50 protein-coding genes (1 of these 50 only partly in view) are annotated in these 57510 nt (G+C 71.2%); 34 read left to right on the top strand and 16 right to left on the bottom strand.

Annotation, left to right across the window (positions count from 1 at the left end):
* From ACWDY5_RS29375 to ACWDY5_RS29355, 5 genes are all read left to right on the top strand, one after another.
* Positions 1-2473 carry the 3' portion of an AMP-binding protein gene (locus ACWDY5_RS29375; RefSeq protein WP_449725389.1) on the top strand. 1325 nt of this gene lie to the left of the window's left edge, so the window shows 2473 of its 3798 coding nt (coding positions 1326-3798); its start codon lies beyond the left edge, outside the window; it ends in the stop codon at positions 2471-2473.
* On the top strand, positions 2470-3237 hold the full coding sequence (locus ACWDY5_RS29370) for an SDR family NAD(P)-dependent oxidoreductase (RefSeq protein ID WP_449725388.1): 768 nt from the start codon (positions 2470-2472) through the stop codon (positions 3235-3237). Before ACWDY5_RS29375 ends, ACWDY5_RS29370 begins: the two co-directional genes overlap by 4 nt.
* 228 nt (positions 3238-3465) lie before the next feature.
* Positions 3466-4614 carry a hypothetical protein gene (locus tag ACWDY5_RS29365; RefSeq protein WP_449725387.1) on the top strand — a complete coding sequence of 383 codons (1149 nt, stop codon included), beginning with the start codon at positions 3466-3468 and terminating at the stop codon, positions 4612-4614.
* Between the two features lie 28 nt (positions 4615-4642).
* Entirely contained in the window at positions 4643-5749 is a 1107-nt protein-coding gene (locus tag ACWDY5_RS29360) for a nucleotidyltransferase domain-containing protein (RefSeq protein WP_449725386.1), read from the top strand.
* 15 nt (positions 5750-5764) lie between these two features.
* A complete protein-coding gene (locus ACWDY5_RS29355; protein WP_449725385.1) occupies positions 5765-6394 on the top strand; it encodes a histidine phosphatase family protein in 630 nt (209 codons plus the stop codon).
* A 30-nt stretch (positions 6395-6424) separates the two neighbouring features.
* On the opposite strand, the gene ACWDY5_RS29350 is transcribed toward ACWDY5_RS29355, so the two are convergent.
* Positions 6425-7450 (bottom strand): hypothetical protein, encoded by a 1026-nt coding sequence (locus tag ACWDY5_RS29350; RefSeq protein ID WP_449725384.1) that lies wholly within the window; start codon positions 7448-7450, stop codon positions 6425-6427.
* Between the two features lie 194 nt (positions 7451-7644).
* On the opposite strand from ACWDY5_RS29350, the gene ACWDY5_RS29345 reads away from it, so the two are divergent.
* From ACWDY5_RS29345 to ACWDY5_RS29310, 8 genes are all read left to right on the top strand, one after another.
* Positions 7645-9477 carry an ATP-binding cassette domain-containing protein gene (locus ACWDY5_RS29345; protein WP_449725383.1) on the top strand — a complete coding sequence of 611 codons (1833 nt, stop codon included), beginning with the start codon at positions 7645-7647 and terminating at the stop codon, positions 9475-9477.
* Entirely contained in the window at positions 9474-11315 is a 1842-nt protein-coding gene (locus ACWDY5_RS29340; protein WP_449725382.1) for an ATP-binding cassette domain-containing protein, read from the top strand. The genes ACWDY5_RS29345 and ACWDY5_RS29340 overlap by 4 nt, the downstream gene beginning before the upstream one ends.
* A gap of 67 nt (positions 11316-11382) precedes the next feature.
* The gene (locus tag ACWDY5_RS29335) at positions 11383-12075 is read left to right on the top strand and encodes an SDR family NAD(P)-dependent oxidoreductase (protein ID WP_449725381.1); all 693 of its coding nucleotides are present in this window, start codon (positions 11383-11385) and stop codon (positions 12073-12075) included.
* A gap of 116 nt (positions 12076-12191) precedes the next feature.
* On the top strand, positions 12192-13049 hold the full coding sequence (locus tag ACWDY5_RS29330; RefSeq protein WP_449725380.1) for a phytanoyl-CoA dioxygenase family protein: 858 nt from the start codon (positions 12192-12194) through the stop codon (positions 13047-13049).
* Positions 13049-13828 carry a transketolase gene (locus ACWDY5_RS29325; protein ID WP_449725379.1) on the top strand — a complete coding sequence of 260 codons (780 nt, stop codon included), beginning with the start codon at positions 13049-13051 and terminating at the stop codon, positions 13826-13828. Before ACWDY5_RS29330 ends, ACWDY5_RS29325 begins: the two co-directional genes overlap by 1 nt.
* A complete protein-coding gene (locus ACWDY5_RS29320) occupies positions 13825-14796 on the top strand; it encodes a transketolase family protein (protein WP_449725378.1) in 972 nt (323 codons plus the stop codon). Before ACWDY5_RS29325 ends, ACWDY5_RS29320 begins: the two co-directional genes overlap by 4 nt.
* On the top strand, positions 14793-15581 hold the full coding sequence (locus ACWDY5_RS29315; RefSeq protein ID WP_449725377.1) for an HAD family hydrolase: 789 nt from the start codon (positions 14793-14795) through the stop codon (positions 15579-15581). Before ACWDY5_RS29320 ends, ACWDY5_RS29315 begins: the two co-directional genes overlap by 4 nt.
* A 4-nt stretch (positions 15582-15585) precedes the next feature.
* Positions 15586-16707, top strand: coding sequence for a nucleotidyltransferase family protein (locus ACWDY5_RS29310; RefSeq protein ID WP_449725376.1), 1122 nt, complete (start codon positions 15586-15588; stop codon positions 16705-16707).
* A 64-nt stretch (positions 16708-16771) separates the two neighbouring features.
* Here ACWDY5_RS29310 and asnB read toward each other — a convergent pair whose 3' ends face one another.
* A complete protein-coding gene (gene asnB / locus ACWDY5_RS29305) occupies positions 16772-18511 on the bottom strand; it encodes an asparagine synthase (glutamine-hydrolyzing) (RefSeq protein ID WP_449725375.1) in 1740 nt (579 codons plus the stop codon).
* 134 nt (positions 18512-18645) lie between these two features.
* On the opposite strand from asnB, the gene ACWDY5_RS29300 reads away from it, so the two are divergent.
* Positions 18646-19215, top strand: a complete 570-nt coding sequence (locus tag ACWDY5_RS29300) for a hypothetical protein (protein WP_449725374.1) — start codon at positions 18646-18648, stop codon at positions 19213-19215.
* Positions 19212-20126, top strand: coding sequence for a phosphotransferase (locus ACWDY5_RS29295; protein WP_449725373.1), 915 nt, complete (start codon positions 19212-19214; stop codon positions 20124-20126). Before ACWDY5_RS29300 ends, ACWDY5_RS29295 begins: the two co-directional genes overlap by 4 nt.
* Here ACWDY5_RS29295 and ACWDY5_RS29290 read toward each other — a convergent pair.
* From ACWDY5_RS29290 to ACWDY5_RS29275, 4 genes are all read right to left on the bottom strand, one after another.
* Positions 20123-21115, bottom strand: coding sequence for a hypothetical protein (locus tag ACWDY5_RS29290; RefSeq protein ID WP_449725372.1), 993 nt, complete (start codon positions 21113-21115; stop codon positions 20123-20125). The two genes, ACWDY5_RS29295 and ACWDY5_RS29290, sit on opposite strands and share 4 nt — an antisense overlap.
* On the bottom strand, positions 21112-22302 hold the full coding sequence (locus ACWDY5_RS29285) for a methionine adenosyltransferase (protein ID WP_449725371.1): 1191 nt from the start codon (positions 22300-22302) through the stop codon (positions 21112-21114). Before ACWDY5_RS29285 ends, ACWDY5_RS29290 begins: the two co-directional genes overlap by 4 nt.
* Before the next feature lie 194 nt (positions 22303-22496).
* A complete protein-coding gene (locus tag ACWDY5_RS29280) occupies positions 22497-22748 on the bottom strand; it encodes a hypothetical protein (protein ID WP_449725370.1) in 252 nt (83 codons plus the stop codon).
* Between the two features lie 187 nt (positions 22749-22935).
* Positions 22936-23331, bottom strand: coding sequence for a VOC family protein (locus ACWDY5_RS29275; RefSeq protein ID WP_449725369.1), 396 nt, complete (start codon positions 23329-23331; stop codon positions 22936-22938).
* A gap of 127 nt (positions 23332-23458) precedes the next feature.
* On the opposite strand from ACWDY5_RS29275, the gene ngcE reads away from it, so the two are divergent.
* From ngcE to ACWDY5_RS29260, 3 genes are read left to right on the top strand one after another with little or no spacing between them, the layout of a single operon-like run.
* Positions 23459-24862 (top strand): N-acetylglucosamine/diacetylchitobiose ABC transporter substrate-binding protein, encoded by a 1404-nt coding sequence (gene ngcE / locus ACWDY5_RS29270; protein ID WP_449725368.1) that lies wholly within the window; start codon positions 23459-23461, stop codon positions 24860-24862.
* Positions 24862-25785, top strand: a complete 924-nt coding sequence (locus tag ACWDY5_RS29265) for a carbohydrate ABC transporter permease (RefSeq protein WP_449725367.1) — start codon at positions 24862-24864, stop codon at positions 25783-25785. Before ngcE ends, ACWDY5_RS29265 begins: the two co-directional genes overlap by 1 nt.
* Positions 25782-26597, top strand: coding sequence for a carbohydrate ABC transporter permease (locus ACWDY5_RS29260; RefSeq protein WP_449725366.1), 816 nt, complete (start codon positions 25782-25784; stop codon positions 26595-26597). Before ACWDY5_RS29265 ends, ACWDY5_RS29260 begins: the two co-directional genes overlap by 4 nt.
* Here ACWDY5_RS29260 and ACWDY5_RS29255 read toward each other — a convergent pair.
* Entirely contained in the window at positions 26594-27751 is a 1158-nt protein-coding gene (locus tag ACWDY5_RS29255) for a pyridoxal phosphate-dependent aminotransferase (RefSeq protein WP_449725365.1), read from the bottom strand. The genes ACWDY5_RS29260 and ACWDY5_RS29255 overlap by 4 nt on opposite strands.
* 50 nt (positions 27752-27801) lie before the next feature.
* On the opposite strand from ACWDY5_RS29255, the gene ACWDY5_RS29250 reads away from it, so the two are divergent.
* Positions 27802-28353: a helix-turn-helix domain-containing protein gene (locus ACWDY5_RS29250; RefSeq protein WP_449725364.1), complete on the top strand. Its 552-nt coding sequence runs from the start codon at positions 27802-27804 to the stop codon at positions 28351-28353.
* A 72-nt stretch (positions 28354-28425) separates the two neighbouring features.
* On the top strand, positions 28426-29829 hold the full coding sequence (locus tag ACWDY5_RS29245) for a hypothetical protein (protein WP_449725363.1): 1404 nt from the start codon (positions 28426-28428) through the stop codon (positions 29827-29829).
* 81 nt (positions 29830-29910) lie between these two features.
* On the opposite strand, the gene ACWDY5_RS29240 is transcribed toward ACWDY5_RS29245, so the two are convergent.
* Complete coding sequence (locus ACWDY5_RS29240; protein WP_449725362.1) at positions 29911-31356, bottom strand: MDR family MFS transporter; 1446 nt, start codon at positions 31354-31356, stop codon at positions 29911-29913.
* Positions 31357-31563: 207 nt separating this feature from the next.
* Between ACWDY5_RS29240 and ACWDY5_RS29235 the strand changes: the two genes are divergently transcribed.
* Positions 31564-32523 carry a TIGR01777 family oxidoreductase gene (locus tag ACWDY5_RS29235; RefSeq protein ID WP_449725361.1) on the top strand — a complete coding sequence of 320 codons (960 nt, stop codon included), beginning with the start codon at positions 31564-31566 and terminating at the stop codon, positions 32521-32523.
* On the opposite strand, the gene ACWDY5_RS29230 is transcribed toward ACWDY5_RS29235, so the two are convergent.
* Entirely contained in the window at positions 32505-33149 is a 645-nt protein-coding gene (locus tag ACWDY5_RS29230) for a TetR/AcrR family transcriptional regulator (protein ID WP_449725360.1), read from the bottom strand. The genes ACWDY5_RS29235 and ACWDY5_RS29230 overlap by 19 nt on opposite strands.
* A gap of 80 nt (positions 33150-33229) precedes the next feature.
* Between ACWDY5_RS29230 and ACWDY5_RS29225 the strand changes: the two genes are divergently transcribed.
* From ACWDY5_RS29225 to ACWDY5_RS29210, 4 genes are all read left to right on the top strand, one after another.
* Positions 33230-34711 (top strand): flavin-containing monooxygenase, encoded by a 1482-nt coding sequence (locus ACWDY5_RS29225; protein WP_449725359.1) that lies wholly within the window; start codon positions 33230-33232, stop codon positions 34709-34711.
* A gap of 145 nt (positions 34712-34856) precedes the next feature.
* Positions 34857-35819, top strand: coding sequence for a patatin-like phospholipase family protein (locus tag ACWDY5_RS29220; protein ID WP_449725358.1), 963 nt, complete (start codon positions 34857-34859; stop codon positions 35817-35819).
* The gene (locus ACWDY5_RS29215; protein WP_449725357.1) at positions 35816-36646 is read left to right on the top strand and encodes an SDR family oxidoreductase; all 831 of its coding nucleotides are present in this window, start codon (positions 35816-35818) and stop codon (positions 36644-36646) included. Before ACWDY5_RS29220 ends, ACWDY5_RS29215 begins: the two co-directional genes overlap by 4 nt.
* 42 nt (positions 36647-36688) lie before the next feature.
* Positions 36689-37168: a GNAT family N-acetyltransferase gene (locus tag ACWDY5_RS29210; protein ID WP_449725356.1), complete on the top strand. Its 480-nt coding sequence runs from the start codon at positions 36689-36691 to the stop codon at positions 37166-37168.
* A gap of 49 nt (positions 37169-37217) precedes the next feature.
* On the opposite strand, the gene ACWDY5_RS29205 is transcribed toward ACWDY5_RS29210, so the two are convergent.
* From ACWDY5_RS29205 to ACWDY5_RS29195, 3 genes are all read right to left on the bottom strand, one after another.
* Entirely contained in the window at positions 37218-38696 is a 1479-nt protein-coding gene (locus ACWDY5_RS29205) for an alpha/beta hydrolase (protein WP_449725355.1), read from the bottom strand.
* A 99-nt stretch (positions 38697-38795) separates the two neighbouring features.
* The gene (gene msrA, locus ACWDY5_RS29200) at positions 38796-39299 is read right to left on the bottom strand and encodes a peptide-methionine (S)-S-oxide reductase MsrA (RefSeq protein WP_449725354.1); all 504 of its coding nucleotides are present in this window, start codon (positions 39297-39299) and stop codon (positions 38796-38798) included.
* A complete protein-coding gene (locus ACWDY5_RS29195) occupies positions 39283-40587 on the bottom strand; it encodes a sugar efflux transporter (RefSeq protein WP_449725353.1) in 1305 nt (434 codons plus the stop codon). The genes msrA and ACWDY5_RS29195 overlap by 17 nt, the downstream gene beginning before the upstream one ends.
* A 78-nt stretch (positions 40588-40665) precedes the next feature.
* Between ACWDY5_RS29195 and ACWDY5_RS29190 the strand changes: the two genes are divergently transcribed.
* On the top strand, positions 40666-41340 hold the full coding sequence (locus ACWDY5_RS29190) for a DNA alkylation repair protein (RefSeq protein WP_449725352.1): 675 nt from the start codon (positions 40666-40668) through the stop codon (positions 41338-41340).
* A 56-nt stretch (positions 41341-41396) separates the two neighbouring features.
* Positions 41397-42995, top strand: a complete 1599-nt coding sequence (locus tag ACWDY5_RS29185) for an alpha/beta hydrolase (RefSeq protein ID WP_449725351.1) — start codon at positions 41397-41399, stop codon at positions 42993-42995.
* 47 nt (positions 42996-43042) lie between these two features.
* On the opposite strand, the gene ACWDY5_RS29180 is transcribed toward ACWDY5_RS29185, so the two are convergent.
* On the bottom strand, positions 43043-45166 hold the full coding sequence (locus ACWDY5_RS29180) for an amidase (protein WP_449725350.1): 2124 nt from the start codon (positions 45164-45166) through the stop codon (positions 43043-43045).
* A gap of 107 nt (positions 45167-45273) precedes the next feature.
* Positions 45274-45924 (bottom strand): TetR/AcrR family transcriptional regulator C-terminal domain-containing protein, encoded by a 651-nt coding sequence (locus tag ACWDY5_RS29175; RefSeq protein WP_449725349.1) that lies wholly within the window; start codon positions 45922-45924, stop codon positions 45274-45276.
* A 74-nt stretch (positions 45925-45998) separates the two neighbouring features.
* On the opposite strand from ACWDY5_RS29175, the gene ACWDY5_RS29170 reads away from it, so the two are divergent.
* Positions 45999-47534, top strand: a complete 1536-nt coding sequence (locus tag ACWDY5_RS29170; protein ID WP_449725348.1) for an FAD-dependent monooxygenase — start codon at positions 45999-46001, stop codon at positions 47532-47534.
* Here the strand turns inward: ACWDY5_RS29170 and ACWDY5_RS29165 are convergent.
* Complete coding sequence (locus ACWDY5_RS29165; RefSeq protein WP_449725347.1) at positions 47524-48351, bottom strand: poly(ethylene terephthalate) hydrolase family protein; 828 nt, start codon at positions 48349-48351, stop codon at positions 47524-47526. The two genes, ACWDY5_RS29170 and ACWDY5_RS29165, sit on opposite strands and share 11 nt — an antisense overlap.
* 404 nt (positions 48352-48755) lie before the next feature.
* Here ACWDY5_RS29165 and ACWDY5_RS29160 point away from each other — a divergent pair, with 404 nt between their 5' ends.
* The 5 genes from ACWDY5_RS29160 to ACWDY5_RS29140 are packed head-to-tail and all read left to right on the top strand — an operon-like array spanning position 48756 to position 55854.
* On the top strand, positions 48756-49253 hold the full coding sequence (locus ACWDY5_RS29160; protein ID WP_449725346.1) for a hypothetical protein: 498 nt from the start codon (positions 48756-48758) through the stop codon (positions 49251-49253).
* A complete protein-coding gene (locus ACWDY5_RS29155) occupies positions 49253-50623 on the top strand; it encodes a hypothetical protein (RefSeq protein ID WP_449725345.1) in 1371 nt (456 codons plus the stop codon). Before ACWDY5_RS29160 ends, ACWDY5_RS29155 begins: the two co-directional genes overlap by 1 nt.
* Positions 50620-51993 carry a VWA domain-containing protein gene (locus tag ACWDY5_RS29150; RefSeq protein WP_449725344.1) on the top strand — a complete coding sequence of 458 codons (1374 nt, stop codon included), beginning with the start codon at positions 50620-50622 and terminating at the stop codon, positions 51991-51993. The genes ACWDY5_RS29155 and ACWDY5_RS29150 overlap by 4 nt, the downstream gene beginning before the upstream one ends.
* Before the next feature lie 10 nt (positions 51994-52003).
* Complete coding sequence (locus tag ACWDY5_RS29145; protein WP_252481495.1) at positions 52004-53116, top strand: ATP-binding protein; 1113 nt, start codon at positions 52004-52006, stop codon at positions 53114-53116.
* Positions 53113-55854 carry a hypothetical protein gene (locus tag ACWDY5_RS29140; RefSeq protein ID WP_449725343.1) on the top strand — a complete coding sequence of 914 codons (2742 nt, stop codon included), beginning with the start codon at positions 53113-53115 and terminating at the stop codon, positions 55852-55854. The genes ACWDY5_RS29145 and ACWDY5_RS29140 overlap by 4 nt, the downstream gene beginning before the upstream one ends.
* On the opposite strand, the gene ACWDY5_RS29135 is transcribed toward ACWDY5_RS29140, so the two are convergent.
* On the bottom strand, positions 55806-56771 hold the full coding sequence (locus tag ACWDY5_RS29135; protein WP_449725342.1) for an EamA family transporter: 966 nt from the start codon (positions 56769-56771) through the stop codon (positions 55806-55808). The two genes, ACWDY5_RS29140 and ACWDY5_RS29135, sit on opposite strands and share 49 nt — an antisense overlap.
* A gap of 76 nt (positions 56772-56847) precedes the next feature.
* On the opposite strand from ACWDY5_RS29135, the gene ACWDY5_RS29130 reads away from it, so the two are divergent.
* Complete coding sequence (locus ACWDY5_RS29130; RefSeq protein ID WP_449725341.1) at positions 56848-57399, top strand: CGNR zinc finger domain-containing protein; 552 nt, start codon at positions 56848-56850, stop codon at positions 57397-57399.
* Positions 57400-57510 lie beyond the last annotated feature (111 nt).

Below are 57510 nucleotides of genomic sequence, written 5' to 3'. Positions count from 1 at the left end.
CGAGCAACCCAACCAGCTGCTGGTGGTGGACCGGCTGCCCGAGCACGGCGCGCTCGACCCGCGCCAGGGCACCCGGCTGGTGCGCGAGCTGCTCGCCGCGAGCCCCGCACGCCCGGCCGCGGTGCCGCTGCCCGAGCGGGCCGAGGCGCTGCGCGCGGTGCTCTGGCACCTGCACCGGCACCGGGCGCGCTTCCGCCAGCTGCTCACCGAGCAGTTGCCGCCCCACGCCGCCGAGGCCGAGTTGGACCTGTTCCGCTCGGCGCTGGAGGGCGCGGTCGAGGAGGTCGAGCGGCACCGGCCGGCCCGGGCCGGGCGGCTCGCGGTGTTCCTGCCGCCCACCGGCGTGCTGGCCGCCTACGCCCGGGACCTGCTGGTGCCCGCGCTCTACGCCGAGCGGATCACCGCGCACCCGCCGGCCAGGGTGGCGGGTCAGCTCCGGCGGATCCACGAGCTGCTCGCGCCGGTGCACGGCCTGCCGATCACGCTGTCCGAACTGTCCACTGTGGACTCCGAACACCTCGCCCGCCTGCCACACATTCTCAGCCAGTCCCGAGGAGGGCTTGTGTCTGTCACCGTCGTTCGATCTGGACCGCTGAACTGGGCTCAGCAATGGCATTGGCTCGAACAGCAACTCGATCCCGAGGAGCGGTTCCTGTCCATGTCGCTGACCATGAAGCGCGCCTGCCCGGTGCCGGAAGGGCTGGCCCTGGGTGACGTCGAGGCCGCGCTGGCCACCCTGGTCGACCGGCACGAGGCGCTGCGAACCCGTTACTCCACAACGGAACCCGTGCAGTCGGTGTGCGCGGCCGAAGCACCCGTGATCGTCGTGCACGAGCTGCCGGACGGGGAGGTCGAGCCGGAGGCCGCGATCGAGCTGGCCGTCGATCTCATCGGCGACGAGTTCGACCTGGACCGGGAATGGCCCTACCGCGCGGTGGTGTTCACCCGCGAGGGGCGGCCGGTGGTGCTGGTGGCCTTCGTGCACCACATCTCGGTGGACGCCCGCGGCGCCGACATCGTGGCCGAGGAGCTCGGCGAGCTGCTGGCGGCCACCGCGCAACAGCGGCCAGCCGAGCTCGGCGAGCCGCGCTGGCACCCGCTGGACCAGGCGGCGATGGAGGCCACCGAGGAGTACCAGGCCATCGCGCAGCGGGCCCGCGCGCACTGGGCGAAGCCGGAGGCGGCCGCCTCGGCGAACCTGCTCGCGCCCTACTGCGGCGACCTGCCGCAGCTGCGCACCCACTACGTCATCCACCGCTCGCGCTCGCTGCTGGCGGAGCTGCAGAAGGTCTGCGCGGAGTACGAGCTGAGCCCGTTCACGGTGGTCACCGCCGCGTTCGCGGTGCTGGTGGCGCAGCGCTCCGGCAGCGAGCGGATCGCCATCGAGACCGTGATCTCCAACCGGTTCGACGAGGCGCAGGCGGCCAGCGTGGGCTGCTACGCGCTGATGGGCCAGATCATCGTGGACACCTCCGGCGGCCCCGACCTGCGCACGCTGCTGCGCCGCACCTGGTCGGCGGGCCTGCGGGCGTTCCGGTACGGGCACTTCGAGCCCGCCGTGCTGCTGGAGGTCGAGGCCCGCGAGGTGGCCCGGCGCGGTCTGCGGCCCAACGCGGCGCTGCACCTGAACTACCGGCCGCACAACTCCGCGGAGGTCACCGAGGACCCCTCGGCGTTCCCGCCGGACGAGGTGGTGGCCGAGACCTGGGACGGGCTGTGCGACACGCTCTACGTGCACGTCAACCCGGCCGATGACGTGATGGAGGTGGGCTTGCGCGCCGGGGACCACCTGCTGAGCCTGGCGGAGTCCAAGGAGCTGCTCGCCGGGCTCGAAGGGGTGCTCAAGGAACGGGACGCCCTCGGCGCTCGCCTGACCGGCACTGCCACCGCGACCCTGAACCCGGGCTGGGCCAAGGTCGGCCAGGACTGGGTGAGCCTGGAGCTGACCAAGGAGACCCTGGAGTCCTGCCCCGGCGTCACCCAGGCCGAGGTCCTGGTCGAACCCGGCGCGGACGGTGACCGGCTGCTGGCGCACGTGGTCACCGAGGACCCCGACCTCGGACCGCCCGAGCTGCGCGACTTCCTGCTGGAGCAGCTCTACCTGAACCCGTTGATCATGGCCCCCGGCTGGTACCGCTGCTACGCGCAGGCGCCAGCGGAGGGAGCGGACTGGGCGGACCACACCGTTGTGCGCCAAGGAGACGGGCGGCACGGCGACGGCACCGCGCAGACCCCGGCCGAGGAGGCGCTGGCCGAGGCACTGGCCGCCACCTACCCGGAAGCGCGGATCGACCTCGCGGACTGCTACGCCGGTGCGGGCGGCCGGTTCCTGGACATCCCCGCCGTGCTGGGGCGGCTGGCCAAGAACGGCTACACCGGGATCTCCGCGGCCGACCTGATGTCGCCGCTGTCCTTGCGGCACATCGCCTTCCGGCTGGGCCAGGACACCGGCCCGGTGGAGGAGCGGTCGTGACCGAGTACCGCACCGCGCTGGTCACCGGGGCCTCCAGCGGGATCGGGCAGGCCTACGCGCGGGTGCTCGCCGCGCGGGGCTGCGACCTGGTCATCGTCGCCCGCCGGGCCGAACGCCTTGAGCTGCTGGCCACCGAGCTGCGCGAGCAGTACCAGGTGACCGTGGAGACCATGCCCGCCGACCTCACCGACGACGGCGACCTGCGCCAGATCGAGAAGCGCCTGGCCGACACCAACCGGCCGGTCGACCTGCTGATCAACAACGCCGGCATCCCCGGCGGGGACACCGTGCTGGGGGAGGGGGCGCCCGCGGGCGAGGAGGACGTGGTCGCCACCAACGCGGTCGCGCCGCTGCGCCTGATCAACGCCGCCCTGCCCGGCATGATCGAGCGCAAGGGCGGCGGCATCGTCAACGTCGCCTCCCTGGCCGGACTGCTGCCGGGCTTCCCGCCCAGCGTGACCTACGGCGCGAGCAAGGCGTTCCTGCTCTCCTTCAGCGAGGGCCTCGCCGTGCGGGCCCGGCCGCTCGGAGTGCGGATCACCGCGGTGTGCCCCGGCTACGTGCACACCGAGATGACCGAGGGGGTCGACGACGTGCCGGAGTTCTTCTGGACCCCCAGCGAGAAGATCGTCGCCGACAGCCTGCGCGGGCTGCGCCGCAACCGCCCGCTGGTGGTGCCCAGCAAGCGGTACGGGGCGCTGGCCGCGATGATCCGGATCATGCCAAGGGGCCTGGCCCGGCTGTTGTCGGCGCACGCGGCCTGAGCTGACGGATCGATATGATGCGAACTCACCGATCCGGAAAGCCGGACCACTCGGCTATACCGGGATTCGCGCGGCCCGGCCCGCGTTCGACCGTGGAAGTTCCGCGGTCGAACACGGTGCGGGTTAGGCTTCCCGCCGGTGAGAACAAGTGCGCCGGGTCGCACATTTCTGATTTCTCGTGTATGTGGGCCGCGAAACCCACACAGAACCCACAATAGGAGCGCTTCGGTGGATGTCAGGCAGCTCACCACGAATTTCCCGGCCGGTGCCACCACCCGGCGCCTGGACGTGTGGGGCCATGTGCTTGCGGTGGCCACGAACCGGCCGGAGGCGGCCGACCTGCTGGCCGACACGTTCTACCCGGCCGGGATGTTCCAGGTCCGCGAGGCCCCAGCAGGCCCGGCGGCGGAGCTGACCATCGTCGACCACGCCCGCCCGCAGGCCGAGGTGGACGAGCTGATCCGCTCGGTCTCAGCCACCGGCCGGGAGAGCGACTACGAGCTGACCAGGAACTACCGGCTGCCCCGGTTCGACACCGCCGAGGGCACCCTGTTCGTGCTGCGCGATGTCAACCACACCGAGTCCGCCGCGCTGCTGCGCACCGAAGGCCGGGTGACCATCGTGCGGCCGGAGACCCCGCTGGGACACCGGTGGCTGACCCGCATCGTGCGCGACCTGGCCACCCGCTTCGCCAAGGCCAGCGGCTCCCTGGTGCTGCACTCCTCGGCCTTCACCCACGACGGCGGCGCCTACCTGGTGATCGGCGACTCCGGCGCGGGCAAGTCCACCACCGCGATCGCGCTGGCCCGGCTGCTCTCGCCGGCCGGCTGGATGGGCAACGACCGGATGCACCTGGACCGCGAGGGCGCGCAGTACCGGGCCACCGCCTGCCCGCTGCCGCTGGCGATCAACAAGGGCTCGCTGGACGTCATGGGCGTCACCGACTTCCAGGGCTGGACGCTGCACGCCGGGTTCCCGGCGGCCGGGTCGGACTGGGACCGGTTCATGGGCGAGGACAAGCTCAAGATGAGCACCAGGGAGGTCGAGCGCTACCTGGAGGTGCCGATCGTGCCCGAGGCCCCGCTGGCCGGGGTGCTCTTCCCCAGGGTCGACCCCAGCGCGCCGTACGCCTTCGGCGAGGCCGGCCTGGAGCATGCCGCGGACGTGCTCAGCCGCAACTGCTTCTCCGTGGACGACAACCTGCAGGGCGAGGACTGGCTCGGGGTCACCGGCGCCGACCCGGTCGCGCCGCCGACGCTGGAGGCGTTCCTGGCCGACATCGCGAAGCTGCCGCTGCTGCGCTCCTCGGTGGGCAACGCCGCCGACGTGACCAGGTTGGCCGCGGACTTCCGTCGTGCCGCGACCGCGCAACGCTGAAGTGCCGAAGTCAAGTGAGGTGGTAGGGGTGCACTCTTTCCGGAAGCACGTCTCGGTCGTGCCTGGCATGGACGAGTTCGACGAACAGGCCATCAGCGAGAAGATCCACCTGGTGGACAGCGACATCCTGGTGCTGGGCGGGTCCCTGGTGGACGGCTCCGGCACGCCGTCCTCGGACTTCGACTTCTGCGTGATCGCGCGCGAGGCCGACGGCCGGTTCCACCGCGACACCTTCCCCAAGGAGGCGCACATGCGCTTCTACACCAGCGGGGACCGGGTCAAGGCCAGCTTCGACTACCTGCCGGAGAGCCTGCTCGGGGTGGACGTCGAGTACTGGACCGTGGCGCAGATCGAGCACATGCTCGACTCGCACGACAAGCTCTACGACCACATGGTCAACCGGGCGCGCAAGTCCTCCAGCTTCGCCGCCGCCTCGGTGGACTTCCGGCTGATGTCCCGGCTCAGCTACGGGGTGGCGCTGCAGAACGCCGAGGAGTTCGAGCGGATCCGGGCCGGTATCCACCGCGACCAGCTCGCCTTCACCGCCTACCGCACCGCGATCGGCAGCTACCCGGACTTCCGCGACCTGGCCGGCATGTGGGCCCAGCAGGACTACGAGACCGCGCTGGTCGCCGCGCGCAAGCTCGGCGTGGACACCTTCCGCGGCCTGACCCACGCCTACGGCAACACCAACCGCAACCCGAAGTACCTGAGCCGCTTCCTGACCAGGCTGCCGGACTCGCTCTCGGCGCTGTCCCAGCGGTTCCGCCACCTCAACGCCTACGGCATCGGCGATCCCGCGGACGCGCCGGAGGCCATCCTGACCTGGCTGGACCTCATCGACGCCGCCTACGCCGAGATCCGCCTCCGGCGCGAGCAGGTCGCCGACTTCCCCAGCCGCGCGCGCTTCCTGGAGCTGCTCAGGGGCGAGCTGCACGAGACGATGAGCTGGAACGCCGAGATCGACAACGAGTACTGTTTCCGCGCCCGCGAGGCCGAGGACGGCCTGCCCCCGCTGCGCGAGCTGCTCACCGTGATGGAGCGGCGGGGCTCGACCGAACACCACCTGCCGCTGCGCGAGTGGGCCAGCGGCCAGTCCGCGCCCGCGGGCGAGAACAACAAGTCGAACACCTGAGAACGGAGATCTTCAGTGCGCACCGTCTACGTGGTCGCCCATCCCGAGGCCACCCACCACGTGCAGGACCTGGTGGGTGGCTGGCACGACTCGGAGCTGACCGAGAAGGGCAGGGCGGCGGCCGCGGCGATCGCGGAGTCGCTGCGGGCCCAGATCCCCGAGGACGCCGAGGTGGAGCTGTACACCTCCGACCTCAAGCGCACCGCGCAGACCGCGCAGGCGATCGGCGCGCGGTTCGGCCTGGAACCGGTGCAGGACAAGCGGTTGCGGGAGAAGTCCTACGGCGAGGCCGAGGGCAGGCCGGACCCCTGGCTGCGGGAGCGGTTCGTGCCGCCACCGGCGGAGGGGGAGCGGATGTTCCACGACGAGAACATCCCGGGCGCGGAGACCAAGGGCGACATGGCGGTGCGGATCTATGAGGTCATGGACGAGATCCTGGCCCGCCCGGCCGAGCACCAGATCATCGTCACCCACGGCGGCGCGCTGACCTTCGTGGTGGCCAACTGGATCAAGTTCCCGCTGGAGTCGGCCGGTTACGCCAACTTCAACGGGCCCTCCGGCAGCATCACCGTGCTGCGCCAGGACGACTACTTCCACAACCGCCAGGTGCGGGTGCTGGGCGACACCGCCCACCTCGCGGGCTGAACAGCGCGGGCGAGGCGGGCGGTGCGGGGTTCAGAGCTTGCCGGCGAGCTCTTCCCCGAGCCGGTCCGCCTGCCTGCGCACATCGGCGAAGTCGTAGCGGAACCGGAAGGACGGCAGCGAGTTCACCGCGGCCAGGGTGCGCTCGGCGCTGCCGGGGGCCGGCTGGTGGCCGAAGATGTTGAGGTGCTTGTTGGGCAGGTCCAGCAGCCGGTTCGCCAGCAGCTCCGCGCTCTCGGCCTGGGCCATCGGCCGGAACTCCGCCTCCGCCGGGTCGTCGGCCAGGCTCAGGTGCACCAGCGCGTCGACCTTCATGTGCTGCCCGATCTTGGAGCCGAGCAGGTCGGCGTACTCCCAGGGGTAGAGCAGCGCGGTGCCGTGCGGTTCGACGCCGGACTCCCGCAGGCTGAGCAGGGTCTGGTTGGCCGGGTGGGTCAGCTCGGACTGGATGGCCACCGAGCGCTCCCGGCCGAAGAGCAGGTCCATGCTGTCCAGTCGCACCGAGATCGAGCGCGGCCAGCCCACCCCGGTCACCTCGCCGTGCTCGGCCACCAGGCTCACGTCGTCGTTGCACACCATCACGCCCGCGCCGTTGAGCACGCTGGCCATGATCAGCGAGGTCTTGCCTGCCCGGCTGGAGCCGACCAGGGCCACGCCGATCCCGTTGAGCTGCACCAGTCCGGCGTGCAGCAGCAGCACGCCGGCCCGGCTGGCCGCGGAGCGGTGCACCGCCCTGGTCGCCCGCAACAGGGACTGCACCACCCACGCCTCGCTCACCGGCGCGAGGTGGAACAGCTGCTTGGCCTGGTGGTCGACCGCGTACTCCACGGCCACCTCGCCCTGCGCGGTCACCGACTCCGGCACCGCCTCCGCCGAGGGCTCCTGACCGGCGATCATCTGCCACTCGCCGGGCGCGGCCTCGCCCTGCTCGATGACCAGGTAGGGCGCGGCCAGGCGGTGCAGCTGCTCGGCAACGGGGGCCGGACACGTCAGTCCGGTGCGCGCGAAACGTGAGCGGACGGTGTACCGACCAATCGCACCGGTCAATTCCGCGGTCACGTGCGACCACCTCCTGTATTTCAGTCGAATGCCGTGAAGAATGAGCAAGAAATTGACCGGGCAGATTTGTTTCCGGGTCGGTCCGAACCATAACGACGGGCGTTCCGGGAAACAATCAGTGCGGTTCGCCGTTCGACTCCGGTCATCTAGCATGGTGCGCGATGGCCACTCGTTCAGATAAGGACCAACAACCGGTGAAGATCGTGTCGATCCTGCGTGATCGGTTGATGCTGCTGAGCGAGTTGCGCCATGCCGGTCCGGTCGCGGTCGGCGGCTTGGTCGCGGTGCTGCTGGTGGTCAGCTTCGTGCCCGCGCTGACCGCGCTGGTGATCAACGACCTGGTCGGCGCGCTGCTCGGCGGCCGGTCGACCACCTTCGCGCTGATCGCCCTCGGTGTGATCATCCTGGCCGGACGGCTCGGCCAGGCCGTCGCGCAGCCGGTGGACTACCTGGTCGGGCAGCGCATCGACGCCGCCCGGCAGGCCGACCTGACCCGGCTCGCGGTCTCCAGCAAGGAGATCGGCCCGCTGGAGCAGTCCAGGACGCGCGAGCTGCTCCGCCTGGCCAGGGCCGATCCGGAGTTCTGGGCCGAACGCCCGCCCGGCACGGGGGCGACCGCGCAGCTGGACCTGATGGCCCGGTGGATCGGCGTGTTCGCCGCCGCCGCGGTGCTGACCAGCTTCGCCTGGTGGCTGGCCCCGCTGGTGATCGTCCCGGCGCTGGTGAGCCGGTTCATCTGGCGGCGGCAGTTCATGGAGCACATCGAGATCGAGCGCGCCGGCGTGCTCTCCGGCATCGAGGCCGACCACTGGCGGCGGATGGCCGTGGAGTGGACCGACGGCAAGGAGAGCCGCACCTTCGGGTTGCAGGGCTGGGCGGTGGACCGCTGGCGGCAGAACCTGATGGCGATGCTCTCGCCGAAGTGGACCGCGGGCCTGCGCAGTGTGCTGGCCCAGTGGCAGATCGCGGTGGTGACCGGGCCGCCGCTGATCGCGGCGTTCGCGCTGAGCGTCTGGGAGGCCGCCCAGCCCGGCGGCAGCGTGGCCGCCGCGGCCGCGGTGCTGGGCGCGGGCTGGTCGATCCTGAACCTGATGGGTTTCGCCGACGCGCTGGAGATCGAAGGCGCCATCCCCGGCTGCCGGGCCTACGCGGAGCTGCGCGCGAACTCCATTGCCAGCGAGCGGGCCGCCTCGGACTCGCCGGTGGCCGCCACCGAGCACCAGGAGGCGCCGCTGGTGCGCTTCGAGGAGGTCTCCTTCTCCTATCCCGGCAAGGGATCCTCGGTGCTGGACCGGCTGGACCTGGAGATCCGCCCCGGCGAGCTGCTGGCCATCGTCGGCCTCAACGGCGCGGGCAAGTCCACGCTGATCAAACTGCTCGGCGGCCTCTACACGCCCACCGGCGGGCGGATCACCGTGGACGGGACCGACCTCGCCGGGAGCGACATCGGGCAGTGGCGCAGCCGCTCCTGCATCGTGTTCCAGGACTTCGTCCGCTACCCGTTGTCGTTGCTGGACAACGTGGCCCTGGGCTACGCGGCGGTGCCTGCCGACCGGGAACGGGCCGAGCGGGCCGCCGCCGAGTCCGGCCTTGACAAGCTGATGGAACGGCTGCCGCTGCACTGGGAGACCCCGCTGGCCAGGGCTCGCACCGGCGGTGTCGACCTCTCCGGCGGCCAGTGGCAGAAGGTCGTGCTGACCAGGGCGATGTACGCGCTGCAGAACGGGGCGCGGCTGCTGGTGCTGGACGAGCCGACCGCGCACCTGGACGTCAAGTCCGAGTTCGAGGTCTTCCACCAGCTCGCCAGGAACAAGCGGCGGGCCGGCGTGGTGCTGATCTCGCACCGGCTGTCCACCGTGCGGCTGGCCGACCGGATCGTGCTGCTCGACGGCGGCCGGATCGTGGAGTCCGGCACGCACGACGAGCTGATGGCCTACGACGGCAAGTACGCCAAGCTGTTCACGATCCAGGCCGAACGCTTCAACCAGGGCTTCGACAACCTGGTCGACGAGGGAGACACGCTGTGATCCGCTACGTGCGGCTGTGGACGGAGATCCTGGGCCTGTCCTGGCGGCACGCCCGCGGCCTGACCCTCACCGTCTTCGGCATCGAGATCGGCCTGGTGATCGCCAACATCGCCATCGCGCTGGCCATGCGCGCCGCGGTGGACGAGCTGATCGCCCAGCAGGTGAGGCCCGCGATCGTGGCCGCGGTGGTGGCGGCCACCGCGGCGGTGGCGGTGTTCGTGTTCAACCGGTTGCACGGGCTGGTCGGGCTGTTCCTGATCGTGGAGCAGGTCGGCGTGGTCATCGAGGACCGGCTGATGCGCGACATCGCCTCGCTGGAGAAGATCGAGCACCTGGAGCGCAGCGACTACCTGGACCGGATCACCGTGCTGCGCGGCGCGCCCAAGCGGATGGTCAGCGGCATGTGGAACGCGGTGCGCGCCTGCTTCACCATCGTGCAGCTCATTCTCACGCTGGTCCTGCTGGGCACGGTCAGCGCCTGGCTGCTGGTGCTGCTGGTGCTGGCGATGGCGCCGCTGTGGTGCGACGGCCTGGCCCGTGAGCGCGAGGCCGACGCCGAGATCGACACCGCCGAGTCCTTCCGGTTGCAGCAGCAGCTCTTCGAAATCGCCACCGACGCCGCCGCGGGCAAGGAGATCCGCACCGGGCAGGCCGGTCCCTCGGTGGGCCGGTTCCAGGCCGCGGCGATGGCCGAGGTGACGCAGGGCCGCTACCGGGCCAGGGTCAGCGCGGCCTGGCTGCGCGCGCTGGGCTGGACGGTGTTCGTCACCGGGTTCATCGTGCTGCTGTGGCTGGTGGCCCGGCAGGCCGCCACCGGCGCCGCGACCCCCGGCGACGTGGTGCTGGTGGTGACGCTGACGCTGACCCTGCAACAGACCGTGCAGACCGCGGTGGGACAGCTGACCACCACGATGAGCGTCGGCATCTACGTCGAGCCCTACCTCTGGCTCCGCGCCTACCTGGCCGCCGAGGCCAATGCCCGTCGCGGCGAACGGCAGCCGCCGGCCCGGCTGGAGTCCGGCATCCGGTTCGAGCAGGTGCGGTTCACCTATCCCGGCACCGACAAGGTGGTGCTGGACGAGGTCAGCATCGAGCTGCCCGCGGGCAGTGTGGTGGCGCTGGTCGGTGAGTTCGGCTCCGGCAAGTCCACCATGGTCAAGTTGCTCAGCCGGTTCTACCAGCCCGACTCCGGCACCATCACGGTGGACGGGATCGAACTGTCCGAACTGGACACCGAGGCCTGGCGAGCCCGCACCAGCGCCGCGTACCAGGACTTCGGCCGCTACCCGCAGATGACCTTCGCCGAGGCGGTCGGGCTGGGCGATATCGCGCACCTCAACGACGAGGCCGCGCTGGCCAGGGCGATCGACACCGCCGACGCCGACGGACTGGTCCGCAGGCTGCCGGACGGGCTGGCCACCAGGCTGTCCCCGGTCTACGGCGGTCTCGACCTGTCCGAGGGCCAGTGGCAGAAGACCGCGCTGGCCAGGGGCAGCATGCGCACGGATCCGTTGCTGTTCATGCTGGACGAGCCCACCGCCTCGCTGGACGCGCCCAGCGAGCACGCCATCTTCCAGCGCTACATGCAGCGGGCCCGGCAGCTGGCCGAGCACACCGGGGCGATCACCCTGGTGGTCTCGCACCGGCTGTCCACTGTGGCCGGAGCCGACCTGGTGCTGGTGCTGGACCGGGGAAAGCTGGTGGAACAGGGCACGCACGAGGAGCTGCTGGCCGCGGGCGGGCGCTACAGCGAGCTGTACACGTTGCAGGCCAGGGCCTACAGCATGCGGCCCGGGTTCGACCTGGTTTCCGGTGCCCCAGAAGGGAAATCCGGCTAGGCCGTGTCCCGTGGATCTCGTGCGCGATCGCGTGCGAGATCCACGGGACACGGTCTAGTCTCGGGGTATGCCCAACGCCCTGGTCACCGGAGTCTCCCGCGGCCTCGGACGGCACCTGTGCCGGGCGTTGCGCACCGCGGGCTACCGGGTGCTGGGAGCGGGCCTGGCCGCCTCGCCCGACCACCCGGACGTCGACGACTACCGGGTGCTGGACCTGCGAAACCCTGAGCTGGCAAGCCCGTTCGACCCGGCCGAGGTGGACGTGCTGGTCAGCAACGCCGGGGTGTACCTGGACGATCCCCGGCGCGGCTACGGCGACCTGTTCGCACTCTCCGCGCCGGACCTGCGGCAGACCTTCGAGGTCAACCTCTTCGGCGCGGTGGCGCTGGTGCAGGCCTACGCGCCGCACATGATCGCGCGGGGGAGAGGCCGGATCGTCTGCGTCTCCTCCGGGATGGGCAGGCTCCAGGACGCCGACGGCGCCTCCTTCGCCTACCGCGCCTCAAAACTGGCGGCCAACTCGCTGGTCCTGTCGGTGGCCAGGCACTTCAGCGACACCACTGGCGACCTGGCGGCCTTCGCCTACTGCCCTGGCTGGATCCGGACCGAGATGGGCACCGAGGACGCTCCGCACGAGCCGGAGCCCTCGGCGGCGAACCTGGTCGAGCTGCTGACGTTGCCCGCCGACCGGTCCAACGGCCGGTTCTTCCGGGGCACGGCCGAACTGGGCTGGGACACCAGGGGACCGATGGTCGGCTGATCGTCCATTATGGACAATGATCTCTCCGGTTGTCGCGCGACGGTGGGAAAACAGTGGACTGACTGGCAGGATGCATCCGACGCACCCAAGGATTGTGTCCACTGTGGAGAGGCAAGATGAACCAGTACGTTCACGGATTCGTGGACGAAGGATTCGTCCTAGTCCCAGGAGTGATCGAGGAGTCCACCCGCGCCACCTGGCGGGCCGCGGTGGACCGCGCCGCGGCCGCGGTGCGCGCCAAACCCGGGGACTACGACACCAGGTACACCCTGCGCACCGAGCAGGAGACCGACACCTGGGGGGTCAGTCACATCTTCGAGCCGAGCCTGTACGACCCGGTCTTCGCCGAGGTGTTCGAGCACCCCGGCGTGATGGGCTTTGTGCACGCGGTGCTGGGTGAGAGACTGCGCTTCTGGACCGCGCACGCGCTGTGGGAACCGTCCACAGTGGACTATGAGCTGAACTGGCACAAGGACAACATGGAGACCGACCGGTACTCACCGGACGGCCGCAGCACCCACGTCCAGTTCAACGTCTGCCTCACCGACGACGACTGCTTCCGGGTGGTCCCCGGCTCGCACAAGCGGCCGCTGACCGAGGAAGAACGCGCCCAGGCCGAGAGCAAGGGCACCGGCCCGCTGCCCGGCGAGAAGGTGGTGCGGGCCAAGGCAGGCGATGTGCTGTTCATGAACCACCACGCCCTGCACCGGGGCTCCGGTTCGGCCGGGGTCGAGCGCCGCACCCTGCACGTCAACCTGCAGGCGGCCGACGAGCCCACCGGCGGGCACACCTCCTGGCGGTTCATGCGCCAGGAGGGCTACCTGGACCGGATGACGCCGGTGGTGCGGGAGATGATGGCCAACACCATCGCCTGGGACGACGCGCACCCGCTCTCCCTCGCCGAGACGATGCGCCGCCGCCGGGCCAGCCAGGGCATCAAGGGCCATGAGGCCAGAGCGGGAGGCAACGGGTGATGACCACGCCACAGCAGCTCCGGCGCGAGGCGATCCGGATGACCGCGCACGCCGAGACCGGGCACATCCCGTCCAACCTGTCCGCGATCGAGATCATCCACACCCTGTTCATGCGGGTGCTGAAGCTGGATCCGGAGCGCCCGGACTGGCCGGACCGGGACCGCTTCATCCCGAGCAAGGGCCATTGCGCGGCCGCGATCTACCTGGCCATGGCCGCGGCTGGGCTCTTCGACCGCAAGCGCCTGGACGAGTTCAACGTCGACGGCGGCGAGGTGCCTGCCATCCTGGCCCGCTACGGCCTGCCCGGCCTGGAAGCCGACTCCGGCCCGCTGGGCCGCGGCATCTCCATCGGGATCGGGCTGGCGCTGGCGGCCAAGCACGACAACCGGGACTACCGCACCTACGTGCTGGTCGGCGACGGCGAGTGCCAGGAGGGCCAGATCTGGGAGGCGGCCATGCTGGCGCCCACCCTGAAGCTGGACAACCTGGTGGTCATCGTGGACGACAACCGGTTGCAGGGCTCCTTCGTCACCAGCGAGGTGATCGAGAGCAAGCTCGACGAGCAGTTCGCCGCCTTCGGCTGGCAGGTGCACCGGGTGGACGGGCACTCGGTCGAGGAGCTGGAGGAGGCGCTGCGCGCGCCGCAGGACCGGCCGAAGGTCGTCCTGGCCACCACCGTGAAAGGCAAGGGGGTTGCCATGATGGAACACGAGCCCGACTGGCACTACCGGCGGCTGACCTTCAGCGAGCTGGTCGTGAGTCTGCGAGGCCTGCGATGACCACCACGGTCGGCCAGGCGGTCGGAGACCTGTTGCTGGAGAAGGGCCGCGAGTTCGGGGACACCTACCTGATCGTGGCCGACGGCAAGCTCAACGGCACCGAGCCGTTCATCGAGACCTACCCGCAGCGGTTCCTCAACGTGGGCATCGCCGAGCAGAACGCGATCTCGGTGGCCGCCGGGCTGGCCTCGGCAGGCAAGCAGGTCTACCTGTGGAACTGCAGCACCTTCCTGCTCTACCGGCCCTTCGACCAGGTGCGGGTGGACGCCGCGTTCGCCAAGACCCGGCTGCGGCTGATCGGCACCAGCTCCGGCCTGTCCCGCAGCGCCTCCGGCATCGCGCACCTGGCGATCGAGGACCTGGCCATCATGCGGGCCCTGCCGAACATGACCGTGCTCTGCCCTGGCGACCTGGCCGAGACCCGGCAGCTGCTGGCCCAGGCGCACGAGGTGGACGGCCCGGTGTACGTGCGCTTCGCGCTGGAGAACCACGCCCTGCCGGAGATCCACGCCCCCGGCACCAGGATCCAGCTGGGCAAGGCGATCACCGTCACCGACGGCGGGGACGCGGCGCTGATCGCCACCGGGAACATGCTGCCGGTGGCCAGGGACTGGGTGGACAAGTTCGCCGAGTCGGGGCTGCGGGTGCGGCTGGTGAGCATGCCCAGCATCAAGCCCTTCGACGCCGCGGCGGTGGCCGAGCTGGTGGCCGAGGGACTGCCGATCATCACGCTGGAGGACCACTCGGTGATCGGTGGCCTGGGCACCGCGGTGGCCGAGGCGATCGCGGAAAGCGGCCGTGGGGTCCCGTTCCGGCGGGTCGGCGTGCCGGATGAGTACCCGTACGTGGTCGGCACGCCGGACTACCTGCACGGGCACTTCAACATCCCGGGCGTGCCCGAGCTGCGGGACTGGCTGGAGGCGGTGCGCGGGGCCGGCCGGGTCCCGACCACCGTCGCGGCGACGTGAGGATCCGGTACGCCGCGCTGGACCTGGACGGCACGCTGATCGACGAGGCCGACGAGCCCTACGAGGGTGTGGTGGCCGGACTGCGGGCGTTGCGCAAGCACGGGGTGCTGCCGCTGGTGATCACCGGCAGGGCGGCCCGCTCCTTCCGCAACCTGCGGCACCTGGACGACCTGTTCGCCGAGGTCGACGACGAGGTGCTGCTCAGCGAGGGCAACGTGCGGATCGCCTTGGGCGTCAACGAGTTGTCCTTCTCGCTGAGCTGCCCGAACGAGGTGCTGCGCACGCTGGCCGAGGACTCCGCCACCGACCTGGTGGCGGAGTGCTCCGGCGAGTTCTACGCCAGCAGCGCGCGGGCCGCGGCGCAGTTCGCGATGGCCTACCGGGTGCCCAGGCGGCAGATCGAGGTCACCGGCAAGGGCACCGCGGACATCCCGTGGTTCACCGCGGTGACCATCTTCCGCAGCCGCGTCCCGGTGCCGGAACTGGTGGCGGGGCTGGACTGCGAGGCGGTCACCATCGGCCCGTTCGGCGCGCACGTGGTGCGCCCGCGCGGCACCTCCAAGGCCACCGCGCTGCGCAGGCACCTGCGGCGGCGGTTCAACGAGCCGGACCTCAGCGCCACCATGGCCATCGGCGACACCGCCACCGACGCCTCGATGCTGGCGGCCTGCGCGCTCGGCATCGCCACCCAGCACGCCGACGAGGCGGCCAGCGCGGCCGCCGACCGCAAGCTCGACGGCGACCTCGCCGCATTCCTGCACGACTTCCGTCCCGAAGGGTGGTAAGACCGTGACCGAACCGGTGTCCCAGGAGACGGAGCTCGTCCTCCTGCTGTCCCTGCCGGATCCGCGGCCCGACGAGGCCGACGCGATGCTCAAGCTGCTCAACACCCCGCTGGACTGGAACCAGGTGCTGGGCATGCTGACCGTGCACCGCGTCATCGGCGTGGCCTGGCACAACATCCTGCGCTTCGTCATCGCGCACCGGCAGACCCTGCGCTCCTCCTACTTCATCAAGTCGCTCAAGGTCACCGCGGCCGGGCAGGAGCTGATGGCCGAGGAGCAGCGCTCGCGTACCGCCGAAGTGCAGGCGGCGCTGAGCGCGGCCGGGGTGCGCAGCGCGGTGCTCAAGGGCGCCGCGGTGGCCGCGATGGCCTACCCCTCGCCGGGCATGCGCGCCTTCCACGACAACGACCTGCTGGTGGACCGGGAACAGCTGCCCGCGGCCACCGCCGCGTTGCAGGAGGCCGGGTACGTGCAGGGCAGCTGGGACTACGAGACCAACTCGGTGCGCCCGGCGGCGCGGCGGCAGGTCATGTTCATGGCCATGCACTCGCACCAGACCTACTCCTACATGAAGCCGACCCCGGAAGCCTCGGTGCTGGAGTGCCACCGGCTGGACGTGCACTTCTCCATCGACCTGATGACCGGCAACCGCAGCGACGCCGCGGTATCGGCGTTGCTGGACAACCGGATCGAGCTCAACGGGCTCAGCGTGATCTCCCCGACCGACATGCTGATCTTCAGCTGCCTGCACTTCGCCAGGGAGGCCGCGCACCGCAACGAGGTGCTCGCGCTCAAGGACCTGGTGCTCTACAAGCTGGTCGACATCCTGGCCCTGCTGGCCGGGGACCACGACTTCAGCGGCCTGGCCGCGCGGGCCGAGCAGCTCGGCTTCACCAAGGAGGCCTACTTCGCGCTGCACCACTGCGCGGAGATCTTCCCCGGCCGGGTGCCGACTGAGCTGCTGGACCCGTTGCGCCCCAACGACCTGGCCTACCTGGACGAGGTGGACGACGGCAAGACCGTGGTGCACCGCTGGCAGGCGCCGATGGTGCGCCGGATGTTCGACGTGCACCGGCTGCGTGAGCTGGAGGGCGACCTCAACATCCCGGAGCTGGGCCGAAAGTAAGTCCAGCACAGCAAAACGGGCCGGGCAGTGGCGGTTTTCGCCACTGCCCGGCCCGTTTGTCGTGTCAGGGCAGGGAGATCTCCAGCACCATCAGGCCCCACAGCAGCCGCGAGTGGTCCTGGCCCGCGCCGTGCTCGGTGATGACCTGGCGCACGGCGGCCTCGCTGAGGAAGCCCGAGGTGCACAGCCGGGGCCGGGCGAGCACCTCGCGGGCGAAGTCCCACAGCGTGCCGCCGGGGGCCATGAAGGCGCTGACCGGGAAGGTGAACGGCTGCTTCTCCCTGGCCGCGACCGAGGCCGGGATGGACCGGGCGCCGGCGTCCCAGAGGATCTTCTTGCGGCTGGACCCGTTGACCTTCCACGCGTCCTGGGTGCGCCGGGCGAACCGGGTGACCTCCGGCTGGCAGTAGGGCACCCGGCCCTCGACCGCGTGCGCCATGGACAGGTGGTCCAGCTTGCGCAGGTTGAGGCTGGGCAGCTTGTGCAGCCGGTCGAAGCTGAGCAGCTGCTCCAGCCGGGACGGCGCGGGGCGGGTGAGCAGCTCCAGCGCACGCTGCCTGCTGCTGCGGCCGGAATCGAGCAGCTCGCGGTACTCCGGGGTGTAGAGCCGCCGGTACTCCGCTTCCGGCACAAGGGAAAGCCGGTCCAGGTAGCGGGCGGCCCAGCTGTCCTCATCGGCGGCCAGCGCGGTGCTGTAACGCCGGTAGCCGCCGAACTGCTCGTCCGCGCCGTCGCCGACGAAGCAGACCCGGAAGCCGCTGGCGGAGATCTCCCGGAACAGCGCGTAGGCGCTCAGCGCGTGCGGGGTGGCGTTGGGCGCGCCGAGGGCGGCCACCGTGGCCGGGATCAGCTCCGGCAGCTCGGCCTCGCGGATCTCCACCACCTCAAGGGGAATCCCGGCGAAGGCGGCCGCGTCGCTGGCGTAGGCCAGCTCGTCGGAGTCGTGCGTGCCCTCGTGCGTGACGTGGAAGCCGGTCACGTCGCCGCGGCGCTGCTTGAGCAGGGTGGCCAGCACGCTGGAGTCCAGGCCGCCGGAGACCTGCACCGCGATCGGCGCGGACTGCAAGGACATCTGCGCCACCTCGCGAGCCAGCAACGCGGCCAGGCGCTCGGGGTCGTTGCCCTCGTCGGTGACCGGCTCGGTCTCCTGCCACCACCGCCGGGTGCGCGCGGAGTGGCCGTCGTAGACCAGCGCCTCGCCGGGGTGCAGCGCGGAAACCCCGGTGTACCAGGAAGATCCGTTGGGCTGGCACTGCCAGTTGAGGTAGTCGTCGACCGCGAGCGGGTCCACGTCGAGGGGCTTCTCCACCAGCGCGGTCAGGCCGCGGAGCTCGGAGGAGAAGGCGATGCCGTCCTGGGTGAGCGCGTAGTACAGGCTCTTCACCGCGAGGTGGTCACACCACAGCTTGAGCTCGCGGCCGCGGCGCAGGTCCACCACGGCGATGGCGAACATGCCCTCCAGCCGCTCTGCGAAGCGGTCCCCGTGCAGCTCGTAGTAGGGCACCAGGACCGAGCCGTCGGAGTCGCCGTCCACGTGCACGCCGTGCGCGGCCAGCTCGGCCCGGATGGCCCGGAAGTTGTAGATCTCGCCGTTGAACACCGCGTGCACCGTGCCCTCGGCGTTGTGGAAGGGCTGCCTGCCGGTGCTGGGGTCCTGAATGGACAGACGGTTGCAGCCGATGCCCCAGTCCGCGCCGCTGGTGTGCTGCTGGACGTCCGGTCCGCCGGAGAGCTGGGCGTCCCGCGCGCCGTCGAGTGCGGTGGGGTGGAACCCATGTCCGAAGTAGCCGTAGATCCGGCACATAGTGTTGCCCCCAACGATCTGGTTGTCCGCGAACGGAAAGCGCGACGGCCTCGGCCCTTCCGGCCTGGTGATCTATCCTTAGCACGGGCCGGATGAGGCTGTATAGCGAACCAGGACGGGACGAGGGACGGCACATGCGCTGGCATCGGCTGCTGATCACGGGGGCGAGCGGGGCGGGCACCACCACCCTGGGCCGGGCACTGGCCTGTCTGCACTCGGTGCCGCACGCCGAGGCCGATGACTACCTCTGGCTGCCGACCTCCCCGCCCTATCTGCACAAGCGGCCGATGGAGGACCGGATCGCGCTGATGCGGGCGGTGTTCCTGCCGAGGGACTCCTGGGTGCTCTCCGGTTCGGTGAAGGGCTGGGGCGAGGTGATCCCGGCCCGGCTGGAGGGCGTGGTGTTCCTCACCATTGACCAGCAGGCCCGGATGGCGCGGTTGCTGGAGCGGGAGGTGCTGCGCTACGGCGACAGCATCAAGCCGGGCGGCCGCAACGAGGCGGCGCACCACGACTTCCTCGACTGGGCAAGGGGATACGACGACGACACCGCCAGCCGCAGCCTGGCCAGCGACGAGAAGTGGCTGGCCGGACTGACCTGCCCGGTGCTGCGCCTGGACAGCGCGCAACCGGTGGCCGACCTGGTGGCGGCGGTGGAGCGGTGGACCAGCGCCGAACTGGTCGTGGGGGAGTCCGGCCCGTGATCGAGCGCGCGGTGCGGCTCATCGAGGCCGGTGCGGCCGAGGAGCTGGAGGGCAGGGGCGTCAACCGCTCCTACCGGCTCGCCGACGGCGACCGGCTGCTGTCGGTGAAGGCGCACTGCGCGGCCACCTCGGCCGAGACCGACCGCCAGCGGATCCGGCGGGTGGACGAGGCGCTGCGCGGCACCGACTGGTACCCGCCGGTGCTGGACATCGGGTACGCCGCACCGGATCGGCTGGTTGTGATCCGGCCGTTCGTGCCCGGAGCGGCCTCCGAGGACGCGGCCCGGCACCTGGACGCGCTGGCCGGTGTGCTTGGTGAACTGGCCGCCGGCACCGCGGCGGTCCCGGCCGAACTGGTCTGGGACTACGCGACGCCCTGGCTGACCGAGGGCGAGCGGGAACACCGTGATGCCAAGGAGATGCTGACCGGCGAGTGGGACACCCTGTTGAGCGCCATGGACGAGCACCTCGGTGACCTGTTGGCCGGCGCGCTCCGGCTGACCGGGACCGGCGAACCCGCGCTGTACCACGGTGACCTGCACGGCCGGAACCTCATCTGGCACGAGTCCCGGCCGCTGACCGTGATCGACTGGGACGAGACCGGGTTCTCCCACCGGCCGGCCGACATCGGCAAGGCGCTGTGGCTGTCCTGCCGCAAGGGCCGGGGCGACTTCGAGCTGGATCCGCAGGCGGTGCACCAGTTCCTGGCGCTGCTCCGCGCCAATCCGGCGGTTCCGCAGGCCGACCCGGCCGACCTGGCCAGGCTCGGCGCGATCTGGTTCCTGCCGAGGTACCACCACGTGACGCTGCTCGCGCAGCGTGACGCCGAGTTCATCCCGTGGTACCTCGGCTGGGTTTCCCGCTTCTGGGCGCGGTTCCCGGCGAACCTGGACCTGATCAGCCGTGGCTAGCGCGCGGTCCAGCGCCGGACCGACTCCAGGGTCTGCTCACGGCTGAGGCCCTCGGTGGCCCCGTGCGGGGACACCGTCTCCCCGGACTGCTCGGCCACGTTGTGGTCCCCGGCCAGCGCCGCCACCGCGTCCATCGGCAGGCCGAGTTCAGCGAGCGAGCGGCCCAGCACGGTGGCGTCCAGGCCCTGCCCGTCCGCGGCGCTGAAGTAGCGCCAGCTCTGGAACATGCCTTCCAGGTGACCGGCGGAGAGGTGCACCGCGTTGCGGCCCTCGGACAGCGCGATCCCGCCCGGCCCGCCGACCAGCGCGTGCACCGCGCCGCGCAGCGAGGCCGGATCGGCCTTGCCGGGGTGCAGCTCGCCGAGCAGGTTGTCCCGCAGGTCCTCGATCTCGCGCTCGCTGTGGCATTCCAGCAGGCCGACCAGCCCGGTGCTGCCGCGATATCCCGCGGCGAGCACCGGCAGGAACCCGTTGAGCACCACCACAGCGCGCCCGTGCAGCTGGACCACCGAGGCGTAGGAGCCCGAGCCCAGCTTGTGGATCCCGGCCTGGCGGCACCGGGCCTCCAGCGCCGCCGGGTCCAGCTCGGGGTCCAGGGTCATCGCCTCGAAGGCCCCCAGCGCGCCGGTGGCCGCCGAAGAGTCCAGCAGTGCGGCCAACTCCCGGCTGGCACCGGAGCTCAGCGCTGAGGCCCCGTCAGCGGCGACCCGGTGCAGGCGGGGGTAGTGCTGGAGCAGGTAGCCCCGCTCGCCGAACTCCCTGGCCGTGGTCACCGCACAGCGCAGGATGTCCACCTTGCCGTCACCGAGCACCCGGACGACCTCGCCCAGCACCTCGGCGGCGCGGTCGCCGTGCAGCACCTCAGGTTTGACCATGGTCACGAAGTGCGTGCCGCCGCCCGGCACCGGCCCGCCGAGCGGTCCGGTGTCCTGGCGGCGGCCCGTGCGCAGCACTTCGGCGAGCAGCGGCCGCACCTGGGCAGGACTCACCACAGGGTGATGCCCTTCTCGATCAGCTCGACGGTCAGCTCACCGGTGTTGGCAATGGCTTCCTCGACCAGCGCGGCCACCACGGCCTCGTCCGGGTCCGGCGCGGTCACCACGACCTCGTCGGGGCTTTCCAGCGGCGCTTCCTTGGAGGTGAAGATGTGCACCTGGGTCGCCCCGCCGCACTTCTCGTGCACCTGCTGGGCCAGCCGCATGGCCATCACGTTGTAGATCTTGCCGGTGTGGTCCAGCGGGTTCTTGCCTGCGGGCGCCTCGATGCTCATCGGGCGCATCGGCGTGATCAGCCCGTTGACCCGGTTGCCCCGGCCGACCACGCCGACGTCACCGGTGTCGGCCACCGAGCCGAGCGCGGTGAGGTAGGGGCGGCCGTTGCGGTCGGTGGCGTTCATCAGCAGCTCGTAGTCGGCGATGCCGAGCCCCTGGATGAACTCGTTGAGCTCCTGCTGGATGACCGCCTTGCGCGCCCAGTACTGGTCCATCGACTCGATGTGCGCGGCCAGGAACGGCATGTTCACGACCAGGCTGAACTTGTCGCCGCGGCGGCTGCCGAAAACCTTGACGTCCCAGCCGCTGTCGGGGTGCCGCTGCTTGAAGTCGGACCCGTTGATCAGGTGCTCCAGGCCCTGCACCAGGTTCTCCAGCCGGGACAGCGGCGCGAAACCGTGCAGCAGGTTGGTGTCGTTGGAGACCAGCCCGCCGGAGCGGACCTTCACCAGGTCCTCGATGGACTGCGGCTGGTACCGGGAAACCCCACGGCCGGAACCGTGGTGGTCCACGATGCCCAGCTCGACCACCAGGTGCTTTGCCGGGTCGAAGCCGGTGGTGACCTGCGACAGCACATCGGAGGCGGCCCGGAACATGATGTCCTGCACCGGAATCTCGGTGCTGCCCACCCGGTAGGCGCCCTTGCCGAAGACCATCACCCGGTACGGCGCGGTGATCTCGCCACGGCCGTAGTCGATGTCCGCGCCGCCGCCGTAGAGGGTCACCTTGTCGAACCAGTGGTGCGCGACCCCGCCGAACTCCTTCAGGCAGTGCTGGGAGTAGTAGCGCGACATGCGCTCGGCCATCGCGTCGCACATGGTGTCCGGGTGACCGACACCCTTCCGCTCCACCAGCTCGTAGGGCAGATCTTCGACCGAACGCGAGTCCCGATGAATCTGCAGCATTGACCGACTTTCTTACTCGAATGCCGACAGGACTTAGGAAACAAAGTCCGCGGACGTCGTCTTGATGTTGCCGGAGCATACCCACGGGTCGCCAAAATGCCGACCGGTTCGACGGTCGGCTGGCGTGGTCGAACAGTTAGGATCGGTGTGATCACGAGCGGCCGGGACTGTCCAAGCAGGACAGTCCCGGCCGATCACCACAGCTCGTCGAGCGCCGCCAGGCGTTTGCGGATGAGCCTGGCGTCCCGTGGCGACAGGACCGCGAGGATGAGGTTCAGGACGTGGTTCAGTTCGACCGGATCGGGACAGCACGCCATCCATCCGCAGCCGTACTGGGGATCCCACAGCCGGTGCATGGGGTCGTGGACGAAGGTGCGCTTGCCGAGCAGCGCATCGACGGCGGCCTCCGGCCAGAGCCGGGTGCGTTCGAGCCGGGCGAGCTGCACCCGGCCACGCGCAGACAGGCCTGACGGCAGGGGTGTGGTCGCTTGGCCGGGGCGGCGGAGTGGCGCGTCCGCCCGGACCTGGGCCGGCGATCTACGCGCCATGGCCCTTTCGAGTGTTCGACATGGGTCCATTGTGCAGGCCGGGGCCGATCGGCGACAGCCCCGGCAGCCTTGGATCCACCGGCGCTCAGGACGCGGTCGCGACCTTCCACAGGTGCCCGTCCGGATCGCTGAAGTACCCCGAGTACCCGCCCCACTCGGCCGCGGTCGGCTCGTTGACCACGGTGCCACCGGCGGCCACCGCGGCCTGGATGACCTCGTCCACCACCTCCCTGGAGTCGGTGATGAAGTGCAAGGAGGACCCGCGGAACCCGGAGCCCTCCGCCGGGACCCCGGCGTCCTTGGCGACGGCGTCCCATTCGTAGAGCGCGAGCTTGGCGCTGCCGTCGCCGAGCAGGCAGGTGGCGAAGCCGGGGTAGTCCTTCTCGAGTGCGCAGCCGAGGCCCTCGACGTAGAAGCGCTTGGCGCGTTCCACGTCCTGTACCCCGAGCATGATGGCGCTGACCTGCAACTTGGTGTTCATGCTGGTCACCATAGGTAGCGGGCGGGTGGCCGCGCTTCTTGAATCCTGACCGGTTGGGCCATCGACACCGCGCGCGGGCTGGGTCACGATCAGAGCCGGAAATCCCTCCACCAGAAGGGTGCCCGACATGACAACGAGCAACATCTCCCGTCGGACCCTGCTGCGCGCCACCGCCGCGCTCGGGGTGTCCGCGCCCCTGCTTGGCGCCTGCGTGACCGGCGGCGGCACCGGGGATGCGCCGGCCGCGCGCGGGGAGCGGAGTCCGCGGAACCCGTTCGGGGTGCGGGCGGACGCGCCACTGGAAGTGGTGGTTTTCAAGGGCGGCTACGGCGATGACTACGTCAAGGCGGCCGGGCAGGTCTACCGGCAGCGGTATCCGGGCGCGGCGATCGACCACAAGGGCATCCAGCAGGTCGGCGACGCGCTGCGGCCCCGGTTCGTGGCCAACACCCCGCCGGACGTGGTGGACAACACCGGCGCGGGCGCGCTGGACATCTCCGCGCTGGCCGCCGCCGGGCAGCTGACCAACCTGGCCGAACTGCTCGACGCCCCGTCCTGGGATGATCCGAACACCACCGTGCGGGCCACCCTGCTGCCAGGGGTGGTGGAGGACGGCAGCCGGGACGGGACCTGCGTGCACCTCAACTACGCCTTCACCGTGTGGGGCCTGTGGTACTCCAAGTCCCTGTTCGACAAGCACGGCTGGACCTACCCGGCCACCTGGGACGCGATGCTCGCACTCTGCGCGGAGATCAAGAAGACCGGTATCGCGCCGTGGACCTACCAGGGCAAGTACCCCGACTACGTCACCGACCCGCTGCTCACCATGGCGGCCAAGACTGGGGGCATGGACCTGGTGAAGGCGCTGGACAACCTGGAACCGGGGGCCTGGCGGCAGGAGGCGGTGCGCGGCGCGGCCGAGGCCTTCGCCGAGCTGGCCGGGCGGGGCTACCTGATGCCCGGCTCGGAAGCGTTGTCGCACACCGAGGCGCAGGCCGCCTGGTGCCAGGGCAAGGCGGCGTTCATCCCGTCCGGGTCCTGGCTGGAGAGCGAACAGCAGGCGGTCACCCCGCAGGGCTTCCAGATGACCATGGGCGTGGTGCCCGCGCGCACCACGTCGGACAAGCTGAAACCGGCCGCGGTGGAGGCCTCCAGCACCGAGTCCTACCTGGTCCCGGCCAAGGCGAAGAACGTGGCCGGTGGCCTGGAGTTCCTGCGGATGTTGTTCTCCCGCAACGCCTGCCGGGAGTTCGCGCGCACCGCGGGCACCCTGCCCTCGGTCGCGGGCGCCACCGACGGGCTCACTCTCTCCAGCGGCCTCGGCTCGGTGAGCGCGGCGGTGAAGGCCGCGGGCACCGAACTGGTCAGCTTCCGGCACCGCGGCTGGTATCCGGTGCTGCGCAAGGCGGTCGACGACGCGGTGGGTGAGCTGATCACCGGCAGGCTCAGCCCGGTGGCCTTCACCGAGCGGGTGCAGCAGGCAGCCGACGCGCTGGCCAAGGACGGCAGCGTCAAGAAGTACACCCGCTGATGGCCAGCACCCGGTCCGGTAGGCGAGGCTTGGGCTTCGTCGCCTGCGCCTTGCTGCCGGCGCTGGTGCTGCACGTTGTGTTCGTGCTGTCCCCGTACGCGCAGGCCTTCTACCTGTCGCTGACCGACTGGAACGGGGTCGGCGGCACCGCGCGGTTCGTCGGTCTGGCCAACTTCGCCCAGCTGGCCGAGGACTCGCTGTTCCTGGCCGGGGTGCGCAACAACCTGGTGCTGCTGCTGACAATGCCGGTGGCCACTGTCGCGATCGGACTATTCCTGGCAACCATGCTCCGCTTCGGTGGCCGTAGCGGGCGCTCCGGGGTGCGCGGGGCCCGGTTCTACTCGATCGTGTTCTTCTTCCCGCAGCTGCTGTCGGTCTCGATCGTGGCCGTGCTGTGGGGTTTCGCCTACAACCCGAACAGCGGCCTGATCAACGGCGCGCTGCGCGCGGTCGGCCTGGACGGGCTGGCGCGCAGTTGGCTGGCCGAGCCGGGACTGGCGCTGTTCGCGGTGCTGGCGGTGCTGATCTGGTCCGGCGTCGGCTTCTACCTGGTGCTGTTCAGCGCGGCCATCGACAGCATCCCGCGCGAGTACTACGAGGCCGCGTTGCTCGACGGGGCCGGCCGGTGGACCTCGTTCTGGCGGATCACCCTGCCGCTGCTGCGGGAGAACGTGCAGGTGGCCTTCGTCTACCTGGGCATGGCCGCGCTGGACGGGTTCGCGCTGGTGCAGATCATGACCGTGGGACCGGGCGGGCCCGACGGCGCGACCGAGGTGATCGGGCTGTCGCTGTACCGCACCGCCTTCAGCTACGGCAAGTTCGGCTACGCGGCCGCGATGGGCGTGGCGCTGTTCTTCGGCACGCTGGTCTTCGCGGTGCTGGCGCTGCGCGCGGGCCGCCGGGAACGGGTGGAGGTGGCATGAGGCGGATCCCGCTGCACCTGGCGCTGCTGTCCTGGGCGCTGGTCACCGCGTTCCCGTTGCTGTGGGCCGTGCTCAGCGCGCTCAAGACCGACCGCGAGATCCTGTCCAGCCCGTGGTCGCTGCCGCAAAGTCCACAGTGGACGAACTTCGGCCGCGCCTGGACCGAGGCCGACATCGGCCGCTACTTCCTCAACTCCGCGGTCGTGGTCGGCGGCGCACTCGCCCTGACCATGCTCCTCGGCTCGCTCGCCGCCTACGCCCTGGCCCGCTATCCCTTCCCCGGCAACAGGTTCGTCTACTACCTGTTCGTCGCCTCGATGTTCTTCCCCACCTTCCTGGCGCTGGTGCCGCTGTTCTTCACCGTGCAGCAGCTCGGCCTGCTGGGCACCCAGCTAGGCCTGGTCCTGGTCTACACCGCCTTCGCCACCCCGTTCACCATCTTCTTCCTGCACGCCTTCTTCCGCGGCCTGCCCACCGCGATCGCCGAGGCCGCCTTCCTGGACGGCTGCTCCCACGGCGGGGTGTTCTTCCGGGTGATGCTGCCGATGGCCAAGCCGGGCCTGATCTCGGTGGCCATCTTCAACTTCCTCGGCCTGTGGAACCAGTACCTGCTGCCCCTGGTGCTCAACCCGGACCCGGACGACTACGTGCTGGCGCAGGGCCTGGCCGCACTGTCCACCAGCCAGGGCTACCGCGGCGACTGGAGCGGCCTGTTCGCCGGCCTGACCATCGCGATGCTGCCGGTGCTGATCGCGTATGTGGTGTTCCAGCGGCAGATCCAAGCCGGAGCCACCGCGGGCGCGCTGCGCTAGGTCGACCGCCGGAACCGCTCACCCAGATCGCTGAGCCGGGCCACGGGCTCGTTGGCGAAGACCAGGCGTAAGTAGTGCTCGCCGCTGGGACCCCACCAGTTCATCGGGGTGGCCGCTATGCGGCCGTGCTCGAACAGGCGGGCGGAGAGCTCCTTCGGGGGGAGGCCGAGGGGGCGGGTGTCCAGTAACAGCGACCAGCCGCCGTGCGGGCGGATCACCGGGTAGCCGTCGAGCTGGGCGAGCACGGTCTCGCAGCGCCGTTGCCACTCGGCCGTCGCCGCGGCCACGTCGGACTCGGCGTCGGGGGCGCTCAGCGCGGCCGCGGCCGCCTCCTGGGCCAGGCCGACCTGGGTGACCACGTTGGTCAGGCCCACCAGGCGGATGTCGGCCACGATCGGCGCGGGGCCGACCACCCAGCCGACCCGCCAGCCGGTCATCCGCAGCTCCTTGGAGGCCGAGCCCACGGTGATCACCCGCTCCGCCAGGCCCTCGTGCGCGGCCGGGTGGCTCGGTGGCAGGCCGTCGAAGCGGATGCGCTCCATGGCCGCGTCGTAGATCAACCAGGCGTTGTGCCGCGTGCAGGCCCCGGCCAGCGCCGCCCAGTGCCGGTGGTCCAGGACCAGGCCGCTGGGCATGGCCGGGGCCATCATCAGCACGGCGGCGGTGTCCGGGCCGACCGCGGCGGCCAGCGCGTCCGGGTCGACCTGCCAGCCGGCCGGGGTGGGCTCGGTGCGGACGAAGCGGGGGCGGCCGCCCGCCAGCCGGACGCGGTTGACCAGGCCCGCGTAGACCGGGTCGCACAGCACCACCTCCTGGCCCGGTTCCACCGTGGCCAGCAGGGTGTTGAGGATGCCGTTGAGGCCGCCGACCACGCTCACGCAGTCGGTGTCCGGGTCGTACTCGCGCCCGGCGATCCGGCCGACGTGTGCCGCCGCGGCCGCGCGTAAGGAGTGCCTGCCCTGGAACGGGAGGTAGCTGTTGGCGGCGTCCTCCTCGATCGCCGACCTGGTGTGCGCCAAGGCGATGGCGGGTGGGCGGAGGTCGGTGTCCAGGTTTTCCAGGCGCAGCAGGTCCGGGTCGGCGGTGGCGTCCGCCGCGTCGGCCAGCCGGTCCACTCCGATGCCGGGGATCTCCCGGAGCCTGCTCACTGTCATCGCGTCCCCGTTCGTTGTGCTGGTACGTGGATACCACTATGCTGGTACGCATGGAGTTGACGCAAGTCGTCGGTGGGAACGTGCAGCGGCTGCGCTCGGTCGCCGGTATCTCGCTGGCGGACCTGGCGGCGGCCGCCGACATCAGCAAGACCACGCTGCACGGCATCGAGCAGGGGCAGGGCAATCCGACCCTGAGCACGCTGTGGGCGCTGGCCACCGCGCTGCGCGTGCCGCTCGGCGACCTGCTGGACCGGCCCGCCGTCGCGGTGGAGGTGGTGCGCGCCGCGGACGACCGGCCGGAGGTGCTGGGCGAGGCGGTCAGCGCCCGGCTGCTGCACCGGTTGCGGGCGCGCGGCACAGTGGAGATCTACGACATCGAGGTCGCCCAGACCAGGCAGGACTCCCGCGCGCACGCGGCTGGGGTCCAGGAGTGCCTGGTGCTCACCAGCGGTGGCCTGACCACTGGTCCGGCCGATGCGCCGGTCGAGTTGGAAGCGGGCGACTCGGTGCGCTTCGACGCCGCTCGTCCGCACCTCTACCAAGGGCGCACCGGCGCGGACCGGGCCGTGCTGGTGATGGTCTACCCGGAGCCGGGGGAGTGACGTGGGTCACTTTTGGCAACCTTGGGCACATCGCCAGGGTGTGAGTGGCAGAAGCGAACGAGGGGGCATCGCATGGCATTCTCATCCGCCCGGATCCTGACCGGCGCGGTCGTGTTGTCGTTGCTGGCCAACGGGTTGGTCGTGGGCACGGCGAGCGCGGCGTCCGGGCCGGACATCCGCAGCACGGTCACCGTGCCGAGCGGGACCTACCTGGCCGGGGACCCGCTCACCGTCAAGCTCACCGTGACCAACGTCGGTGACCAGGGCGCCTACTACCTGCGCAAGCACGAACGCTCGATCTCCGGCACCGGGTTCCACATCCAGGACATGGCCGACTGGGGAGATCTTGGCCCCACCGGGCTGGGCGCGAGCTACCTGCCGGGTCAGACCAGGGAGTACACGCTGCGGGGCAGGCTCGGCCAGTTCAACGGCGACGCCCACTTCGCGCTGGGCCCGCTCTCGCCGCGCGATGTGAACCCCGCCGATGACCAGGGACCCGCGCTGGTGCGGGTGGTCCCGGCGGAGACCAAGGTGTCGGTCAGCGGACAGGTCTACGGCGACGCCGACCTGAGCGGCTCGCCGACGCCGGGGGAGGGGCTGGCTGGAGCCAAGATGGCCCTGCGCGTGCACGACGAGCTGGAGGAGCGCACCGCGGTCACCGACGCCGAGGGCCGCTACACCTTCCCCGGGGTGCCCGTGGGCACGCACGGCCTGTCGACGGCGAGCCTGCCGGACGGCTGGGTCAGCAACTTCTCGACCACGCTCCGCCTGGACGGTTCGGCGCCCGACACGGTGGTGCCGGTCCGGGCGCTACGCCCGCTGTCGGAGTCGTTGCGCGCCAAGCTCACCCTGGACAAGGCGAGCTACCCGGCCGGGAGCGAGGGCGAGGTGACCGTGACCCTGACCAACATCAGCGCGCGGCCGCTGACCGGCGTCACCATCGCCTGCGACCGCGGCGACAACGGGCTCGCCCTGGACATCTCGGACCAGGCGTGGGGCGAGCTCGCCTACGGCGCGGGGACCACCGTGCAGCCGGGCCAGACTAGGGAGTACCGGGCACGTGGGACCGTGCGGCCGAAGAGCGCCGGGCGCGGTTTCGTGCACCAGGCCTGTGACTTCAGCCAGGGCGAGGGGTACAACGACGGCGAGCCCAGCGACGACCCGCAGGCCAAGGTGACCGGGCTGGACGGCAGTGGCACCGGCGAGCTGTTCCAGGACGCCAACGGCAACGGCTCGCCGGACCCGGGTGAGGGGCTGGCGGACCGGGAGCTGCGGCTGACCGACGTGCACAACGGGCACGAGTTCACCGCGAGGACCGACGCCGCAGGGAAGGCGCGCGTGGCCGGTCCGGCCGGGCGCTACCGGCTGACCTCGCCCGGCTGCGACCTCAGCCGGGAGGAACCCATCGACGTGGCCACGCCGGAGTACGACATCAACCGGTGGTCCGCGGACTGTCGTCCGGCGGCTGTGCGCTAAGACCGGGCCAGACACACAAGAACGGCGGTGGCCGGGTGGCCACCGCCGTTCTGTTTGTCGTCAAGCGCTGTCGTCAAGCGGTCAGTGGACGGGCGTGGCCGCCGCGCTCTTGCCGGAGGAGCGGACGAACAGCGCGCCGACGAAGGCCGCCACGCCGATGCCGCCTGCCACCATGAACGCCAGGTGCAGGCCGTCCACGTCCGGGCTGGTCGCGCCGGGCGCGCTGCCCAGGGTGGACACGGTGATGAACACCGCGGTGCCGAGCGCGCCCGCGACCTGCTGCAGCGTGGCCAGGATGGCGCTGCCGTGCGAGTACAGCTGCTCGGGCAGCGAGGACAGGCTCTCGGTCATCAGCGGGGTCATCATCAGGCCGAGGCCGATCATCAGCAGCACGTGGATGCCGATCACCGCGATCAGCGGCGAGCCGGGGCCGAGCGCGGAGAACAGCCAGATGGCCACCGCCATGGCCGCCGCGCCGGGGATGACCAGCGGGCGGGCGCCGACCTTGTCGAACAGCTTGCCCACCGGACGGCCGAGCAGGCCGAGGACCAGGCCACCGGGCAGCACCGCGAGGCCGCTGACGAAGGTCGTGGTCTTCAGCACGGTCTGCAGGTACAGCGGCAACATGATCGCGCCGACGCCGATCAGGCAGATGAACAGCAGCGCGGAGAGCACCAGCCCGATGACGTAGCGGTGGTGGGTGAACGGCCGCAGGTCCAGCAGCGCCCGGTCCTCCCGCTGAAGGCGCAGCTGCCGCCAGCCGAAGATCAGCAGCGAGATCACGCCGATGACCACCGACAGCCACGGCGGCACCGGCGCGTGCCCGCCGGCGGACTCGCCGGAGGAGGACAGCCCGTACAGCACGCCACCGAAGCCGATCGCGGACAGGAACACCGAGAGCACGTCCAGCGGCACCAGCCGGGTCTCGCTCTCCACCTTCAGCAGCAGCGCGCCGGTCACCAGCGCGGCGATGGCCAGCGGCAGCACGATCAGGAACATCCAGCGCCAGCCCAGCCAGTTGAGCACGGCGCCGCCGATGGTCGGCCCGATGGCCGGGGCCACCGCGATCACGATGCTGATGGTGCCCATGGTCGCGCCGCGCCGCTCCAGCGGCACCAGGCGCATCACCGTGGTCATCAGCAGCGGGATCATCACCGCGGTGCCCATGGCCTGCACGATCCGGCCGGCCAGCAGCACCTCGAAGCCGGGCGCGACACCGGAGAGCAGCGTGCCGAGGCTGAACAGCGAGAGCGACACCAGGAACACCTGGCGCGGGGTGAAGCGTTCGAGCAGGAAGCCGGTGGTCGGGATGACCACGGCCATGGTGAGCAGGAAGCCGCTGGTCAGCCACTGCACGGTGGTGGTCGGCACCTTGAGGTCGACGGTGAGGTCCCGCAGCGCGACGCTCATGATCGTCTCATTGAGGATCATGACAAAGGCCGAGGCGACCAGCACTCCGATCAGGAGCCCGGTGCGCACCGGAGCTTGCTCCTGGCGCGGTTCGGAAATGGCGGTACTGCTTGACATCGGTGGGGCTCCCGGCGGGTCTGAGCCAGTGGCGATCAGGACTGCGGCTGGGGGAGGCAAGCGTGTTCGGCCCCCCAGCTTCACTCAATTAGGGTAACCGGTTTCGCGGTGGCAATCCCCTGATTAAGCGGCTGGCGGAAACGAGTCACCGGTCACAGCCGAAGGGAATATTGAGCGACTGCTCAAAAGCTGCGTTACCGTTGCGGCATGCGCATCGTGATCCCCGGCGGAGCCGGTCACATCGGCGAGTTCCTCGGTCGCGACCTGGCCGCGCTCGGGCACGAGGTGGTGGTGCTGAGCAGGCGGCCGGTGGCCGCTCCCGGCATCCGCCAGGTGCGCTGGGACGGCCGCACACCAGGCCCGTGGACGCGGGAGATCGACGGCTGCGACGCGGTGGTCAACCTGGCCGGGCGCAGCGTGAGCTGCCGCTACACCGCGGCCAACCTGCGCGAGATGATGGACTCCCGGATCGACTCCACCAAGGCCGTCGGCGCGGCCATCGCGCAGGCCGCCAGCCCGCCCCCGGTCTGGCTGCAGATGAGCACCGCCACCATCTACGCGCACCGCTTCGACCGCGCCAACGACGAGGCCACCGGCGAGATCGGCGGCGCCGAACCCGGCGTGCCCGGCTACTGGGCCTACAGCGTGGAGATCGCCAAGCGCTGGGAGGCCGCCCAGCGGGAGGCGGACACCCCGCACACCCGCAAGCTCGCCCTGCGCACCGCCATCGTGATGAGCCCCGGCCGCGGCGGCGCCTTCCACGCGCTGCGCCGGATGACCCGGCTCGGCCTGGGCGGCCCGGTCGCCGGCGGCGCGCAGTGGCTGTCCTGGATCCACGGGCGGGACCTGGTGCGCGCGGTGCGGTTCCTGCTGGTCCGGCCGGAGCTGAGCGGCCCGGTCAACCTCGCCGCGCCGCATCCGCTGCCGCAGCGGGAGTTCATCCGCGAGTTGCGCGCCGCCCAGCGGATCCCAGTCGGACTGCCCGCGACCAGGTGGATGGCCGAGCTCGGGGCCTTCGTCATCCGCTCCGACACCGAGCTGCTGCTCAAGAGCCGCCGGGTGGTGCCGGGCAGGCTGCTGGACGCGGGCTTCGAGTTCGACTTCCCGGACTGGCCTTCCGCGGCGGCGGACCTGCTGCGGACTTCGGCTCAGCGCTCGGCCGGCTGAGCCGCGATGCCGTCGTACATCAGCCGCCGCACCGCCTCGCTGAGCTTGCGCTGGTGCTCGCCCTCCGGCTTGCGCAGCGAGGACAGTGCGGAGGCCAGGATCATGCCGGTGATCGCGCTGGCGGTGTTGTCCACGTCCAGGTCGGCGCGCAGGTAGCCCAGCTCGACGCCGTGGGTGAGGTAGCCGGCGGTCAGCGCGGTGGCCAGGTCGAAGAAGTCCAGCACCCGGTCGGCCATGGCCTTGTCGATGCCCGCGGCCTCGAACAGCAGCAGGCGCGGCACCCGGGAGTCCTGCTGGAAGATCCGGGCCAGTGACTCGCCGATCCGCGCGGTCTGCGCCCGGTAACCGTCCAAAGTGGACACCGCGTCGGGTGCGTTCTCCTCGGTGAGCGCGGTTTTGACCCGGTCGATCAGGTCGTCGATGACGTGGTCGACGATGTCCCGCTTGTTCTGGAAGTAGCGGTAGAAGGTGCCGTGCCCGATGCCGAGGCGAGTGGCGATGTCGGCGATCGCGGTCGCGTGGTACCCGCGTTCGGCGAAGCAGTCGAAGGCCGCGTCGATGATCTCGCGGCGCAGCTCCTGCTTCTTCCGCTCGGCCCGGCTGGGCGAGGTGGCACTGGACGTCATGGTCGCAGTCTATTGTCGCCGCCACTGGAATGACATATCGTTCCGCTAGTGACATCCCATTCCGCTACGGAGGGTCACCTATGGCCGCGCAGTACGACGCCGTGATCGTGGGAGCCGGTTTTGGCGGCATGGGCGCCGCGATCCAGCTGAAACGGCTCGGCTTCCACCGGCTGCTCATCCTGGAGCGGGAGGACGACCTCGGCGGCACCTGGCACGTCAACCGCTACCCGGGCCTCGCGGTGGACATCCCGTCCGCCACCTACTCCTACTCCTTCGAGCCCAACCCGCACTGGTCCCGGCTGTTCGCCCCCGGCGCCGAGCTCAAGCGCTACGCCGAGCACGTGGCCGGCAAGTACGACCTGCGTTCCTCGATGCGCTTCGGCGCCGTGGTCACCGGCGCGTACTGGGAGGACGCCGAAACCCACTGGCGGGTGACCATCGCGGGCGGGGAGAGCGTCACGGCGCGCTACCTGCTCACCGCGACCGGCTTCCTCTCCCAGCCGAAGGTGCCCGACATCGAGGGCATCGACTCCTTCGGCGGCAAGGTCATCCACACCACCGCCTGGGACGACGGCTACGACCTGACCGGCAAGCGGGCGGCCATCATCGGCACCGGCGCGACCGCGGTGCAGCTGATCCCCGAGGTGGCCAAGGTCGCCGCCGAGCTGACCGTCTACCAGCGCACCCCGATCTGGGTCAGCGCCAAACCCGACTACCGCATCCCGGCTGCGGTCCGGCGGCTGTTCGCGGCCTTCCCGCCGGCCCAGCGCGCGGTGCGGCTGATCGGCAGCGCGATCCTGGAACTGCTGATGATCACCGGCGTGGTGCACTACCGGCGGCTGCGGATCGCCAACCGGCTGGCCGAGCGGTCCTGCCGCGCGCACCTGCGCCGCCAGGTGCCCGACCCGGAGCTGCGCCGCAAGCTCACCCCGGACTACTCCTTCGGCTGCAAGCGGCCGACCTTCTCCAACACCTACTTCCGCGCCTTCACCCGCCCGCACGTGCACCTGGAGACCACCCGGATCGAGCGGGTCGACGAGGGCGGCATCGTCACCGCGGACGGCCGCCGCACCGATATCGACGTGCTGCTGCTGGCCACCGGCTTCAACCTGTGGGACGTCAACTTCCCGGCCATCGAGATCATCGGCCGGGACGGCAAGAACCTGGGCAAGTGGTGGCGGGAGAACCGGTTCCAGGCCTACGAGGGCGTGACCGTGCCCGGCTTCCCCAACTTCATCTCGCTGAACAGCCCGTACTCCTACAGCGGCCTGTCCTACTTCACCACCATCGAGTGCCAGATGAAGCACATGGACCGGCTGTTCACCGCGATGCGCGGGCGCGGCGCGCAGGTCTTCGAGGTCACCGAACAGGCCAACGAGCGGTTCCTGGCCCGGATGACCGACCGGGTGGGCGACTCGGTGTTCGCGCTCGGCCAGTGCGCCACCGCGAACAGCTACTACTTCAACCAGCACGGCGAGGCCACCCTGCTCCGCCCGACCTCCACCGTGAACGCGCACCGCGAAGCCTCCCGCTTCCCGCTCTCGGACTACTCCTATGTCTAGGCCGCGCCCGCACAGTCCCGCCCGCGGTAGCCGCGCCGGTTCGGTCGCTGGCGGCACGGCCGGAACGCCCGAGTACGCCCGGTACGAGGGCGTCCCGGCCGCACCGCCAGCGACCGAACCGATCACGACTCCCGCAGACGAGACTGTGCGGGCACGGCCTAGGCGGGGACTCGCGATCGGCTGCGGCGGCACCCTCGGCTTCGCCTGGACCGCCATCGCACTGCAAGCGGTGCAACGGCAACTCGACTGGGACCCGCGCACCGCCGAGGTCCTGCTCGGCACCTCAGCGGGCTCGGAGGTGGTGGCCCTGCTGGGTTCCGGCCGTTCCGCCGACGACATCGTGGCCGCCCTCGACGGAGCCACCGACGACCCGGTCCTCGCCCGGCACCTGGCCCACCACCCAGGGAAACGGCCGCCGCTGCCCCGCCTGGACTGGCCCGCGCGCGGACTGCTGGCGCGCGGCGAGATCGACCTGACCGCGCGGCTGGCCGGGTTGTTGCCCAGGGGCGGTGGCGACGCGGGCTGGCTGCGCGAGCTCGGGGCCCGGCTCGCCGACGAGCGACGCGCGGACGAGCGGACCGCGAGCGTCGGCGACTGGGTCGCGCACCCGGCCACCTGGATCGTGGCCGCCGACGCCGCCACCGGTGCCAGGGTCGCCTTCGGATCGCCGGATGCGCCGAAAGCCGGTCTGGGGCAGGCGATCGCCGCGTCCTGGGCCATCCCCGGCTGGTTCCCACCGGTGCTGATCGCCGGTCGGCACTACCTGGACGGCGGCACGGTCTCCTCGGTCTCCGCCGACCTGCTCGCCCCGCTGGAACTGGACGAGCTCGTCGTGCTGGCCCCGATGACCAGCGAACACCCGGCCCCCGCCACCGGCCTGTCCCGCCTGGAACGCCTGCTGCGCCGCCGGATGACCCTCGGCCTCAACCGAGAGCTCCGCAAGTTGCGCGGCACCAAGGTGATCCGCGTCGAACCAGGCCCGGCCGAACTGGCCGCGATGGGCTTCAACTTCGTGGACCCGCGCCGAGTTCAGTCCACAATGGACGCAGCCAGGCTGCACGCGCCCGACCGGGTGCGCGCGGCGATCGCCAGGGGAGTCGCCGCATGACCCGCTACCCGCCCCTGGACCTGCGCGGGGCCACGGTCGCGATCACCGGTGGCGCGCGGGGCATCGGCCGCGCCACCGCGACCGCCTTCGCCGCCCAGGGCGCCCGGGTGGCCATCGGCGACCTGGACCTGGCGCTGGCCAAGAAGACCGCGGCCGAGCTGGGTGGCACCGCGCACCACCTCGACGTCCGCGACCAGGACTCCTTCCGCGCCTTCCTGGCCGAGGCTGCCGACGGCGAGTTGGCCGTGCTGGTCAACAACGCCGGTGTGATGCCCAACGGCGGCTTCCTGGACCTGGACGAGCGGGTGAACCGCCTGATGGTGGAGGTCAACCTGTTCGGCGTGGTGCACGGCATGCGCCTGGCCCTGCCCGGCATGCTGGCTCGCGGCCGCGGCCACATCGTCAACATCGCCTCGCTGGCCGGGAAGTTCCCGGTGCCCGGACTGGCCATGTACAACGCGAGCAAGTTCGCCGTGGTCGGCCTCAGCGCCGCCACCCGCCGCGAGTACGCCTGCCGCGGCGTCAGCATCACCACCGTGCTCCCCTCCGCGGTGGACACCGCCCTGTCCGCGGGCCTGGACATGAAGCCCATCCCCAAGGTCACCCCCGAGGCCATCGCCGCCGCCGTGCTGCGCTCGGTGCGGACCCGCCGGGCCGAGATCGCGGTCCCCGGCTATGTCGGCGCGCTCGCGGCGGCCGCCTCGATCACCCCCGAACCGGTCCTCAACGCCATCCGCAAGCTGTTCCGCGACGACCGCGCGCTGCGCCCGGACAGCCCGGACCGGGTGGCCTACCGCGCCCGGCTCGACGACCGGGAAGGCCGCTGAGCAACTGCGAACCCGGCGCGCCCGCCGTGGGAAGGTAGCGCCATGGGGACACCGGAAGTGCACTTGCGCGAGATCACCGAGGAGAACCGGGACGCGGTGTGCGCGCTGCGCGTGCGGCCCGACCAGGAGCAGTTCGTCGCCTCGGTGACCCAGTCGCTGGCCGACGCCGCGGCGGCCCCGGAGGCCGAGCCCTGGTACCGGGCGGTCTACGCCGGGGACGAGCCGGTCGGCTTCGTGATGCTCAGCTGGGACGTGCCGCCCGGCCGTCCCAGCGTCCTCGGCCGGTACTTCCTGTGGCGGCTGCTGATCGACCACCGGCATCAGCGGTGCGGCTACGGCGAGCAGGTGCTGCGGCTGGTGGTGGCGCTCGTCCGCGCGGACGGGGGCACCGAGCTGCTCACCAGCTACCAGCCGGGGGAGGGGGAGCCGTGGCCGTTCTACCGGCGGTTCGGCTTCGAGCTCACCGGGGAGGTCGACGACGGGGAGTTCGTGCTGCGGCTGCCGCTCAGCCCGCCAGCGTGACCGCGGGGGCCACGGACCCGCCTGGCGAGTCCGTGGCCACCACCGTCGGTCAGGCGGCCTGGTACGGGCCGGCCATCGGTTCCTGGCTGGCCGTCTCGGCCGCGCCGGGCTTCTCGGTCGCCGGGCAGGACAGGCCCCGCTTCGGCGTCTTGAGGTTGATCAGGTATTCGTCCACCGCCGCGTTCACGCACGGGCTCGGACCGGTCTGCCGGTAGGCGGTGTGGCCCCAGCCCTCATAGGTGATCAGGTGGGCGCCGCTCTGCCTGGCCGCGGTGACGTTCCACTCGTACACGGTGGCCGGGTCGTGGATGTTGCCGATCATCACCAGCGGCGGCGCGTTGCGGATCTCCAGGCGGCGCTGCGGGTTGGTGGTCTTGGTGCCGCTGTTCACGCAGGTCAGCGCGTGGTCGACGTAGGGGGTCCACTCGACGTTGCTGAACTGGCGGGACAGCCGGTCGCGCAGGCGCTGGTACTCGGCGTAGTCGCGCACCGGGTAGCTCCAGTCGCTGCACCAGATCGACGGGTACGGCACGTTGGCCACCGGGCCGGCCAGGGCCTCCAGCGCCTCGGAACCGGAGCCGTCCTTGAGGTTGCGCAGCGCGGTGGCCAGGTGGGTCCAGTTCGCCGGGCGGGTGACGCCGAAGGCCTGACCGGCCAGCTGGTAGAAGTCCACCGGCTTGCCGCCGGAGCCGATCAGCTTGCCCGCCTTGGCCTTGGCCTTGAGCTCGGCGTAGACCTTCTTGGTGTCCTGGCCGTGGAGCGCGCAGGTCGTGGTGGTGTCACACCAGTTGGCGAACTTGACGAAGCCCAGCTCGACCGGCGCGGTCTCGCTGCGCATGAAGTCCCACGCGGTCTTCAGGCTGTGGTCCATGTTGCCGTCGAGCACCAGCGCGCGGACCCGGTGCGGGAACTTCTCCGCGTACTGCTGGCCCATCAGGCTGCCGTAGGAGTAGCCGACGTAGGTCAGCTTCTGCTCACCGAGGGCGACCCGGATGGCGTCCATGTCCCGGACGGTGTTCAGGTTGTCCACGTGGTCGGCGAGCTTGCCGGAGTTGGCCCGGCAGCTGTCGTGCAGCGCCCGGTTCAGCCCGGCCAGCTTGTCGAAGTCGGCCTGGCTGGTGGGATGCCGCGCCGCGGTGGCCTGGCTGGCCAGGTCGCGGTCGCAGAGCAGCTTGCTGCTGGTGTTGATCCCGCGCGGGTCGAAGCCGACCTGGTCGAAGCGCTCGCGGGCGGCCTCGGTGAACAGCTCGCCCGACTTGACCGAGCCGACACCGGAGCCGCCGGGGCCGCCCGGGTCCATCAGGATCGAGCCGATGCGCTTGGCCGGGTCCTTGGCCTTGCGCCGGGCCAGCCCGATCTGGATCTTGTCACCGGTGGGCTTGGCCCAGTCCACCGGGACGTCGATGGTCGCGCAGTCGACGCCGGCGGCGTCCGGACAGGGCTGCCAGTTGACCGAGGGCGCCGGTGCGGCCGAGGCCACGCCCGGCGCCACGACCGCGCCGGATACGGCCAGCGCGCCGGCGACCAACGTCAGCAGGGTTCGATTACGTGTGGTAGCAGGTCTCACACGACCCGATACTGCCCACAAGGGCGGCGCACCGCCAGGAAGATCAGGGTAATCCCAGGGTCAGCGCTCGCCGAGCTGCCACTCCGGCCGCACGTAGTGGCAGGTGTAGCCGTTCGGGTAGCGCTCGAGGTAGTCCTGGTGCTCCGGCTCGGCCTCCCAGAAGTCCCCCGCCTGGGTGACCTCGGTGACCACCTTGCCCGGCCACTTGCCGGAGGCGTCCACCTCGGCGATGACCTGCTCGGCGAGGCGCTTCTGCTCCTCGTCCAGGTAGAAGATGGCCGAGCGGTAGCTGGCGCCGATGTCGTTGCCCTGCCGGTTCCGGGTGCTTGGGTCGTGGATCTGGAAGAAGAACTCCAGGATCTGGCGGTAGCTCAGCCGCGCCGGGTCGAAGACGATCTCGATGGCCTCGGCGTGACTGCCGTGGTTGCGGTAGGTCGCGTTGGGCACGTCGCCGCCGGTGTAGCCGACCCGGGTGGTGAGCACGCCGGGGTGCCTGCGGAACAGGTCCTGCATGCCCCAGAAGCAGCCACCGGCCAGCACGGCCTTCTCACTCGCCGCGGTCATGTTCTCGCTCCGCTCTCTCGCTCGTCTCGCCACCAGGCACAACACCGGCCCTGCACGCGATCATCCCGGTTATGACCAGCAGCACCACGCCGAGCACGGCCAGGGCCAGGCTCATCAAGTATGCGGTGCGGTAGCCGAGCTGGTGGGCCAGGCCGAGCAGCGGGCCGGCGAGCATGCCGCCCGCGGTCAGCGTGTTGGAGTACAGCGTGGTGGTGAACCCCGGCCGGTCCGGAGCCAGCGCCTGGAAGTAGGAGATGCCCACGCCCATCAGCGCCGAGATCACCACCGCGTTGAGCGCTTGGGCCGCGGCTACCTGCCAGGTGGCCACGGTGGCCGCCATGCTCGCCTGGTACACCACCGAGACCACCGCGCCGAGCAGCACGAGCCGCCGCTGGTCCAGCTTCACCGCGAGCAGTCCGAAGCCCAGCATCAGCGGGATCTCCAGGGCGGCGCACAGCCCGAGGATCAGGCCGGCGTCGGACTCGGTGCCGCCCAGGTCCGTGGTCACGTACAGCGGCAGCGCCTTGCCGCCCAGCGACAGCGCGCCCTGCAGTGCGGCGAAGGCCAGCACCGCGCACACCAGCTGCGGCCGCGCCGGGCCGCCCAGCCGACCGACCGGCCGGGTGGAGGTGCTGCCGCCGAGCTCCGGCAGCCGGAGGGTGAACGCCGCGACCAGCAGGTAGAACCCGGCGCTGGCCAGGTAGAGCCCGGCGTACCCGGCCCAGGACACCAGCAGTGCGGCCAGCGGCGGCCCGCCCACCCAGGCCAGCGAGATCACCGTGCGCAGGCTGCTGATCACCACCGGCGCCCTGCTCGACCCGCTGCGCTCCACGGCCTGCCGCGCGTAGGCGAACATCTGCGCCAGCACCGAGGAGGCCACCGCCAGCAGGGTCACCGAGATGCCGAGCAGCACCCAGTAGTCGCGCACCACGGCGAAGGCCAGCGAGCCCAGCGCGCCCGCCACCGATCCGGCCACCAGCAGGTTGCGCCGGATCGCCCGCCGGTCGGACAGCCTGCCGAGGAACGCGCTTACCACCAGCCCCGCCAACGGCATGACCAGCAGGAAGCCGCCAAGGCCCACCGGGCCGACGCCGACCTGGGTGGTCAGGAACAGCCCGAGGAACGGCATCGCCAGCGCGACGGCCAGACCCACGGAGATGCTGACCGAGGCCAGCGGGAGCAGCGAGCGGAAGGTCAGTGGTGCGGGGGTCTCGCTGGTGAGCGTCACCCGGTCATCCTCGGTCGGCCGGTCGGCCGGGCCGTAGCCATTTCCCAGGATGTGACCCACGCCGCGCCCCCGCTGGTCACCTGGTTTGTCGGGGCTTGCTCGTAGGCTGGCGGCCACTGGTGAGGCGAGGAGACAGCGGTGGCGGAGACGACGGTGGCCGAGCTGCGGGCCGAGCTGGCCGCGCTCGAGGACCCGAAGATGCGCGCGGTGAACGAGAAGCACGGCGACGACCACGGGGTGAACCTGACCAAGCTGCGCGCGATCGCCAAGCGGCTGAAGACCCAGCAGGACCTGGCCCGCCAGCTCTGGGCCACGGGCGACACCGCGGCCAGGCTGCTGGCGCTGCTGATCTGCCGCCCGAAGGCCTTCGACCGGGACGAGCTGGACGCCATGCTGCGCGAGGCGCGCGCCCCCAAGGTGCACGACTGGCTGGTCAACTACGTGGTGAAGAAGGGCCCGCACGCCGAGGAGCTGCGCCAGGCCTGGTTCGCCGACCCCGACCCGGTGGTGGCGAGCGCGGGCTGGGCGCTGACCAGCGAACGCGTGGTGAAGAAGCCCGAGGGCCTCGACCTGTCCGGCCTGCTCGACCTGATCGAGGCGCGGATGAAGGACGCCCCGGACCGGCTGCAGTGGGCGATGAACCACTGCCTGGCCCAGATCGGCATCGAGCACGCTGAGCACCGCGCCCGCGCCCTGGACATCGGGGAGCGCCTTGAGGTGCTCAAGGACTACCCGACCCCGCCGAACTGCACGTCTCCGTTCGCGCCCAGCTGGATCAACGAGATGGTGCGCCGCCAGGACGCAAGTAGGTAGACCTCGCCGGCCTGCCGGGCGAGGATTGATCTTTCGGCTACGGACGGGAGATCAGGGTGCGGTTGCGGCAGTGGGGCGTGGCGGTCACGGCGGGTGTGGCGTTACTCGGCGCGGGCGGGGTGCCCGCCCTGGCCGCCGACGGGGTGCCCGCCAAGCTGAAGGCCTTCTACCAGCAGCAGCTCAGCTGGGCGCCGTGCGCGGCCCTGGCCGGGCTGGAATGCGCGACGGTGGTGGTCCCGATGGACTACGCCAAGCCCGGCGCGGAGCGGGTGCAGGTCGCGATCAGCCGCCGCAAGGCCACCGACCAGGCAGGTCGGCGCGGGGTGCTGCTGGTCAACCCCGGCGGCCCTGGCGGTTCGGGACTGGGGCTGCCGAACCGGTTCGCCGGCCAACCGGTCGGCCGGGTCTACGACGTGGTCGGGTTCGATCCGCGCGGGGTGGGGCAGTCCACCCAGCTGCGCTGTGCGGCCAGTCTGCTGGAGCTGCCGCAGCCCTCGCGGCCGACCGAGGCGCAGCTGCCGAACTTCACCGCGAAGGCGCGGGACGTCGAGGACGGCTGCGTGCGCGCGGGCGGCGACTACCGCAAGCACGTGACCACCCGCAACACCGCGCGGGATATGGACGTCATCCGCGGCGCGCTGGGTGAGAAGAAGATCAACTACTTCGGCTACTCCTACGGCACCTGGCTCGGCGCGGTGTACGGCACGCTGTTCCCGCGCAACCTGGACCGCAGCGTCCTGGACTCGGCCATGGACCCGAACAAGACCTGGCACGAGCAGGACCTCGACTCGGCGCACTCGATCAAGTTCAACTTCGACTCCTGGGCCGCCTGGACCGCCGCGCGGCACAAGACCTTCCGCCTGGGCACCACCCCGGCGCAGGTCCGCGCGGGACTGGACGAGATCGCCGCCGCACTGGCCACCAAGCCGGTCGGCGGGCTGGGCGATGTCACCGACCTGGACACCTTCACCGGCTTCTACACCCGCTACCGCGCGGTGTGGGCCGGCTTTTCCCAGCAGGTCCGCGAACTGCTGGACTCCTTGCCGGGCAACGGGAACCCGGAGCTGGCCAAGCGCAACGCCGCCCTGCTGGAGCTGGCCAAGCGCTCGCTGGTCAAGCCGACCTCGGCCGGCACCTTCCAGGCGGTGACCTGCGAGTGGGACTGGCCGAGCGACCAGCGGGACTACTACCGGGACATGCGGCAGTGGCGAGACACCCACCCCTACGGCCGCACGGTGTCCTTCCTGGCGCCTGCCAACTGCGCCTTCCGCGGCTTCACCCGCACCGAGCCGCTGCCTGAGATCACCCGCACCACCTACCCGACCGGCCTGGTCGTGCACGCCGAGGGCGACACCCAGACCGCCTACCCCAACGGCGTGGCGATGGCGGAAACCCTGCGGCACCACCTGGTCAGCGTGCCCAACGACGGTGAGCACGGCCAGTACGGCAGCGGCGGCGCCTGCGTGGACAGCACGGTCAACCGCTACCTGGTCGACGGCATCCTGCCGGCCACCCGCTCGGAGTGCGCGGGCGTGGACAAGCCGGCCGACATCCCGGTCGACGGCACCACCGTCCAGACCCCGCAAGGGGAACCGGATGTGGTCGAGCTGGCCACCGGGATCGTGCGGCGGCTGGAGACCAGCGGCATCCACTGAAGAACCGGTCCGTGCCCCGCCCGTCCTGGCAGGGCACGGACCGCGGTTCACGTCAGCCGGGTGGTCACCGTCTTGACCGTGGTGTTGCCGCCGCGGTCCTTCACCACCGCGAGCACCAGCAGGCTGTCCGCCCGGTGCGCGCCGGAGGACCGGTACTTCGCCAGCGGGACCTCCGCCGCCCACGCCTTCTCGTCACCGGTGGTGCTGAGCCGCTCACCGTTGACGTACAACCGGGTCTGCGCGATGCCACTGGGATCGGCGGCGGTGCCGTTGACCTTCAGCACCTCTCCGTCCACTGTGGACGTCAGGGTGACCTGCGGGCCGTCCCGCTCGGAGCGCTTCCCCGGTTCGGGGAACGGGTTGTTCGCCAGCTCGATGGTCTCATCGGCCAGCGGGGCCGGGCGGGTGGGCGGCACCCTGCGGTGGGTGGCCTGCTCGTAGGCGTAGGCGAAGGACAGCAGGGTGTTGTCCTGGTAGGCCGGGCCGGCGAAGGTCAGGTTCACCGGCATCCGGGTGTCCTCCATCAGCCCCATCGGCACCGACACGCTCGGGATGCCCAGCAGCCGCATGGTCTGGTTCATGGTGGACAGCCGGCTGCCGTTCTTCCTGGCCGCCGCGTTGGCCGCCTTGTCCACATCCGCCTCGGCCCGGCCGATGTCGGTGTTGGCCGGGAACACCACGCCGTCCAGGCCACGCGCCTTGAGCCAGTCCTCGAAGTCGGCCTTGCGGGTGTTCTCCAGGCCCCGCAACGACTCCGCGAGTCCCGGCACCTCGCTCCACTGGGCGGGCACCCCCTCGGCCACCAGCCGGGGATGGTTGCGGAAGAACTCCAGGTTGTCCACGCCCTCCTTCTCCTCGATCGAGCCGGGGTCGACCGGGAAGACCTTGGCCATGTCCACCTGGGTCCAGGAGCTCAGCCGGGGGTCGCCGACGGACTTGAGGAACCGCTCCGCGCTGTAGGCGTCCACCTTTTCCATGGTGCGCAGGAACTCCGGCGGCAGCAGGCCGCGTTCGTAGGCCGACACCGCGCCGACCCGGTCGAGCTCCTGGTTGTGCGCCACGGGGAAGTCCACCGGCACCACCTCGGCGCCGAGCTTGCGCAGGTCCCCGGCCGCCTGCTGCCACAGGGCGCGTACCGACGGCCGGATCTCGATCGGGTCGGTGCCACCCAGGTCCTCGCCGATGTAGATCTTCGGCACGCCCAGCCGCTTGCCGCGCAACGCATCCGGCTTCCGCAGCGAGGCGTGGTCGGCCGGTCGCACCTGCTCCACCGGCGGCAGGGCGACCGCGCGCTGGTCCCGCCAGAAGTCGGTGGCGGTCTCCTCGTCCTTGACCGCGATGGTGTTGAGCAGGGTGAGCAGGTCGTCCATGCCGCGCGTCTGCGGGACGATCACGTCCATCACCGGCCACAGTGGCCAGTTGCCGCGGATGGAGAGCAGGCCGCGGGAGGGCGTGTAGGCGACGAGTGCGTTGTTGGAGGCGGGGGAGCGGCCGGAGGAGACCGTCTCCTCGCCCATGCCGAAGACCGCGAAGCCGGCCGAGGTGGCCACCGCGGAACCGTTGGAGGAACCGGAGTTCCAGGCCGCGGCCAGGTAGTCGCGGTTGTACGGGCTCTCCGGGCGGCCGTACAGCCCGCGCTGCATGCCACCGGCGGCCATCGGCGGCATGTTCGTCTTGCCGATCAGCACCCCGCCGGCCTCGCGGATCTTGCGCACGGTGAAGGCGTCACCGCCGGCCACCAGGTCCTTGAACGCCGGTGATCCCGAGGCCACGGTGAGCCCCTTGACCAGGTAGCTGTCCTTGACCGTGAACGGAATCCCGTCCAGCGGCCCGAGCACCTTGCCCGCCGCGCGCCGCTGGTCGGCGGCCGCGGCCTCGGCCAGCGCCTCCGGGTTGGGCACCACCACCGAGTTCAGCCTGATCCCGTTGGCGTCGTAGGCCTGGATGCGGTTGAGGTACATCGCGGTCAGCTCGACACTGGTCAGCGCGCCCGAGCCGAGCGCGCGCCCGATCTCGGCGATCCCGGCGTCCTGGAGCACGAACGGTTTGGGCGGCTGGCTGGGTTCCGGCCCGGTGCAGCCGGTGGCGAGCAGGGCCAGGCCGAGACCGAGAGCGAGCAGGGAACGGGCCCGGCCGCCTGGCGGCGACGACCGGGGCAGGTGATGGTGCATGGTGCGGTTCCTCCGTGGTGCAAGGCGGGCGGGCCACGAAGCACTTTTCCAGCAACATCATCACGGCGAGGTGGTCGCGACGGGGAAACCTCCGGTGAAACTGCCGATCAGGAAGGAGCGGCTGCGGTCAGGCCGGTGAGCAACAGGTCCAGCGCCCGCTCGAAGTCCTGTTCCGGCCGGGCCGCGCCGAGTGCGGGCAGCGCCCGGCTGAGGTGCGGCAGCTTGGCCGGATCCACCCGCCGGAGGTAGATCTCGGTGTGCCCGGTCTCGGCGGGTTCGCTGTGCGCGCGGGCGAACCCGGCGGTGGTCAACAGCAGTGAGCCGAAGATCAGGCCGTTCAGCGCGCCCAGTGCCTGGCGCACCCCGTCATCGTCCAGGCCGGCTTCGTAGAGCGCGCCGATCAGGTCGTCCATCGGTTGCAGCGCGCGCAGCGTGGTGGGGTTGGCCTGGTCGGTGACCAGGGCCAGCGGCACCACCGGGTGGCGGCTGAGCACGCGGTAGAAGCTCAGCGCGGTGGCACGGACCCGCTCGGCCCAGGGCAGCGCCGGGTCGGGGCGCTCGATCTCGGCGTACACCCGCGCGGCGATGCCGTCCAGGATGTCGGTCTTGTTCGCCACGTGGTTGTACAGCGCCATCGCCTCGACGCCGAGGGACTTGGCCAGCTTGCGCATGGACAACCCGTCCAGGCCCTCCGCCGCGGCCAGCGCGAGGGCCGCGTCCAGGACCTTCTCCCGGTTCAACGGCTCCCTGCGCGTCATCTGGATCTCCCTCGCTTGACAGGTTTACAGCGTACATATCATATTTACAGCGTACATATACGCCGTAAGTGAGGGTGAGTGCGCTGACTGATGTCATCGTGGTGGGCGGCGGGCCGACCGGGTTGCTGCTGGCTGCCGAGCTGCGCCTGGCCGGGGCCGATCCGCTGGTGCTGGAGGCGGCCGACGGGGCGCTGCGCCGGACCCGCAGCCTGGGCTTGCGCGGACTCAACGGCCGGACCGTGCAGTCGCTGCGGCTGCGCGGACTGACCGACCGGTTGGCCGAGGCCCAGGCCGAGCTGTTCGAGATGCTCGCCTTCGGCGCCAAGAGCGAGGACCCGACCCGCGAGATGGTGCGCCTGCTCGCGGAGAACCGGGCCAAGGGTCACTTCGGCGGTCTGCCGCTGATCGAGGACGCGGCCGATCCCGAGGGTGCGCCCACCCAGTTCCTACTCCAGCAACACGTGCTGGAGCGGCTGCTGGCCGCCTGGTCGGCAGAGCTGGGCGTCCGGATCCGCGCCGGCTGCCCGGTGGTGGACGTGCTGCCGGAGTACGGCGGGGTCCGGGCGGTGCTGGCCGACGGGAGCTCGGTGCGGGCGGCCTACCTGGTGGGTTGTGACGGCGGCCGCAGCACCGTGCGCAAGCGGGCCGGGATCGCCTTCCCCGGCACGGACGCGACCATGACCGGCCGGACGGCGGTGGCCCAGCTCGCCGATCCCGGCGCGGTCACCCCCGCCCTGCACGGCCCGCGTGGGCTGCTGAGCCTGTCGATGGTGCCGGGGGAGATCTCCACCATCGAGTTCGACGGCGGACCGGCCGACCGGGACGAGCCGGTGACCGCCGAGGAGATGGCGGCCAGCATCAGCCGGGTCAGCGGGACCGAGGTGACCATCACCGAGCTGGCGGCCGCCATCCGGTACAGCGACAACACCAGACAGGCCGAGACCTACCGGCGGGGCCGGGTGCTGCTGGCCGGGGACGCCGCGCACGTGCACTCGCCGATCGGCGGGCAGGGCCTCAACCTCGGGTTGCAGGACGCGATGAACCTCGGCTGGAAGCTCGGCCTGGTGGTGCGCGGCCTGGCGCCGGAGTCGCTGCTGGACAGCTACACCGCCGAGCGGCACCCGGTGGGGGAGCGGGTGTTGCGCAACACCAGGGCCCAGGTGGCGCTGCTGCGGCCCGGCGCCCAGGTCGCCGCGCTGCGCGAGGTGTTGCGGGAGACGCTGACGATCCCGGCGGCCAAGCGCCACTTCATCGAGATGGCCAACGGTATCGACATCGACTACGCCCCTGACTCCGCCCATCCCCTCGTCGGCCGGTTCGCGCCGCCGCTCGAACTGGTGGGTGCCGACCCGCTGCCGGTGCTGCTGGGCCAGGGCCGCGCGGTGCTGCTGGACCTGTTGGGCGGCAAGGAGATCCGCGAGGCCGGGGCAGGCCACGCCGACCGGGTCCGGCTGGTCCGCGCGACCTGCCCGTCCCATCCGGAACTGGCCGCGGTGCTGCTCCGCCCGGATGGCTACGTCGCCTGGGCCGCCCCGGGCGCCGAGCTGACCGGGCTGCCCGAGGCGCTGGCGGACTGGTTCGGCCCCGCGCTGAACGGGCTCAGCCGCTGAGCTGCCTCGCCTTCTCGTTGCGGGCCACCGAGGACCAGGACTTGTCCTGGCACAGCAGGCAGTCCGCGCCGAAGAAGATCTCCCGGGCGTTCGCGTCACCGGAGAGCCAGTACCGGAACCAGGCGGTCAGCACACCGGCAGCCCGGATGCGGGTCTCACCGGGGAAGAAGTGGTCAGCTCCCTTCAGCTCGGCGAAGACCGCCGGCACGTGCCCGGCCCAGGAGTAACGGCCGCGGACGTAGACCGAGGGCACGATGAGGTCGAGCTGCCCCGCCAGGAACAGGCTCGGCCCGTTGAGCGCGGGCACCGAACCCTGCGGACCCGGCATCAGCGGAACGGTGGTGTCCACCAACGGATCCGCGCCTGCCGCGATCGCGCCGCCACCGCCCTGGGAGTGACCGGCCGCGCCCACCCTGGTCTCGTCGATCTTGCCGTGGAACACGCTGCCCGGCCGGGCGTCCTCGGCGATCAGGAAGCGCGCGCCGTCGAGCATCTCCCGGCCGGAACCCGCCTGGGTGGTGTTCGCCGCCGCGACCACGAAGCCCCAGGAGGCCAGGTGCCGCAGTTGCGCGTCATAGGGTTCGGGGGAGGCGCCGGTGCCGTTGCCCCAGATCACCACCGGGTGCTGGACACCGCCCCGGCCCAGGTCACTCGGGTAGTAGAGGGTGTGGTCGGGGCCGCCCCTGACCTTGGTGACCGCGTGCGGCCCCGGCGCCTCGAAGTGACCGGGCGGGGCCGCGGCGGCCTGGACAGGGGCCAGGAGCAGGGCCGCCGTGATGAACGCCAGCCCTGCCATCCGCCTTGGTCGGTACGCCATTGTTCCTCCTCGTGGCCGGATGCCCGACATCATCACAGCGGGCGGTTCGGCTGAGTACGGAACAGGATCCAGACTTTTCCACCGCGGGTTGTGACCGGCCACAAGAGGGCTGGCGGGGCTGCTCCGGCGGTGCGCCGGGATCGTCAGCGGCGGGGGAGCCGGGCGGTGGCGGTGGTCCGTACGGCCCCTGCGGCGGGGGCGGCCAGTACCCGGGCTGCTGTGCGAACTGCGTCGCCGCCGCGGTGGCCAGGACCTCGGTCGGCACGCCGCTCAACGGGGTGGTGCAGATCGGCGGGCCGGGCGGCTGAGCTGGGCAAGATCGGAATTGTCGGTGGCCGCCACTACGTTCTGCCGAGTCCCCGTCACGGTGGTGTGACCGGGACTCGGCAGAAGGAGATGGTGCGTTGTCCGATTGGCAGAGGTCGAGCACGGCCCGGGTGCTGGCGCCCGCCCGGCCGCGCAAACTGGCCAAGGTCCCGTTCGTCGAACTGGCCGACGGACGGGTGCAGGGGGTGGTGTCCAGTGGCTCGGACATCGGGCGGGTGTACGTCTCCTCGGTCGCGGCAGGCACGTACGCGTTCACCTGTAGCACCAACAACAACCGCCCGTGCGGCGGCGCCCGCGGCTACTTCTGCAACCACATCCTGGCGATGGTCACCGAGGCGGTCCTGCAGTACGGCGGCGAGCGGGTGGCGCGCTACCTGCGGGTCGAGCCCGGGGAGCTGACCGCGCAGGACATCGCCGCGACCATGAGCCACGCCAACCCGCCGCAGGGGGACAGCGCCGCGGCCGCGCCGGTGTTCAGCCAGTTCCTGCGGCACCTGGCCTACCTGGAGCTCGCCCCGAGCACCGCGCCGCTGCCGGAGATGCAGTGGTTCCCCTCCACCAGGGCGGTGGTGTGATGCGCGCCGACCTGCTCGCCGATCCCGTTGCCGGACTTGACGAAGCCCTGACCGCGATCGACGCCTTTGACGGGACGCTGGTCGCCGGGCTGCTCCGTCCGCAGCCCGCCGGTCTGATCGGGCTCGCCGACGCCCTCGCGGGGTCACCGCTGGCGGACCGGGTCGCCGAGGCGGTGGAGAAGACCGCGGCGGGCGCGGCGGGGGAGGAGCACTTCCTCGTCCTCGCCGCGGCCCGCGCCGCGCTGTTCGGCTCGGTGCACGACGCGCTGCTGGCCCGCGTCACCGAGGCCACCGGCCGCGGCCTTGGCGAGGACACCGAACCCACGCCGGGTTCGCCCGAGTCACCGAACCTGCTTGCCGCCGCCCGGTCCTGGCTGGCCGACCTGGCCCGCGCCGGGTGGCAGGGCATCGACCACGACCTGGTTTCCGGTGCCGCACCGGTGATCTCCGCGCTGCTGCCGGCACCCGGCCTGCGCCGGCTGGCCGCCCTGCTGGACGGCTTCGCGGCTGAGCTCGCCGCCTCCTGCCCCGGGACGGCGCTGGACCGGATCCCGTTGCGGCGCTGGGCCGACCTGTGGTCCCGCGCGATGCTGCTGACCCTGGCCAGCCCCGCTCCCGCCACCGGCACGGCCACCGGCCGTCTGCTGCCGCTCGGGGTCGACCTGCACGAGCATCCGACCGCCGCGCAGGCCCAGGTGCACGCGGTGTTCGAGCCCCTCGACGGACCGGCCCGGCTGGTGCGGGCCAGTGTGTCCGCGCCCAAGCCGGACACCATCATCGGCGCGGGGATCTGGCAGCTGCTGCGGCCGCACCTGTCGCTGCTGACCGCGCTCAGCGAGGGCCGCGCGATGGAGCTGACCGGGATGCCGATCACCGCCGAGGGCGACCTGATCTGGCAGGACGAGCACGCCCGCCTCGGCGAACCAGCCGACGCCTTCGCCACCGCCAGGGTCGCCCTGCCCGCCGCGCTCACCCCGGCGACCGCGCCGCTGGACCGGCACCCGGCCCGCATCGCCGTCCCGGTTTTCCTTGAGGGCTATGCCATCGAGCGGGACGAGGACACGCTGACCCTCACCATCGCCGGGCACCGGCTGGCCGTGGACGCCGACCGCATCCCGGTCGCCGGGCCACTCACACCCGAAGCCGTGGCGACCTCCACCGCGTGCATCGGTTTGCTGCGCTGGGAATCTGGGGACTTCCGCGTGCAGCCGCTGGCAGTGGAGTCCGCCGTGCGCAAGAAAACCGTTGTGTTACACGCGGGTGCGTGGGCCGGGGGCACCACCGACAAGGCCGGGGTCAAGGCGGAGAAGGCCGCCACCGACGCCGCCGCGGTGCTGCGCGAGCGCGCCGGAAGGTTGTTGCGGAAATGAGTCAGGCGCAGGAGAACCGCCGCCAGGTGCTGTACTGGCGGCTGCTGGCCAGGCTGTTCGACCAGGAGGAACAGGCCGCGCTGGAGTCGGCCAGCCTCGCCGTGGTCGAGGACATCGGCCTGCCACCGGCCTTGCTGGACCCGCAGGCCGGGGTGGACTCCGTGGTGCAGCGGCATCCGGAACTGGCCGCGGAGTTCGACGGCCTGATGGTCGTCGACCCTGCGGCGGACCGGGACCAGGCGGCTGAGGTGCGGCGGGCGGCGCTGGTGTCCAAGGTGCTGCTCAACGTCTTCGCCACCGGCTCCGGCACGGTCAGCGCCGGGCAGCTGTCCCGCTGGCAGGCCGACGCGGCCTGGCTGGAACGCGCGCTGGGCTGCAAGCCGGGGGAGCTGCGCGGTGGCCGGGCTGGTGGCCGGGGTGTCAGCCCGACCGGCACCGGGGTCGGCGGCCCCACCCCCGACCTCGGCAACCTGATCCCGGAGATCGGACCGGAACTCGCTGCCCTGGAAGGGGATCTGGTCAAGCGGATGCACCTGCGCGAGGTGCTCGCCGACCCGGCGCTGGCCGCGCGGCTGACACCGAGCATGTCGCTGATCGAGCAGCTGTTGCGGGACAAGGACAACCTCTCCGGGGTGGCGCTGGCCAACGCCAAGTCGCTGATCCGCCGGTTCGTCGACGAGGTCGCCGAGGTGCTGCGCACCCAGGTGGAGAAGGCCACCGTCGGCGCGCTGGACCGCTCGGTGCCGCCCAAGCGGGTCTTCCGCAACCTGGACCTGGACCGCACGATCTGGAAGAACCTGGTCAACTGGAGCCCGGAAGAAGAACGGCTCTACGTCGACCGCCTCTACTACAAGCACACCGCGCGCAAGAACACCCCGCAGCGGCTGATCGCGGTGGTCGACCAGTCCGGTTCCATGGTGGACTCGATGGTCAACTGCACCATCCTGGCCTCCATCTTCGCCGGACTGCCCAAAGTGGACGTTCATCTGATCGCCTACGACACCCAGGCGCTGGACCTCACGCCGTGGGTGCAGGACCCCTTCGAGACCTTGCTGCGCACCAACCTCGGCGGCGGCACCGACGGCACGGTCGCGATGGCGCTGGCCCAGCCGAAGATCGCCGAACCACGCAACACCGTGGTGGTGTGGATCTCCGACTTCTACGAGTGGCAGAGCGAGCCGCTGTTCGAGAGCATGGCCGCCATCCACCGCTCCGGGGCCAAGTTCATCCCGGTCGGCTCGGTCACCAGCGCGGGCCGGGGCAGCGTGAACCCGTGGTTCCGCGAGCGTTTCAAGGACCTCGGCACCCCGGTGCTCTCCGGTCACATCAGCAAGCTCGTGCACGAGCTCAAGACCTTCCTGACTTCCTGAAAGGCACGACATGTCCGACCTGTTGCGCGCCCCCGCCGAGCTCAAGTACGCCGAGGAGCTGGACTGGCTGGAGTCCATCGACGACAACCCCAAGCCGTTCGCCTGGCGGCTCTCGCCGAAGATGGTGCGGCTGTTCATCCTCGGCGCCGAGCGGGCCGACGGCCTGGACCGGGAGATCGCGCAGAAGTGGTACGGGGACCGCAGTTTTGTCGAACGGTCCATCGTCACCCTGGCCTCCGACCGCGGCCTGCTGCTCATCGGCGACCCCGGCACCGGCAAGAGCTGGCTGGCCGAGCTGCTCGCCGCGGCGATCTCCCGGAACTCCACCCTGGTCGTGCAGGGCACGGCCGGCACCACCGAGGACCACATCAAGTACTCCTGGAACGTCTCCATGGTCATCGCCAAGGGCCAGTCCAGGCAGTCCATGATCCCCTCACCGATCATGACCGCGATGGAGCAGGGCGCGATCGGCCGGTTCGAGGAGCTCACCCGCTCCACCAGCGACGTGCAGGACGCGCTGATCTCCATCCTGTCCGAGAAGTACATCTCGGTGCCGGAGCTGGACAGTGACAACATCGTCTTCGCCAAGCCCGGCTTCTCCATCATCGCCACCGCGAACAGCAGGGACCGGGGCGTCAACGACCTGTCCTCGGCGCTGAAGCGGCGGTTCAACTTCGTGCGCATCCCGGTGGTGACGAACAAGAAGAGCGAGACCCAGATCGTCCGCTTCCGCACCGAGGAGCTCCTGCGGCGGCACCAGATCGAGCTGGACGTGCCGCCCACCCTGCTGGACGTGCTGCTGCGCAGCTTCGCCGACCTGCGCGCGGCCGCGGCCGCCGCGGGCAGCGATGACGAGAAGCTGGAGTCCGCGCTGTCCACCGCGGAGCAGATCGGCGTGCTGGAGGACGCCATCCTGCACAGCAACTTCTTCGGCGCGCAGCAGCTGACCGCCCGCACGCTGGCCTCCTCGCTGGTGGGTTCGCTGGCCCGGCGCGCGCCGGAGGACCTGGCCATCCTGAACAAGTACCTGCACGGGGTCATCGAGCCGCGCAGCAAGGACGAGGGCGGGAACTGGCCGGAGTTCCTCGAGGGCGGCCGTGACGCGATCGCCACCCTGTCATGAGCGGTGCCTTCGACACCCTGCGCGGCCGGCTGAGTGAGGCCGCCGCCGCGTTCGCCGACGGACCCGGTGCGCTGGAAGGCATCCTGCTCGGCATCGTGGACGACGTGGACCGCGCGGTGCGCGAGCCGCTGGAGATCTTCCCGGTCTGCCACCACTCTCCGGCCTCGGCGGTGGCGATGGCGCGGCGGCTGCGGGAGAAGCAGCCCAAGGTGGTCTACCTGGAGCTGTGCGAGGACCTGGCCCCGCTGCTCACCGAGCTGCGCAACTGCCGGCTGCCCGTCGCGGTGCAGGCGTTCGCGTCCGAAGTGGACGGTTTCCCGGCCGAGTGGTCGCCGCTGTCGGTGGTCGCGCCGATCACCGAGGCGTCAGCGGAGTACCAGGCGATCGCGTATGCCCTGGACACCCCTGGGGTGGAACTGGTGCTGGTGGACCGTTCCGCCGACCACGTCTTCCAGTGGGACCGCCCGGAAACCCCGGCCGCCGAACCCGCCGAGGAAGAGGCTGCCCTGCACGGTGACGCGGTCGGCGTGGAGATCGGCGACCTCCGCCCGCGCTTCGCCGAGCTGGAGGAGCACCTGCTGCACCACGGCAAGGTGCGGCACTGGTCGGAGTGGTGGCACCAGTACGTCGAGCTGCCGCTGGGCGAGGCCGACCACGACAGCTACCGGCAGGTGATGTTCCTGATCGGCAGCCTGTTCCGCAGGCTCGCGCCCGGCGACCCGCACCGGGTGCGGGTGGATGAGGACCGTGAGCGGTACATGTGGACGCGGATGCGCGAACACCTGGCCGTCAGCGGCACTGATCCAGGCGACTGCCTCTACGTCTGCGGCGCCTTCCACGCGGCCAGCCGGGTCGCGGAGTTCGGCGTCGCGGGCAGCGACGGCTTCACGATCAGCCCGCGCAGTGCGAGCACCTGGCAGTACGGGCTGATCCCGTCCAGCAACGCGGCGATCGAGGCGCAGTTCGGGCTGGCCGCCGGTTCGGTGTCCATCGCGGCCACCGAGTGGGCGAAGAACCTCAAGCGCACCAAGGTGAAACCCTTCCAGCTGGACGGACAGGCCGGGGCGAAGCGGAAGAAGCCCGCGGCCCTGCCCGCCCCGGTGGCCGCGACCACGCCCGCGGACCAGCTTTCCGGGTTCCTGCAACGGCCGCCGGTGCTGGACGGGCTGGACGAGGCCGAGCTGCTGGGCTGGTGCGTGGAGATCGTGCGCGCCGCCCGCCGCAACGGCTACCTGGCCTCCACGGCCGATGCGATCGCGGTGTTCGAGACCTCGATCCTGTTGGCCGGTATGCGAGATCGGGCCCGGCCGACGCCGTACGACTTCCAGGACGCGGCGGTCACCTGCATCGAGAAGGACGTGGTGCCCGGCAGGCGGGACGTGCGCCGCCTGGTCGAGATCATGATGGGCGGCGACCGGATCGGCCAGGTCGGCTACGAGGCATTGCCGCCGCTGGCCCGGGACGTGCACGACCGGCTCGCGCCGCTGAACCTCAAGCTGGACCAGCGCGGGGTGCGGCGGGCGCTGCTGGACATCGCCGGTCAGCCGGAGCTCGCGTTGTGCTCGGACGTGCTGTGGATGCTGCGGTACCTGATGCCGCAGGGCGCCGCGCGGCCGATCATGGGGCAGCGGCGGCTCGGCGAGCGGCCGATCCAGGAGTCCTGGGACCTGGCCCTGGGCACCCACCAGCGGGCGCTGATCGAGCTGGGCTACGAGGGCGTCAGCATCGAGCAGGTGCTGGAGCAACGGCTGCGGCGCAAGGCTTACCACCCGCAGGCCACCGCCGCCTCGGTGCTGGCAGCGGTCGAGGACGCCCTGCGGTACCTGCGCAGCGCCCGGCTGGCCGGAGAGCTGGGCGTGCGGGCGCTGGAGGTGCTGACCACCGAACGCACCGTCGACGGCGCGCCGGAGGTGCTGCGCCGGGTGCGCGGGCTGCTCGCGTACTACCGCACCAGCGAACCCGTGCTGCCGCAGTGGATCGAGGCCTTCGTCAAGGCGGGCTACGCGCACTACTGCACCCTGCTGCCCACCGCGTTCACCGACGAGGACGCCGGGGTCGGTCAGGTCGCCGCGATGCTGGGCTTCCTGTTCAGCATGGAGTCCCTGGCGCTGTCCCTCGGCTGCGACCGGACCCAGCTGGAACTGGCCATCACCCAGTCGCACCCGCAGGAGCCGTCGAAGGTGGCGCTGCTGTGGGCGGCGCAGGTCCAGCTGGGCCGCCTCTCCCGCGCGGAGCTGCGGTCGCGCTGCGACGAGCTGCTGGGCAACCCCTTGGTGCTCAACGCTTATCCGCGTTACCTCAGTGGGTTCGTGCACGCGCTGGAACCGGCGCCGGTGCTGGCCGACTTCGTGGTGGAGGCGGTGTCCAACGCCTTCGCCCGGCTGCCGGACCCGGTGCTGCTGCCCTGGCTGCCGACGCTGATCACCACCCTGCGCGCCCGCGGCGCGGAGCTGGTGCCGCTGCTCATCCGGGAGGCGGGCCGCCTGTTCCCCGGCAGGCTCGCGGCGCTGGATGAGTGGGTGCCGCCGTGGCTGGCCCCGGAACCCGTTGCGGCGCAGCCCCGGCGGGCCGCGCAGGGTCTCGCGCTGCTGGCCGCCCACCCGGCCACCTGTGACGCGGTGGCCGGACTGCTGGGCTGCGACGGCGAGTGGGCCGCCGCAGCTCCGGCAGGGGTGGCGCTGCTCGACCGTTACCCGGACACCGCGCTCGCGGTGACGGAGGTGCTGGCCGGAGTCTGAGCGGCTGGCGGGGCGGGGCGTTCGGCCCGGACGGCGGCGATCCCGCCGAGGATCAGCGCCCCGCCTGCCAGCTGCAGCGGCGTGAGCTCCTCGCCCAGCAGCAGCCAGGCGAACACCGAGGCCGAGACCACCTCCAGCAGTCCGACGAAGGAGGCCAGTCGCGAGCCGAGCAGACTGGAGGCGGCGATCCCGGTCGCGTAGGCCACCGCGGTGGAGATCACCGCGACCACCAGCAGCGGAACCCACCACGGTGCGGGCGAACCGAGCAGCGGCACCTCGCCGAAGGTCGCGGTGAACGGCAGCAGGCCCGCCGCGCCGGTCAGCAGCAGCACCACCCCGGCCAGCAGCAGCCCGGACCCGGCCAGCGCCACCGGTGAGAGGCCCGCACTGGGCCGGGCCGCGATCACGAAGTAGGCCGCGCAGCCGATCGCCGCGCCGAAGGCGATGAGCAGGCCGATCGGGTCCACGGCCTGCACCGCGCCGGGTCCGATCACCAGCACCAGCCCGCCGACCGCCAGCACCGAACCGGCCAGCACGCTCAGCCCCGGCCTGCGCCGGGTCAGCACCCAGGTGACGCCGACCAGCAGCAACGGGGCCAGGAACTCCACCAGCAGCGCGGTGGCGACCGGGATGCGCTGGAGCGCGGCGAAGTAGGTGAGCTGGGTGAAGGCGACCCCGACCAGTCCCATGCCGAGCACCCGCCACCGGGCGCGCCACAGCAGCTCCCAGCGCCCGCGCAGGGCGGCCACGGTGAACGGCAGCAGCACCAGCCCGGCCACCAGCACCCGCGCGGTGACCGCGGCCGCGGGCGACCAGCCCGCGGTGAGCAGCGGTTTCACGAACGGCCCCGAGGTGCCGAAGGAGACTACGGAGACGATCGCCGCGGCAAGCCCCGCGGACGTCGGCGACAACTTCATGGCGCCTCCCGGCTGTGTGTCATGAGCTAACGTTGCTTCAGTCCTGACGCTAGGTCCGGGGATGTGAGGAGTCAAATTGCGTTTTGCCCCTGACACGGAGGAGTCGCTGGAGTTCGTGGTGATGCTCGGCAACACCGACCCCGGCGCCTCCCGCAGCGGCGCGGACGAGCTGGCCACCGTCGAGCAGCTGGCCGACCTGCTGGCCCGGTGCACCTACTCCGGCCGCATCGACCACGACGAGGCCGAGCTACGCGAGGTCCGCGCCACCAGGGACCTGCTGCGGCAGGTATGGACGCTGGACCGCGACGAGGCGGTGGAGGTGGTCAACCGGATGCTGCGCGAGGCACGGGCGCTGCCCCGCCTCGCCCGCCACGACGGCCTGGACTGGCACATCCACGCCACCGCCCCGGACGCCCCGCTGGCCGAACGCATCCGGGTGGAGGCCGCGATGGCGCTGGCCGACGTGATCCGGATGGACGAGATGCGCAGGCTCAGGGTGTGCGCCGCGCCGGACTGCACCGGACTGCTGTTGGACCTGTCCCGCAACGGGCTCAAGCGGTTCTGCGGGGTGCGGTGCGGCAACCGGATGAACATGATCGCGTTCCGGGAGCGCAAGTCCGGGCAGTGAGGGCCTCGGCGCCACGGCCTAGGGGGCGTTTTCAAAGCCAGAGGACCAGAGGAGTAGTGCGGCCAGGGTGATGGTTGCCCGGTAGGAGACCGCGGTCTGGTCATAACGGGT

The organism is Crossiella sp. NPDC003009, from assembly GCF_053591555.1.
This window is presented reverse-complemented; position numbering and strand designations above follow the sequence as displayed.

Coding starts and splice junctions, on each gene's coding strand:
- ACWDY5_RS29335 (WP_449725381.1), top strand. CDS start 11,383: ATGCCCAACGCCCTGGTCACCGGAGTCTCCCGCGGCCTCGGACGGCAC.
- ACWDY5_RS29330 (WP_449725380.1), top strand. CDS start 12,192: ATGAACCAGTACGTTCACGGATTCGTGGACGAAGGATTCGTCCTAGTC.
- ACWDY5_RS29325 (WP_449725379.1), top strand. CDS start 13,049: ATGACCACGCCACAGCAGCTCCGGCGCGAGGCGATCCGGATGACCGCG.
- ACWDY5_RS29320 (WP_449725378.1), top strand. CDS start 13,825: ATGACCACCACGGTCGGCCAGGCGGTCGGAGACCTGTTGCTGGAGAAG.
- asnB (WP_449725375.1), bottom strand. CDS start 18,511: ATGTGCCGGATCTACGGCTACTTCGGACATGGGTTCCACCCCACCGCA.
- ACWDY5_RS29300 (WP_449725374.1), top strand. CDS start 18,646: ATGCGCTGGCATCGGCTGCTGATCACGGGGGCGAGCGGGGCGGGCACC.
- ACWDY5_RS29285 (WP_449725371.1), bottom strand. CDS start 22,302: ATGCTGCAGATTCATCGGGACTCGCGTTCGGTCGAAGATCTGCCCTAC.
- ACWDY5_RS29275 (WP_449725369.1), bottom strand. CDS start 23,331: ATGAACACCAAGTTGCAGGTCAGCGCCATCATGCTCGGGGTACAGGAC.
- ngcE (WP_449725368.1), top strand. CDS start 23,459: ATGACAACGAGCAACATCTCCCGTCGGACCCTGCTGCGCGCCACCGCC.
- ACWDY5_RS29265 (WP_449725367.1), top strand. CDS start 24,862: ATGGCCAGCACCCGGTCCGGTAGGCGAGGCTTGGGCTTCGTCGCCTGC.
- ACWDY5_RS29260 (WP_449725366.1), top strand. CDS start 25,782: ATGAGGCGGATCCCGCTGCACCTGGCGCTGCTGTCCTGGGCGCTGGTC.
- ACWDY5_RS29255 (WP_449725365.1), bottom strand. CDS start 27,751: ATGACAGTGAGCAGGCTCCGGGAGATCCCCGGCATCGGAGTGGACCGG.
- ACWDY5_RS29250 (WP_449725364.1), top strand. CDS start 27,802: ATGGAGTTGACGCAAGTCGTCGGTGGGAACGTGCAGCGGCTGCGCTCG.
- ACWDY5_RS29245 (WP_449725363.1), top strand. CDS start 28,426: ATGGCATTCTCATCCGCCCGGATCCTGACCGGCGCGGTCGTGTTGTCG.
- ACWDY5_RS29240 (WP_449725362.1), bottom strand. CDS start 31,356: ATGTCAAGCAGTACCGCCATTTCCGAACCGCGCCAGGAGCAAGCTCCG.
- ACWDY5_RS29235 (WP_449725361.1), top strand. CDS start 31,564: ATGCGCATCGTGATCCCCGGCGGAGCCGGTCACATCGGCGAGTTCCTC.
- ACWDY5_RS29230 (WP_449725360.1), bottom strand. CDS start 33,149: ATGACGTCCAGTGCCACCTCGCCCAGCCGGGCCGAGCGGAAGAAGCAG.
- ACWDY5_RS29225 (WP_449725359.1), top strand. CDS start 33,230: ATGGCCGCGCAGTACGACGCCGTGATCGTGGGAGCCGGTTTTGGCGGC.
- ACWDY5_RS29215 (WP_449725357.1), top strand. CDS start 35,816: ATGACCCGCTACCCGCCCCTGGACCTGCGCGGGGCCACGGTCGCGATC.
- ACWDY5_RS29210 (WP_449725356.1), top strand. CDS start 36,689: ATGGGGACACCGGAAGTGCACTTGCGCGAGATCACCGAGGAGAACCGG.
- msrA (WP_449725354.1), bottom strand. CDS start 39,299: ATGACCGCGGCGAGTGAGAAGGCCGTGCTGGCCGGTGGCTGCTTCTGG.
- ACWDY5_RS29180 (WP_449725350.1), bottom strand. CDS start 45,166: ATGCACCATCACCTGCCCCGGTCGTCGCCGCCAGGCGGCCGGGCCCGT.
- ACWDY5_RS29175 (WP_449725349.1), bottom strand. CDS start 45,924: ATGACGCGCAGGGAGCCGTTGAACCGGGAGAAGGTCCTGGACGCGGCC.
- ACWDY5_RS29165 (WP_449725347.1), bottom strand. CDS start 48,351: ATGGCGTACCGACCAAGGCGGATGGCAGGGCTGGCGTTCATCACGGCG.
- ACWDY5_RS29155 (WP_449725345.1), top strand. CDS start 49,253: ATGCGCGCCGACCTGCTCGCCGATCCCGTTGCCGGACTTGACGAAGCC.
- ACWDY5_RS29150 (WP_449725344.1), top strand. CDS start 50,620: ATGAGTCAGGCGCAGGAGAACCGCCGCCAGGTGCTGTACTGGCGGCTG.
- ACWDY5_RS29145 (WP_252481495.1), top strand. CDS start 52,004: ATGTCCGACCTGTTGCGCGCCCCCGCCGAGCTCAAGTACGCCGAGGAG.
- ACWDY5_RS29140 (WP_449725343.1), top strand. CDS start 53,113: ATGAGCGGTGCCTTCGACACCCTGCGCGGCCGGCTGAGTGAGGCCGCC.
- ACWDY5_RS29135 (WP_449725342.1), bottom strand. CDS start 56,771: ATGAAGTTGTCGCCGACGTCCGCGGGGCTTGCCGCGGCGATCGTCTCC.